Below are 56586 nucleotides of genomic sequence, written 5' to 3'. Positions count from 1 at the left end.
TTGGCGCGGTGGCTGAGCTCGTGGTAAGCCTTCATCCTTTGTTCAGCGGAAGGGGTAAGCAGTTTTACAGCCATGATAACCTCCTCTGGATCGAATAGTCATTGCTGAGTCAAGTATACCTCAGCATTTCCGCAGTTCCTCCCCTGATCCATTGTGCATTCAAGATTTAGGAAAGAAAGATTTTATTTTTCTTATGGCCTTTTGGGGCACTTCTCTCTTATTGTTGGTCACACACTCTGGAAAGAAAAGGACACATTTTCACCATGGCTCTTCCGTCCACGATTCATCGCGCCACCATTCAGCTTTCCCATGTAGACCGCGGTATCTACGAAACCTTCCAGACCACCCTTGCCCGGCACCCGTCGGAGACGGCAGAGCGACTGGTGCTGCGCCTGCTGGCCTATGCCATCTGCTACGAGCCTGACCTGACCTTTACCAAAGGGATCTGTGCCGGGGACGAACCCGATTTGTGGAGCAGGGGGCCGGACGGCCGGGTGTCGCTCTGGATAGAGGTGGGGACGCCGGAACCGGAACGGTTGCTCAAGGCGAGTCGCCATGCCGGTCGGACAGTGCTGCTGGCCAGCGGCCCGAGCCGTTTCCGGTGGGACGAACAGTATCGGGCCAAATTGGCTGACGTACCCAATCTCGTGGTTTTGGGTATCGATTTCGCGTTTGTCAGCCAAGTGGCCGCCGGGCTGGAGCGGTCCATTGCGTGGGATCTGACGATTACCGGTGGGACCATCTATCTCACCAGTGCTGGGAAAACGCTGGAGTGCGCCCTGGAGGTCCTGAAGGGGCAGCTTTCCAGCTGGCAAATCAGCGGGACTCCCTGAGCATACGGGTCAGCAGGCGGTCCAGGGCCGACGCAAATTTCTGGCGGTCGGTCATTCCCAGTTGGGCCGGACCCCCTTGCACCAGGCCGGCTGCCCGCAGGTCGTGCATCAGGTCCCGCATGGAAAGCCGTTCGCCCACGTTGTCTTCGGTGTAGACCTCGCCCCGCGGATCGATGGCTACCCCTTCCCGGGCGACAATCCGGGCCGCAAGGGGGATGTCGGCGGTGATGACAAGGTCGGTCGCTGCCGCGTGCTCGGCAATGTAGTCATCGGCCGCATCGGGCCCCTCGGCTACCCGCACCGATGTCACCATTCGGGAATGGGACCGTGACAGGTCGGTGTTGGCCACCAGGCATACCGGCACCTGCAACCGGGTGGAAGCACGAAAGACAATCTCCTTGATGACCCGTGGGCAGGCATCGGCATCAATCCAGATCTTCACTAGTTCTCCTTGTACTCACCGACAGATCCGTGGGGCCGTCTGTATTGGCCTCCAGATGGTTCGCAGTCGCGCAAGTTCGCGGCCGTCGGCCGCGGTGATCTTTTGGAGGACAAGGGTTGCGGAGTCCTTTTCAGTGCAGGCACTGGAGACGGTTATCTCTTCACCGGCCAGGGCCTCGGCCAGATAGCCGCGCCTTGACTGGTATCCCCAGGAGCGTCAGGTGCTCTGTGGCTGCTTCCTGCAGGTATCCAAGGATCGTCGTGGGGCGCAGGAATCCGCTTGAGTCTACATCGAAGGTTCGTATGGTATAGGTGGTTTCAATGAGTGGGGTTGCCGTTGTCATAGGGTTTTCGTTCTAGCAGATTCGCGTCGGTCGCGCCACCGCTTTTCTTTATAGCGGATTCTCCCGTCGACAGTGATGCATTTGCTCGAAGGACTCATAGGGGGTACACTTCACCCATTGCCTGACGATGACTCGCAAGGAGGTAGACATGGAACAGAGGTCCTGGACCCCGGCCGATCTGCTGCAGCTCTCTGGTGGCTACTGGAGCGCCTGTGCGCTGCACGCAGCCGTGGCACTCGATGTTGTGACTCCGCTGGCAGGAGAGGCGCTCACTGCGGCGGATCTGGCCGGACGCCTCGGCACCGACGTGCGTGGGCTTGCCATGCTTCTCAACGCCCTGACGGCCATGGACCTGGTGGATAAGCAGGGTGATCTCTATGCCGCCACGACCTTCGCGGCGCGGTTTCTCTCCAAAAGTTCGCCGGAGTATTTGGGGTACATAATCATGCATCATCACCACCTCATGGCAGGGTGGTCGCGCCTGGACGAGGCGGTGCGAACCGGAGGGCCGGTGCGGGAGAGCTCCTCCCACGGCGACGACGAGGGGGCGCGGGAGAGCTTCCTCATGGGGATGTTCAATCTGGCCATGCAGAGTGCGCCGCGGATTGCGCCCCTGATCGATCTAGCTGGCCGCCGCAGGCTCCTGGACCTGGGGGGAGGTCCCGGCACGTGGGCTATCCACTTCTGCCGCCAGAATCCCGGTCTTGAGGCGGTAGTCTACGACCTCCCCACTACCCGACGCTTCGCCGAAGAGACCATTGCCCGCTTTGGCCTCGCAGAGCGGATCGCATTCACGGCAGGCGATTTCCTTGACGGTGATCTCCCGCAGGGCTTTGACGTGGTCTGGCTGTCGCATATCCTGCACGCCTATGGTCCGGACCAGTGTGCCGTTATTCTGAAGAAGGCGGTGGCGGCCCTGGAACCGGGAGGGCTTCTCCTGATTCAGGAGTTTATCCTGGATGACGTCAAAAGCGGCCCCCTCTTCCCGGCGCTCTTCTCCCTGAACATGCTTGTCGGTACCCCGGCCGGCCAGTCCTACGCCGAAGGGGAGCTCTGCGCCATGATGACCGCAGCCGGGCTCTGCGACGTGAGACGCCTGCCCCTGGAGTTGCCGAACGGTGCCGGGGTCATTGCCGGCACGGTACCCGGGAGTTCCATCGCCGTGGCTTTGAATTCTGCCGGTAATGGCCTCTGCAGCCATGTTTAGCCGTTGACTTGCCCCGTTCTTTGGCGTTAGAATCCGGCCGTTGAACCTGGCCGTATATCCTGAACCAGCCCCAGGTATGCCTCAGCACCTGGGGTTTTTATGTGCACAATGACCGATACGCCGCTAACCATACTGCAGTGCCCGCGCTGCCGCAAGGAGACTCACTGGCAGGGGAATCCCTTCCGCCCCTTCTGTTCGAAGCGGTGCAAGACGATGGATCTTGCCGCCTGGGCCGACGAGGAATACCGCATCGCCAGCGAGGAGAAGCCCGCCGACGATGAGTCGAACGATAACGAGTAAAGGAGTTCCCATGTCCGACGTACGTCTCCGCTTCGCGCCGAGCCCCACCGGCTACCTCCATGTGGGAGGGGCGCGGACTGCGCTCTTCAACTGGCTCCTGGCCCGCAAGGAGAAAGGGACCTTTATCCTTCGCATCGAGGATACCGACGTGGCCCGCTCCACCCAGGAATCGGTGGACGCCATCCTCGAGGGGATGTCCTGGCTCGGTCTCGACTGGAACGAGGGCCCCTTCTACCAGTCGGAGCGGTTCCCCGTCTACAAGAAGTTCGTGGAGAAGCTCGTCGCCGAAGGAAGGGCCTACCGGTGTTACTGCACCTCCGAAGAGCTGGAGGCCAAGCGTGAGCAGGCCATGAAGGAGGGACGCAAGCCCAAGTACGACGGCACCTGCCGCAACCTCACGGAGGAGATCGCCGGAAAACCGTACGTGATCCGTTTCAAGGCCCCCCATGAGGGGGTAACCGCCTTCGACGACCTCATCAAGGGACGGATATCCTTCAATAACGACGAGCTGGACGATCTCATCATCCAGCGCAGCGACGGCACCCCCACCTACAACTTCGTGGTGGTGATCGACGACGCCACCATGGGGATTACCACCGTCATCCGGGGAGACGACCATATCAATAACACTCCGCGCCAGATCCTCCTCTACGAGGCTCTCGGCTACCCGGTGCCCCGCTTCGCCCACGTGCCGATGATCCTCGGCGCCGACAAGACCCGCCTCTCCAAGCGTCACGGCGCCACGAGCGTCATGGCCTACCGGGACATGGGGTTCCTCCCCGAGGCAATGGTCAACTACCTGGTGCGGCTCGGCTGGAGTTTCGGGGACCAGGAGATCTTCAGCCGGGAGGAGCTCATCGAGAAGTTTTCCATCGAATCGGTGGGGAAATCGGCCGGAGTCTTCAATCCCGATAAACTGCTCTGGCTCAACCATCACTACATCAAGGAGAGCGCCCCCGAGCGGTTGGCGGAGCTCCTCGTTCCGTTCCTTAAAGAACGTGGCATTGACCCGGGAGCGGGGCCGAGCCTGCCGCTCGTGGTCAAGACTCTCCAGGAGCGTTCCCGGACCCTCGTGGAGATGGCCGACAGCGCCCTCTTCTACTACCGCGGCGACTTCGCCTATGACGAGCAGGCGGCCGCAAAGCACCTGGTTCCCGACGCGGCGCCGCTGCTTGAGGCTCTTGTGGTGAAACTTGAGGGGATTGCCGATTTCACTCAGGGGGGGATCGAGGCCGCGTTCAAGGAATTCATCGCCGAGAAGGGGATCAAGCTGGGGCAGGTGGGGCCGGCGGTCCGCGTTGCTCTCTGCGGCGGTACCGCATCCCCCGGCATTTACGAGGTGATCGAGGCCCTGGGCAAGGAAGAGGCCCTGGGCAGGTTGCGCCGCGCGGCCGCATTCATCAGCAGGGCTTAGCAGTCACAACGGGCGAACACAGAGAAATAAAGGGGCGACACGATGGTAATTTCGTGTCGCCCCTTTTCAGTTTTCAGGGGGCTTACTTGTAGCGTTTTATCAGTTCAAAGGCCCGTTTTACCCGCGTAACCACCCGGATCGGCTGGACCGGCTTGGCGATGAAGTCCATGAAGCCTGCCTCCAGGGCCCGTTGCTCGTCCTCGCCGGTGGCCTTGGAGGTGAGGAGGATGATGGGAATGTCTGCGGTGGCGGGATTGGCCCGCAGGGCGCGCAGGAGGCCGAAGCCATCCATGCGCGGCATGATCGCGTCGCAAATGATCATGTCGGGCTTTTCGGTAACGGCGGCCTTGAGGCCGTCGACCCCGTCGTGGGTCACCAGAACGTCGTATCCCTCCTTCAGGAGCGCCACCTGAATGATGGTTGCCACGGGAAGGGTATCCTCCACCACGAGGACTTTCAGTCGCTCCACATCCTTCATCTTGCCATGGAGGTAGTGCTTTTCCACGGCGTTCATCAGCTCTTGCCGCGTGGCGAGGATCGGTATCACCTGGAGACGGTGCTTCTTGGCCAGGAAGTCTATGGTGTCCTGGTCGAAGGGATCGTTGATGGCGAGGGCGAGCATGGTTTCCTTCAACTTGAGAGGAAAGACGAGCCGCTGTACCGCCATGTCCTGGGGAACGAGAGCGAGCAGCTCCGGTGGGAAGGTATACTCGGCAAAACCCTTTACGGTCTTTAAGCCCAGCTGTTTCGACAGGGCCTCGATCAGTTCCTCGCCGGTGATGACTCCCATCTCTTCCAAGACCTGGCCAAGTCGTTTGCCGCTACCCTTCTGGCGTTCCAGGGCACGCTCGATGGTCTTGACGGTTATGATCCCTGCCTCCACGAGCAGGTCGCCCAGTTGTTTCTTCGGTACCATCGAAGGTTCACCTCACTTCTGGAAACTTGGTAGCACTCTGTTACCGTCACTGTGTCACAATTGCGGACGATTACCAAGGTGTATGTCGCTCACCCCACGGTTCGCGGATGCTGGTGGGGACACCCTCTCTCCATATATCGGTCGATTGCAGAAATACTTTAATGAAACCGTATGGAGAGCAAAAAAAGGCCCCGGAATGGGGCTGAGCAATGACGAAACCGGTGCCCGTCAGCGTACATGGTCCTCGGGATAGGCGCCGATTTTATGGATGGAGAGATCGGCACCGGCGAATTCTTCTTCATCCGAGAGCCGGATGCCGACGGTCTTGGCAAGGGTGCCATACACGAGGAATCCGCTCGCCAGGGCGAAGAGGATGGCGGCAACGGTGCCGAGGAGTTGGGACACAAACGATACGCCACCCATGCCGCCGAGCAGGGGGTGACCGAAGATTCCGGCGGCGATGCCGCCCCACGAACCGATGACGCCGTGCAGGGGCCAGACGCCGAGCACATCGTCGATCTTGAGCCGCTCCTGCTCGATCTGGAAGCCGTAGACGAAGATGACGGAGGCAATGGCGCCGGTGGCAAAGGCGCCCAGAGGGTGCATGATGTCGCTCCCGGCGCAGACGGCTATGAGTCCTGCCAGGGCGCCGTTGTGGATGAAGCCGGGGTCGTTCCTGCCGGCAACAAGGGCCGCCAGCACCCCTCCCACCATGGCCAGGAGCGAGTTCACCGCCACGAGCCCCGAAATTTTCTCAAGGTGTCCGGCACTCATGACGTTGAAGCCGAACCAGCCAACCGCCAGAATCCAGGAACCGAGGGCCAGAAAGGGGATGTTGCTGACGGGGATGGGGTGGGATTTGCCCCTGATGTACCTCCCCATGCGGGGGCCGAGGATGAGGACGGCGGGGAGGGCAAGCCAGCCGCCGATGGAGTGGACCACCACGGAGCCGGCGTAGTCGTGGAACTCGGCGCCGCCGATGCTCTTGAAGATCCCCTGGAGGAATGAAGCGTTCTTGCCCCAGATGAGGGATTCGAAAATGGGGTAGGTGAGGGAAGCAAAGATGGCGCCGGCGATGACCTGGGGCCAGAACTTGGCACGTTCGGCGATCCCTCCCGAGATGATGGCCGGAATGCAGGCCGCAAAGCAGAGGAGGAAGAAGTAGCGGACGAGGTCGTACCCCTGGGTTGCTCCCAGAAGGTCTCCGGCCGGCACGAGGAAGGATATCCCGTAGGCGATGGGAAAGCCGATCATGAAGTAAGCAATGGTGGAGACCGACCAATCGGTGAGGATCTTCACGAATGCGTTGACCTGGTTCTTTTTGCGGACCGTTCCCACTTCGAGGAAGGCGAAACCTGCGTGCATGGCAAAGACCATGACTGCGCCGAGCATGAGGAACAGGACGTCGGAGCTGTGTTTCAGACCTGTCGCCATCGACAGTGAATCCATGGGCATACCTCCGTTGGCATGATGAGGCCCTCTTTCAACCCGCCGTCGGGAAGGGCCATGTGCCCCTGTTAGCAACCTCTTTGCCAAGCTGTTAACCTGCTGAAACTATTGTGCAAGCTGGCATTTTTGCTGTGACGGAAGGCTGGCTGCTGACTGTTTCTTCAGCACCGATGCCTGTGGAATGGGCTTTCTTTCGGCAACTTTGGAGTTGACGCTCGTGTGTCTACGTTGTAAAGTCGCGGCATTAAAAGCAAAATCGGCGGTGCGCTACCGTTGTGACCGGGATCCCGATTGCCTGCCAAGACCGCTCTCATATACTCGCAAGACTTCAGTCGTTTCAGCTATGGAGACGAGCACCCGTTTAACATCCAGCGCATCATCCTCGCCTTCGAGCTCATGCGCCAGATGGGGCTCACTGAGCTTCCCGGCGCTGATATCCGCGACTGTCCGCGGGTGAACGAGACAGCCCTCCTTACCTTTCATACGCCCGACTACCTTGATCGGCTCCGGGAGTTCAGCGCTTCCGACGAGCCCCGTGCCGATTTCCGCTACGGTCTGGGTGATCTGGATAACCCGGTATTCAAGGGGTTCTACGACTGGGCAACGCTCGGCACGGGGGGCACCGTGGAAGCGGCTCGGCTCGTGACCGATGAGGGGTACGACATCGCGTTCACCATGGCTGGCGGCTGGCACCACGCCCACCGGAGCAAGGCATCGGGTTTCTCGTACCTGAACGATGCGGTGATCGCCATCAATACGCTCCTTAAGAAGGGTTTGCGGGTCGCCTACCTCGACATTGACGCCCACCACGGCGACGGCGTTCAGGAGGCTTTTTACGACACCGACCAGGTCCTTACCGTCTCCATCCACGAGAGCGGCATCTACTTTTTCCCCGGCACCGGCTTCGAGGACGAGATCGGCACTGGCCGGGGGGAAGGGTACTCGGTCAATGTGCCCCTTGTGGCCCATACCGACGATGCCCTTTTCATGAAGGCTTTCGATGAGGTTGCCTATCCTCTCATCGCCGCCTTCAATCCCGATGTCCTGGTCACCCAGCTCGGCGTCGACACCTTCCGCACCGACCCCCTGACGCGGCTTGAGATTACCACCCACAGCTACACCTATATCCTGCGTAAGCTCAAGGCCCTGAAATTGCCGTGGGTGGCCGTGGGCGGCGGCGGGTACAACATGGTGAACGTGGCCCGGGGCTGGACCCTGGCCTGGGGGATCATGAACGGCGTGGAGATGCCGCCGCGGCTCCCGGCTTCTTTCGTTGAGATCATCGGCTCCATGGGGTATCCGAACCGGATGCTCCTCGACGCCATGCACTGGGCAGAGGAGGACGACCGGAACCGGGCCCTCGACGCGGTGGAGCGGAGCATCGCCGCCATCCGGGAGTCGGTTTTTCCGGTCATCATTGGACGCTATGCCGCGGCTGCCGGGGAATGAAGAACTCGTAGACGCCGGGGGGCGGGCGCTCCACTCCCTGCGGGAGATCAACGCCCTTCCTTTGGAGGAGCGGGAACGGGTTTACGCCGGGATCCTTCCCCTCCGGCTTTTTGCATATCTCGACATCTCGTCGCAAACACTGTGCGGCCCCGACGGCCTGAAGCGGGTCAGGGTCATCGCCCCCCAGGGGATAGGGCTTGTGCGGATCGAAGTGAAGGAGCATCCTGCGGACCCCGATACGGTCTTCTTCCTGGAGTTGGCCGATACCCACTACGGGCAGATGGAGCTCTCATTCTGCATCATCGCCGATCCCAAGGCCCCTCGTTTCGGGGTGGACCGCGATAGCGAGGGGCGCGACAACTGCTTCACCTCCCTGGGGCGCAACATCCCCGAGGAGATGAGGGCCATGGCGTCAGGGCTCTTTCCGAACCAGACGCGACGGGGGCTTCACCTCTTCGGAGAGTTTTTCCCTCTCTTCGAGCGGTTTGTCGACTCCCTCGGCATGGAGATGATCGTGGCAGAGCCCCTCACTTACGACAACGCCATCCGGTACGAAAAGTACGGTTTTGACTACATCACCGGCAAGCGGCTCATGCTGGAGATCGACCGGGAATTCCGGCCGGGCGGGATCCTTTTCCGGCGGCTCGACGGTTCGACTCCGTTCCGTATGCCGGGTGCGGAGCGGTCGGTGCGGGGGAGAAGCTGGGCCATCCACGACGGAATCATGGACGAAGCGTGGGACGAGGTGCGGATCTACAAGACGGTGGGCAAGCATGCCGGGATCGACACGTTCCCCGCTCGCAACAACGAAGGAGGAAACCGCTGACATGAACGCGCAGATGAGAGAGCTTACCCCCATCAAGGGGATCCGCTACTTTTACCCCCCCGACGATGCCATGCTGGTCTTCAAGGATGGCAAGGCCCAGATACCCTACGGCGGCATGCCTGTGCCGCTGCTGGAGGAGGACTTCGCCGCCCTTGACGGGGAACCCTCCTACGATGAGGTCGGCCGGGGGATCTACCAGGCACTCCGGAGCAATCCCGACTGCATCCTCTGTGAGCAGTACGCCGCCCTGCTGCGGGACGCCTACCCCCACTTTCTGGCCGAGCTTGCCAGCAACGCCATCATGATCGACAGCAAGGATGTGGATGTTCCCTACCTGGACCGCAAGATCACCTGCCTGAAGATACTTGCACTCCTGGAACCGGAGAATCCCGGCCTTCCCCTTGAAATAGGCCGAACCTTTCTTGATCGGGGGATGCGGCTGTCGGCACTTCATCTCGCCACAGTGAGCATCTACCGGGCCGAGCATTTCCTCCGGCGGGCTCATACTCTCGCACATGCCGACCTGAAGATCCTCCGCTATCTGGGAGAGGCGTGCTACCTTCTCGGCAAGTACGACGAAGCGGTCGGTTTCTGGCGCGGGGTGGCGGCTTCGCCGGAGGAACTGGAAGTGGGGGGCCTCCGTGACCGTATCGCTCGGATCGAGGCGGGAACGCTTCCCCATATTCCCCCTGTCGACTACCTGGAGGCCATTGGTACGGCCGTGGCAGCTTACCAGATTGGTGATTATGAAGAGTCCATAACCATTCTCCAAGATGTTCTGATGGATCCCGTCTTCCGCGAGGATTTTCCGATCCCGGAGGTCCACTGCCTCATCGGCAAGGGGTTCACGGCACTCGACATGCCAAAGTACGCCGAAGAGGAATTCCGGCAGGCCCTAGCCATTGATCCCTCCAACGAGGAGGCTCAGGCTCTTCTGGCACAGGTTGAGGCGGCATAGCGAAAAACAGGGGGGCTCGTGTTCGGCTTCAGTATTGCAGACTGGATTTTCATCGGCTTGGTAATGGCAACAATCTTCGCCTGTGTCGCCATAAGCGACATGCGCAGGAAGTAATAACTGACCGTATTCGGGGTCAGGGTACCTTTACATGAAAGGCAGCGATATGACGGATGAGGACGACGAGCGTCGGCCGTTGGGTCTTGTGCTCCTAACTGGGCTCTATCTCTTCTTTTTCATCGTGACTGTGTCCACTTACGGCAGTCCGTTCCCGTTTCTCGGCAGGATCTATATTGGGACGGCCGCCAAGGCACTGGTTTTCGTGGACAGCATTATCTGTCTCTACCTCTTTCTCGGGATCATGAAGCGGCAGACCATGACCTGGTACCTGCTCATCGGCTACAATCTGTTCGAAGTCGTAAACACCATTGTGAACCTGAACTTCATCACCCCTGCGGAACTGGAGCGGATCATCGGCGAACGGATCGACCAGGAGGCGCTCATGGTCAACAATATCGCGAGCGCACTGGCGATTCTGCTCCTGACCCAGTATATCTACCGGCACCGGCATTACTTCACGAACCGCAGGAAGTATCTCTTCTGACGGGTGATTTTTCCTATAAATGCTGTACTTGCGGCAGGTGGGGTCAGTCTGCTATCATGCCGAGCCGGTAAGGACGGATTGCCAGTTCCCAGGAGGATGGACGTGTTTGTGAAGTCGCTGATGGAGACAAATGAGGAAAGCGGGCTGTTTCACAAGCTCATGCACGGCCTCGCCGGCTCCATCTTCCATGACGAGGAATCGGGCTGCCGGATCGATTTGAGCGAGACCCGGGGGGTGTCAATCAGGGTCGAGAATCTTAACAAGTACTTCGGGGAGAAGCACGTCCTGAGGGACGTGAACCTGGAGATCCACGACGGCGAAACCTTCGCCATCATCGGCCCCTCGGGAACCGGCAAGAGTGTGCTTCTCAGGCATATCGTCAAGCTGGTGAGTCCCGACAGCGGCGAAATCTATATCGACGGACATCCGATCTTTGCCGACAACGGTCAGGAGGCGTCCGCCAACTACCGCTACAGCATGGTTTTTCAGTCGTCGGCTCTTTTCAATTCCCTCACCGTGGGGGAAAACGTGGGGTTGTGGCTGCGGGAAAAGCGGGTCTGCAAGGAGCCGCGAATCAGGGAAATGATCCATGAGAAGCTGGCAATAGTGGGGCTCGAGGGGACCGAGAATCTCAGGACATCCGAACTCTCTGGGGGGATGAAGAAGCGGGTCGCCATCGCCCGTTCCCTGGCCATGAACCCCGACCTGATTCTCTACGATGAGCCCACCGCCGAGCTCGACCCGGTTACCACGGACGAGTTGGCCAGTACGATTCTGAACCTGAAGAAGTTTACAAAGAACACCACGGTCATCGTGACCCATGACCTGAACTTCGCCCTCTACGTCGCGGACCGGATCGCCATGATGCATGGCGGAACCATCGTCGGTGTCGGAACACCTGCCGAGATCAAGGCGAGCGACGACCCGGTCATTAAATCGTTCATCTACACAACCACCAAGGGGATCAAGGGGTAACCGCAACCTATGTTTGCCATTGACTCATCCACTCAAAGCAGGACCATATGAACTCGTTCCGAAAAATCTGTGCCATTGTATCTTTAGTCGTGGCAACGGCAGGAGCGCTTCTGCTCACGTCCTGTGCAGAACTCAAGCAGGATCACCCCTTTCTGCCTGTCCGCGAATACGAGCGGATGATTGTAGGGCGCCTCGACGCCGAATACGTGGGCACCGACAACTGTGTCTCCAAGTGTCACAAGCACGAGAAGATCACCAGTGACTTCAAGCACAGTGTCCACGGTGAGCAGATAAAACCCGAAACCGGCCTTCCGCTCGTCAACTGCGAGTCGTGCCATGGCCCGGGCAGCCTTGCCATCGAGAAGATCGGCGATGATGTGCAGGAAAACGATGAGAAAAAGGTCAAGTGCGACACGAATACGTTCCTTGACATCAATACCCTCCCCACGCCGGCCCAGTCCCTCATCTGCCTCAAGTGCCACGCGGCGGCTTCGTCGCCGAGCCTGGCCCACTGGAACGGGAGCGTTCATGCACTGAATGACGTGGGCTGCTTCGACTGCCACAAGCTCCACCGGGGTCCTCGCCAGAAAGTGAGTCGGGAAGAGACCGCCGAGCTTTGCTATGGGTGCCATCCGGAAGTCAAGGCAGAGAACAGTCTCTTTTCCCATCACCCGATCCGGGAGAAGAAGATTGCCTGCACCGACTGCCACGACCCCCACGGAGCGATCCAGCCCCATCTGCTCAAGGGGAACACTCCCAAGGAGCTCTGTACCCGTTGCCACATGGAGAAGCAGGGTCCCTTCGCCTTCGAACATGGTGACGTGACTGAGAACTGTGCGAACTGCCACGCACCCCACGGGTCGGTCAATAATTATCTCCTGAACGCGGCCATGCCGTTTCTCTGTCTTCAGTGCCATGCGGGGCATGTGGTAGGGGGAGGAGATACGGCGCTGTACAACAACCGCTGTACCGACTGCCACTCACAGATCCACGGGACCGATATTCCGACGCCCACTGACAAAAAGGGGAGTTTCATCCGGTAGAAGCCATCCGGCCAACCGTAAGGAGTTTGCATTGTGATAAGGCGGGGATACATAGCACGATTCGTGGTGATGGTGGCGTGCCTCATGGCGACTGCGGTCGCTACGGCGGGTGCCGACGAATCTGCTCCCGATTCGGGAACGGATGGTCAGGCCCCTGTTGTTGCGGGACAGGTTGAAGAGGAGGCCTTTGACGAGCCTCCAGAGCAGCCCTACGAGGAGGTTGAGGTCGAAGCCCAGCGTCAAGCGGCGGTTTCAGCCGGATACCGTTTTGTGGGAATCAGGGATGTAGGCGGCAGGGCCGCCGAGTATGACTATCTCCATTCGAGTTTCACGGGCGACGCACGCTTGGTGTATCTTGGCAAGGAGCTGAAGCTTGACGTGGACGGTGCCTTTCTCAATCGGAAAGACTACGTCGCCAACCTCATGTTCGACTATGCCGGCTATTACCGGCTCACTGCGCGGACCGAATCGCTCTACCATAATCTCGATCACGAAACGGGTGATGTAACCATTATTGACGATCTTGATCGTTCAGCCCGCTACGGTATCACCACTCGACAGGATACGGTCCAGTTTCGCTACAAACTGCGCGATTACCCGATTCACCTGAATCTGAGCCACTGGCTCATCGACCGTGAAGGGACGCAGCAGCTGCGCTATGCGGATTTCAGCTTCGAAAATTATTACTCAGCAACCCCCTCTTCTGCCCTCTACTTTCGGTCACGGAAGATCGACCGGTTGTCCCAAGAGGGAACGGCGGGATTCGACGCGCATCTGGGGCCAATCAACGTCGTCTATTCGTTCCAGTTCAGGCAGTTTGACGACAGGAAATCAACACCTACCGATGTATACCAAGCTTTGAGCTCCGGCCTGGCGGAACACAACGAAACGCCCGAAAGCCGCTACTACGCCCACACGGTGAAACTCTACACCTCACCGGCAGGCGGCGTGACCGGAGCCGCCTCCTATTCCTACGGGCGGCGTGAGAACCGCACGTCGCTGACCACTGTTTCGGGTGCAGACAGTGCCCGGGACACGCTTCAAAACGCTGCTGGCGATTTCACGTATTCACCCTGTGCCTGGTTCACAACGGCGCTCAAGTACCGGCACCTGGAGATCGACCGCGATGCCCCGTCGACCCTTATCGTTCCCTCTCTGTCGCCTTCAAGCGTAATGCCACGCCCGGCCATCGACACGCGCCGGGACATCGTTTCGGCCAATTTCACCATCCGGCCGAACACGATTGTAAGCGTCAACGGTGAGTATCGGGGGATGTTCCAGCACCGTGACAACACCGGTTCGACAGCTTCCGATACGACTTGGAACCTGCCGGAGGATTCCGACACCCACCGGGGCAATCTGACGGTACTCATCCGCCCCTTCAAGGGACTTCGCCTGAGGGGACTCTACGAGTACACCACCACCAACAATCCCCTCTACGATTCCGACCCCGAGCGTAAGCACGAGGGGCGGCTGCTCGCCACGTATACGAGTTCCGGCCGCTGGGGCTTGTCGGCCAACTACCGTGTCGCACAGGAATGGAACGACCACATCTCACGAACGACCCATCCTGAACCCCCTCTTGATCCCGAAACCTATGTTCTTCCTCGAACCCGTCATTTCACTCATACGGCCTTGGGCTTTTGGGTGAGCCCCGTTGAGCGACTCACGGTCAGCGGCAATTTCGGTTTTCTACGGACCAGGGCCGAGCAGGCGGTTCTTTTCGCCAGCGTGTTCAACGGCCAGGACGTCGCTTCCGAATACGTCTCCCAAGCCGAAATCTATTCCATTAACGCTGTGTACCGCGCTCTCGACAATCTCGACCTCTCCCTGTCGTTGCAGCAGGTGCGGTCGCGCGCCGAGTTCAAACCCGATGGAGTCACCTCAGGAGGCACATCTACCGATGGCATCCGTGAGCTTTCGCTGGTGAAGACGCTGGAGAATTCCTTGTCGGCCAGGGCCGACTACCAAGTGACAAAGCATATTGGCTGTTCACTGGATTATACCTACCGTACCTACGACAATCGACTGTCATCAGACGGTGAGGGATCGGTACACGCGGTTACCGCCCTCCTGAAGACGACATGGTAGAACTTTTATGTGGTATTGCCCCATGGCACTGAAACGATTATTGTACATTCTGCCGATTCTGGTCTCGGTTATCTGCGCCTCGCCCTCGTTCGCAGCGAGGAAGTTTGTGGCTGCTGTCCTTACCAGCGACATGCCGCGCTACAAGGATGCCTACCGCTCGTTTGTCAGGGCGCTCGCCGCAAAAGGGTACGGCGAGGGGGAGGTGGAATTCGTGACGCAGACTCCGAACCCCGATTTCATCTCCTGGGCCAACAGCGTCAGGAAATTCAACGCACTCAAGCCCGATCTTCTCGTCACCTTTGGTGCCCCTGCCACCATTTCCGCCACGCAGGAGACCGTCAGGGTGCCGATCGTGTTCGCGGACGTCTATGGCCCGGTCGAGACAGGGATTTCGCGCAGCTTGACGAAAACAGGGGGCAATCTCTGCGGCGTAAGCTCCAAGGTGCCCATGGCCATGCTCGTCAAGACCATGATAGAAATACGCCCCATCAGGACCCTTGGAATCCTCTATAACAGCAGAGAGCGCGGTTCCTATGTCCAGATGCAGGAGCTCAAGCGTCTGGCGGCCCAGAAGGGGTTCTCAGTGGTGGAGGCAAACGTTCCGGTTGCCTCGGGTCTTGATGCGGCCCTGGCTCATCTCCTTGCTCAATCCGACTGCCTTTTTGTCTCCGAAAGTTCTGTGGTGGGTAGAGGGATGGAGAGGATCGTGCGCAAGGCGATGGACGTGAAGGTGCCGGTTATTTCGTTGGTGCCCGATGCGTCCGAGAAGGGCGCTCTCGTTACCCTTGAAGCCAGCCCTACAGAGCAGGGACAACTGGCTGCCGACCATGCGGCCAAGATCCTCTCGGGCATCAGGCCCGGAGAGCTCCCGGTACTCACCCCCCGCAAGGTGGAGCTCGTGATCAACCTGAAAAGCGCAAGGATGCTCGATCTCCAGGTTCCGTTCCGCGTGTTGAGTGTTGCCACGAAGGTGATCAAGTGACTGCTGAAATGATAAGTGGCAGCGGAACCGGTCGAGGTGAGGATGGGAAAGATTCTGATCGTCGATGACGACAAAGCGTTCTCGGAATTTCTTAAGCGATATATAAACCAGCACTATCCTGTACTGAAAGTTCAGATCTGTTCGAATCCGGTCCGTGCCCTTCCGATCATCAGCAAAGGGGACGTGGATCTGCTCCTGGTGGATTACGAAATGCCGGTGCTCGATGGGGACAAGGTCGTCAAGTACGCATGCGAGGTGGGGATGGACAAGAGCAGAATAATCGTTCTCTCCAGCCGTGATGCCGACTATCTCCATGAGCATTTTCCCCTTGGCACCTGTCTGGCAGTGATGAACAAGTACGAAGCACGGCAGAAGGCGGTCCTCGACATGGTATTCAGCTCGCTGCAGCGCAAGGCATCGGGGGGATGACAACGGTACTGGTCAAGGGAGGATGCGTTTGATGGGAGCAAAAGAGATAACGGTGGTTTTCTATCGCCAGAATCACGTAAGGGACAACTGGAAGGTGGATCTCGACGGCGTGGAGGCGGAACGCTTCTTTGGCACGCTTGAGGGTGATCTTTCCCGTGGCGGCGTCGTGTTGAAGAGGGCACGCAACGACGCCTTCACCATCGACATCAACAGCTACGCCGACCTGTTGAATGCGGTAAGGATATCCTCACCGGATGACGGCTTTGGGAGCGTCTGCGTCGGGCACATTATTGGCCAGAGCCCCAATCTCGACCTGTTGGACGATATCAGGCGGGCAGTGATGAGGATTGCCTTTGCCCCCGAAACGGTTCCTCCCGAGGATCATAACCGCAAGGTGTGCCACAACTGCGGTTGCGGCTGCTGATCGGAACGTGCCTCGCTTTTCTCGCGGGAGGCGATTTCAGGGAGAGGTCGGGTGCAGGGGGACGATGTCAGCGGAGAGTGTACCTTTTTCCAGGGAGAGAAGGGCGAAACTCGGTTCGCTGTACCCTTTTTTGAGACAACCAGGATTGACGTAAAGAACTCCGTCTATCGTGCAGACGGATTGGATGTGAGTATGACCGTAGAGGACCACGTCGGCTTTCTCTGCAGTGGCCCTCTTCGAGAGCTTGTCCAGCCCCGCCTTTACGCCATAAAGGTCGCCGTGGGTCAGGAGGAATCTCTTTTCTTCAAGTACCAGCATTGCCTCCCGGGGGGTATCTGTCGCGAAGTCGCAGTTGCCGAGAACCTTGGTGACGGTTATGCCGCTTAAGGCCTCCAGGAAGGTGGCATCATCGGTTTCGTCGCCCAGATGAATGATATGGTCGGCATGACCGGCCAAGTCAAGGGCTTGGGCGGCAAGGGCCTGATTACCGTGGGTATCGGAAAAAACAACAATTTTCATGGGTTCATTGTAGCAAAGCGCCCCCATCAGTCAATATGATTATCGCGAAAAAATCCTCATTGTAGCTGCATTTATAAACAGTTACCGAATCTCTCTGCAGAACCGATGCGTGGAACCCGCCACCCGGAGTCCTATACTCTCTTTGTGGAGAACCCCATGAAAAAAAGCCATATCGTGATCGGTGCAATTGTCGTGGCGACCATTGCCCTGCTTTTTGTCCTGTCGGTCCAGGTTGCACGGCTGATCCTGGGAGACGGCCCCACCGTGGTATCCGGCGAAGGTGTCGGGTATGTGGAAGTCAAGGGGCCTATCCTGGAGTCCGAGGAGACCGTCAAACAATTGAACGAGCTGCGGAAGAGGACGAACGTGAAGGCGGTTGTTCTCAGGATAGAATCGCCCGGTGGAGTCATCGGTCCTTCCCAGGAAATCTACGATGCGGTCAAAAAGCTTGCAAAAACCAAGAAGGTGGTTGTTTCCATGGGGAGCGTGGCCGCTTCGGGAGGGTATCATATCGCCGTACCCGCGGCGGTTATCTACGCCAACCCCGGCACTATCACCGGGAGCATCGGCGTTCTGATGAAGCTCTCCAATGTCGAGGGGCTCATGGACAAGGTGGGAATGAAGGCTTTTACGCTCAAGAGCGGGAAGTTCAAGGACGCCGGTTCGCCGGTGCGTGCCCTGACCGAGGAGGATCGGGCCCTCCTTCAGGGGGTGATCGACAATCTCCATGCCCAGTTTGTAAAAGTCGTTGCCGAGGCCCGGAAACTGCCGGTGGAGGAGGTTAGGAGGCTTGCGGACGGCCGTGTCTATACCGGCGAGCAGGCCATGTCTCTCAAACTCGTGGATCGGCTCGGCACCCTCGAGGATGCCGTCGAGGAGGCGGGGCGCCTGGCAGGGATAAAGGGAGAGCCGACGCTGATCATGCCGCCGAAAAAGCGGAGGTTCCTCAGGGAACTTCTACTCGAGGAAGCTTCGGGTATCTTCCATGAGGCGGTGCGGCGCGAGGGGGGATTCAGCGTCAATTATGAACTTGATCCGGTCGTGGGTGATGCCGGCCTCTGAACGCACGACGATATGTCAGCGGCACCATTAACGCATGCTTTGGGGTTTGAGAGGGAGCTCAGTCCCGTTACCAGGTTCTGAAGCTGCCAGAATCAATATGAACGAACCCAGAGCCAGGGTAGAAGCCGACACCGCCCATGTGGAGGCCGACGGCCGCTTCCCGGATACTGGCGATGTTCTTGCCGGGGATTGAGATGTCAATGGCTTTGCCCGAAAGGTGGAGGCTTTGCCGGGCAACCCCATGGCCGCTTTCTCGCAGGAGGTTGTTGTAGAGAGGCGAGCGGTAGGCTGAGACGATATGGATCTCGTTGTTGCCGCCGAGCTTTTTGTCCACGAGGTTCAGGTATTCGAGGGTTTTGACATCCATTACCGTCGTCTCGTTGGTGTAGTGGCAGCGAAGGATCCAGTTCATGGTATTCAGGGCATCCAGATCGTAGTTGCCTGCGGCATCCCTGAAAGCCAGGGAAATGCGTTCGCGGGTGTGGGTGTTGAAGAGTGTCAATTGTCCGGGGGGCAAGAATTCTGGTGTTGACTCGAAACGTCCGAATGCCGACCCTACTCCCATGAGTGTCAGGGCGCCTGTAAGGGTGGCCTTGAGGAAGCTTCTCCTGCTTAACATCTTGAAATCCATAGTTATTTACCTGCCTTGTTTGTGTGCTGCGGGGAAACGGTACCAGAAATGGGTTTTGGGTGTCAACCGTTTCGACCTGTTGCCGCTCCCTGCAGGCCCTGGCGGGGCTCTTCCCTTGAAACGTGCTCCTGCTAATAGTGCAAAAGGAAGGCCAACGGCCTTCCTTTTGTGCGTTTCAAGGTAAAATAGCGCTCACGCCTTAGCGGGGCATGGGGCAATAGAGGTTACCGTAGGGGCGACTGCTCCGGGGGAGAATCTTCACGAACTCCTCCTTTGCCACCCCTGCGTAATCGATGTCGAAGTCGTTGCAGTACTCCCTCAGATACCCTTCCAGTTCCTGACGGTCTTCATCGGTAAGCTCAAAGACCCCCACTTCCTGGGAGAGCTTCCTTTCGTCCACGCCGCCCCGCACGAAGATGGTGCCGCCGTGCATGCCGGTGCCGAAGCGGAAACCGTGCTTCGGTTTCTCCGGTTCGTCGCTGAACATGTCGAGGAGAATGAGGACACCCCCCGCCATGTACTCGCCGAAAAAGTCGCCAGCCTTGCCGCCGGCGATCAGGACCGGCTTGTTCGACTCATAGGATTTCATGTGGATGCCGACCCGGTATCCCACGTCCTTGCGGATGTGGACCCGGCCGCCACGCATGCCGTAGCCGAGAACGTCCCCCGCGTGGCCGTGGACGATGACCTTGCCGGCATTCATGGTGTTGCCGATGTTGTCCTGCGCGTTCTCGTTGACGATGATGGTGGCACCGTTCATGAAGGCGGCCAGATCATTGCCCGGAACGCCGTTAACGGTGATGGTAACCGGTTTGTTGATCCCGTCGCCGATGAAGTACTGGCCGTTCACGTTATCGAGGACGATTTCCGTGGCCCCTTCGGCCACCGCCTCGCGTATTTTCTGGTTGAGGTCTCGGTAGTAGAGACCCTGAGCGTCAATTTTCATGGGTGTGATCCTCACTGTTAAGCTACGCCGGGGTTCATCTTGGCAATGACCGGCTCTCCGCCGCGGGGCGCCCAGACCTTGTCGGGTTTGGGGCAGATCTCGCGGATGGCCGCCTCTTCTGAGGCCATGTAGACGAAGTCGTCCTTGGTGGCGCAGACGAGGGGGCGCAGCTTCACCCGGTCGTTGAGACCGATGAGCCCCTCGTTGCTGGCGAAGAGAATGGCGAAGGGGCCGTTGAGCAGGGCGCTGCCGTAGCACTGGCGGATGGCGGTGAGAAGCTGTCGTTCGTCCTCGGGAAGGGCGTCGATGATGTCCCAGAAGGGGGAGGCCATGGCAAGGCTCGCCAACTCCGGGGTGAGACCGTGCTTGCGGATCAGCAGATCAAGGGTGTAGGCCACGACTTCGGTGTCGGTGAGCATGGTGCAGAGGTAACCGTACATCTCCAGGTAGCGCTTGTTGATGCCGTAGGACGAGATTTCGCCGTTGTGAACGATGGACCAGTCCAGCAGCGTAAAGGGGTGGGCGCCCCCCCACCAGCCAGGGGTATTGGTCGGAAAGCGGTTGTGGGCGGTCCAGATGTATCCCTGGTACTCTTCCAGGCGGAAGAAGTCGGCGATCTCCTCGGGGTAGCCGACACCCTTGAAAGCCCCCATGTTCTTGCCGGAGGAGACCACGAAGGACCCCTCGATCTCGTTGTTGATGAGCATGACGTGGCGGACGATCACGTCCTCATCGGTCATGTTCTGGAACTCGACCGCCTCCTTGTACTCGGCGGTCTGGAGCGGCTTCACGAAGTAGCGCTTGAAGGCGGGCGGGTTGGCGATGGCCGGCGTCCGGCGGGTCGGGATATCCTCATAATGCTCGATGTAGAAGTGCCGCTCAAGGTACTCCTCCGTGAGCTGGAGCGCCATGCCGTTCTCGTACATAAGGTGGAAGGCATAGAACTCCTTGTACTCCGGGTAGATGCCGTAGGCGGCAAACCCCCCGCCGAGGCCGTTCCCCCGGTCGTGCATTAGGGCGATGGACTTGATGATGACGCTCCCCTCGACCAGGTTCCCGGCGGTGGAGATGAAGCCGGTGAGGCCGCAGTTGGAGATGTCTTTCTGAAAGTAATGGGTCGGTTTCAATGTTCTGGTCATGGTTTAAACCTCGATCTGGTCGTCGCGAAACGGTGCCGGGTCAGTGACCGACGGCCCGGGCCGGCTCGTCGGCACCTGTCACCTTGCCGACGGGGGCGAAGAGCGCGGAGCGGATATCCCGCGGGAGGTTGACGAAGCCGAAGTCGGGGGTGAGGAGTTGGTCCTTGAAGGAGGTCACGTCAATCCGGTCGCGGATGAGCCCGGCGAAGATGCCTGCCCGGTCCACGGCCCCCACGATAACGGCGCCGGCCAGGAGCCCGTCCTTGAGGACGATCTTGCGGTACTGGTAGTTCTCCAGATCCTGATAGGTGAGAATCTCGTATTCCTTGGGCTCAACAGGGTTCGTGATCCCCATGGAGATGGTGGAAACCTTGAAGAGTTCGATGGAGTTCATGGCAATGCCGCCCGGGTAACCCTTTGAACCGCCGGCCATGGTCACTCCGGCGATGTCTCCCTGGATGTAGGCGTCGGGCCAGATTGGCATCGGGTTCTTGACGCCGGAGAAAAAGTCCTTGGCCTCGGCCACGTCACCGGCGGCGAATACCCCCTTCACATTGGTCTCCATCCGGTCGTCCACGACGATGCCCCGGTTTACTTCCACGCCGCTCCCCTTGAGGAAGCCGGCCGCCGGGCGCACCCCGATGGCGACGATGACCGTGTCGCAGGGGATGAAATCTCCCGACTTGAGGGTAACCCCGGTGATGACGGCACCTTCCCCCTCGATCCGGACCACTGTGTCCTCGGTGATGACATCGATGCCGTTGGCCTTCATCTTTTTGGCCACCACCCGCCCGGCGGGTCGGTCGAAGGCGGCGGAGAGGATCCGGTCGGCCAGTTCCACGATGGTGATCTGCTTGTCGAGGAGATGAAGACCTTCGGCGGCCTTGAGGCCGATGAGCCCTCCACCGATGACCACTACCTTCTGGATGTCGTTGGCCATTCCCTTGAGCTTTGCCGCGTCGTCCCAGGTGGTGAAGGTGAAGATCCGGTCCTTGCCGGCCATCCCCTCGATGGGGGGGACAAAAGGGTCGCCGCCAGTGGCCACGAGGAGCTTGTCATAGGAAATCACGTCGCCCCCGGCAATGGTCACTTTGCCGTTTGCGGTGTCGACACCCACCACTTCCGCGTTGAGCAGGAGGTTCACCCGGTTCTTCTCATAGAAGTCCTCGGGAAGGTAGGGCATCCGCTTTTCCGTGATGAGGCCCCCTAGGAGGTAGGAGATGAGTGGGCGGCCATAGGCCACGTGGCGCTCCCGGGATATGATGGTGATGTTGCCCTGCGGATCGGTGCTTCTGATCCCCCGAACGGCGCCGACGGCTGCCACCGAGTTGCCGATGATCACGTAGTTCATTTCTGGCTCCCCTCCTTGTAGACGAGCGCCCGGTTGGGGCAGGCATCAACGCAGGCCGGGCTGGTGCGGTCCGGGCAGAGGTCGCACTTGTTGGCCTTCTTCTTCGTGAGGTTGCGCTGCACTGCGCCGTAGGGGCAGGCCATGACGCAGGACCAGCAGCCGACGCACTGCTCGGTGTCGATCCGGACCACGCCGCTGTCATTCTTTTGGATGGCGCCGGAGATGCAGGCCCGCATGCAGTCGGGTTCGTCGCAGTGGCGGCAGGTGGTGGAGAAGGATACGACCCCTCCGTCCCACTCCTCGACGGTGCAACGGGAGATGGGGCGATTCTCCTCGTGGAGAAATGCTTTGACAGGGTTCTTGGATTGGGAGTGCTCGGTGATGCAGGCCACCTCGCAGAGGTGACAGCCGATGCATGCGTCTTCGATCATGTAGATGCGCTTCATACCTTATTCTCCAGCGGGCATGACGCCCAGGATGTTCATGTCCTTTTCGGTGAGTCCCAGTGCCCGGAGCTTGTAGCGGTTGCCCCGCAGCGATTCCAGGGCGTTGAGCCCCATGCCGCCGAGGATTTCCTTCATCTCGTGGCCCCAGGCGTGGACCAGGTTCACCAGTCGCTCGGCGCCCAGTTCAGGGTTGAGGCGTTTGGCGAGGTAGGGGTTGTTGGTGGTGATCCCCCAAGGGCACTTTCCGGTGTAGCAGCGCTGGCAGAGGGTGCAGCCCATGGCAAGGAGGGTCGAGGTTCCCATGTTGATGGCGTCGGCCCCCAGTGCGATTGCCTTGATGGCATCACCCGAAGAACGGACCCCGCCCCCTACTACGATGGAGACCTGGTTCCGGATTCCTTCGTCGCGAAGCCGCGCATCCACTGCCGCCAGGGCCAGCTCCATGGGGATGCCGACGTTGTCGCGGATCACCTGGGGCGCTGCGCCGGTCCCCCCCCGGAAGCCGTCGATCGTGATGATGTCGGCGCCGGCCCGGGCCACACCCGAGGCGATGGCAGCCACGTGGTGAACTGCCGCGATCTTTACTGATACCGGCTTCGTGTAGTTGGTTGCTTCCTTGAGGGCGAAGATCAGTTGGCGAAGGTCCTCAATGGAGTAGATGTCGTGGTGGGGCGCCGGCGAGATGGCGTCCGCCCCCACAGGTATCATCCGGGTCTCCGAGATCTGGTCGTTGACCTTCTCTCCCGGCAGGTGGCCGCCGATTCCCGGCTTGGCCCCTTGGCCCACCTTGATCTCGATGGCCACGCCGGCGTTCAGATATGCTTCGCTCACGCCGAAGCGGCCCGAAGCCACCTGAACCATGACGTTGCTGCCGTACTGGTAGAGGTCCTTGTGGAGCCCCCCCTCGCCGGTGTTGTAGAGGGTGCCCAGTTCTGTGGCGGCCATGGCCATGGCCTTGTGGGCATTGAGGTTGAGTGCCCCGTAGCTCATGGCGGAGAAAATGAAAGGATACTCCATCTTGATCTGGGGGGTGAGCTTCGTGGCGAGCTTGGGCTTGCCGGTTTGCTCGTCACGGACCACTTCGATGGAGTGGGGCTTCTTTCCCAGATAGGTCCTCAACTCCATCGGTTCCCGGAGCGGATCTATGGAAGGGTTGGTCACCTGGGAGGCGTCCAGCAGCATGTGATCCCAGTAGATGGGATACTTGGCCGGGTTCCCCATGGCCGCCAGCAGAATACCGCCAGTGTCGGCTTGGGCGTAGAGGTTGCGGATGTGGCTGTTGGACCACGACTCGTTCCGCTTGAACACCTCTTGATTTTCCCTGATCGTGATGGCACCGGTGGGGCAGAGGGCCGAACAGCGGCGGCAGCCGATGCAGAGGGTGTTGTCCTCGGTCAAGGCGTCGGCGGTATCCACATAGGAGTGGACTTCGTAGGCGCACTGGCGGACACAGACCTTGCAGCGGATACATGTTGCATCGTTGCGGTCGATGATGAATTCGTTGAACGATTCCGTTACTGATTTGTAGAGCACCGTGGGACCTCCTGAAAGCGGCTGCGCGAGCGTGTGGTACTCTCGTGCCTCGTGGCTCAAGTCTAATACAATAGGCGTACCAGTTTGGAGAGCTGGTTGACGATAAGTGGCAACAGCTTGAAAACATTGCACAATATGCAGATGAACCTGTTTTTGAGGGGAGGATTACGTTGTATACGTCGCGGGGGGCTGTCTGCTGAGGGTGGCGTTGAGTAGGAATCTGCTCAAATCGAATACATTAAGTGCTCAGTATTTGCCGGGAGGATGGCGGGGTTCGCAATCGGTTACGTTCAGAGGTTTCGGAGCGGTCAGCGCCAGGGCATGAGTTTGCGATACTTCTGTATTTCCCGCTCGAAGGTCTGTTCGATCTCTCCCTTGGGACTGTTTAGCCGGGAAAGGACCAGTGCCGCGGCAATGGCGGCAACTATAAGGACTATGCCGATGACGAGGACTATCCGTTGCACATTCTTCTGCCGGGAGTAGGCTTCGTAGTCGAGGGACGAGATGCTGACGCTTCCTTGATGGGAGCGAAGACGTGCAAGCTGCTCGCGCGAGATGAATCTGATGACGGCGTCGCGATCCCGTTCATCGATACAGGTGAACCGGAGTGCGGTGCTGAAGAGGGGGGCGTCCCCTTCCCGGGTATGCAAAGGGGACACCTGGACAACCTCACCCACGATCGGCACCGTCTTGAGCGTTTCGAGCTGAAGGTAGAGTTCCATGGGGACCAGGGCGGCGGTCGGGAGTTCCTCGTGGATCCTGATCCTGATTCCCGAACCGCTCAGGTTGGCCGCCAGGGGGGAGGCGCTCGCCGGTTCATCGAGGGGGAGGTGCTCGCTCCCCTGGTTAAGGGGAAGGGCGCCCTCAGCGGGGTGGGGCGAAGAATAACGTCGTGCGTGCCATTGCTCTCTGATCTGTTCAGGGGAAGTGTCGGGCTCCAGCCGGTAGCGGATTGGAATGTAGGTCTCTATCCGGTAAAATTCCCGCATTTCGTCGGGGATCACGTTGCCGATGAGCCGAACGTTCAGAAGCGTCCCGTCCCATTCCTCGACGATGATGGCACGACAGCAGTGGGCGCTCCCTTCCTTCCCCCCCCGGATGTCGATTGTTGTGCCGGTTTCGGTCTTGACGTTTTCGGGCAGAATGTCCCGCGAAAGTTGAAGTTTGACCAGGTCCTCATCCATCATGGAAATAATCGCCCCGTCGCTGAAGGGCTCTTCCTGGGCACGGGGAAAGCGAACCTCCACCCGGAGTCCGATGCCGAAGTATTTCTGGTAGTCGGAGAACTCTTCTTTCATGCTACCTTTCATGGTTTCACGGTGCGATGACTTCGTTGAGCTCCTTAAGGAGTTTTTCCAGGTCGGTTTTGTGGACGCCGGCACCGTGCTCCAGTTCCTCGTAATCGGCCACCTGGCACTCATAACAGTCGAGGCCGTACTTTTCGAAGACTTTCAGGGTCTGGGGGTAGGTACGGATGATGTCGCCGATGGTCATAGTTTTGGTGATCATCGCCTTTCTCCTTTGCGGGCTATGCTGCTCTGACTGGTGTACCGAGAAAACCCCATGCCTAACTCATCGGCAGGTTGGACGGATGCTTTAGGGTAACGCGGCGCCGGGTGGGTAAGAAAAAAGGCGAGGTACCTGGGTAATCCTCGCCTTCTTCCGTTGAGGGTAGCAAAACATCCCTCGCTTGCAATGGGTCAGCCTGTTATTTCAGGTTTTTGATGGCCTCTTCGATCCGGTCGATCCCCTTCTTGATGGTCTCCATGCTGGTGGCGTAGGAGAGTCGGGCGTAGCGGTCGTCACCAAAGGCAACGCCGGGAACCAGGGCAACCTTGGCGTCCTCCAGCAGGTAGGCGGCGAATTCGGTGGAATTCTCGATCTTCTTCCCGGCCGGGGTGGTCTTGCCGTAGACGCCGGAGAAGTTCGGGAAGGCGTAGAAGGCGCCGGTGGACTTGAAGCAGGAGACGCCGGGGATGGCGTTCAGTCGGTCGACGATGTAGGTGCGCCGCTTCTCGAATTCCTTTACCATCTCGGCCACCGCGTCCTGGGGACCGTTCAGTGCCTCGACGGAGGCCTTCTGGGAGATGGAGGTGGCGTTGGAGGTGGACTGGGACTGCATCTTGGTCATGGCTCCCATGAGCTCCTTGGGGCCGCAGGCGTAGCCGATCCGCCATCCGGTCATGGAGTAGGCCTTGGAAACGCCGTTCACGATGATGGTGCGGTCCTTCAGTTCGGGGCAGGCCATGGGGATGTTGCAGAACTCCAGGCCGTCATAGAGGAGCTTCTCGTAGATATCGTCGGAGACGATCAGGACGTGCGGGTGTTTGAGCAGAACGGCGGCCAGGGCCTTCAGTTCGTCCTTCGTGTAGGTGGAGCCGGTCGGGTTGCAGGGGGAGTTGAGGATCACGTACCGGGTTTTCGGGGTGATTGCCTTCTCCAGTTGGTCCGGAGTGATCTTGAAGCCGGTGGATTCGTCGGTCATGATAAAGACCGACGTCCCGCCGGCGAGAACGACCTGATCGGGATAGGAGACCCAATAGGGGCCCGGGATGATGACCTCATCACCCTCCTGGATCAGGGCTTGGGAGATGTTGTAGAGGGTGTGCTTGGCGCCGCAGGCAACGGAGATCTCGTCGCGGGTGTACTCAATGCCATGGTCACGCTTCATTTTGGCGATGATGGCGTCCTTCAGGTCGTCGGCGCCCCCAACCGGCATGTATTTGGTGAAACCTGCGTCGATGGCTTTCTTACCAGCTTCCTTGATGTTTGCGGGGGTGTCGAAGTCGGGCTCGCCGGCACCGAAGCCGACGACATCCACTCCCTGGGCCTTCAATGCCTTCGCCTTGGCGTCGATGGACAGGGTAGGGGACGGCTGGATCTTGTTGACGCGGTCTGCAAGTTTCATTGTTCCCTCCTTTGGGGTTATGGCAGAGGCTCCAGTGGAGCGTCCGCTCTAGCTATTCCGTTTTTGAAAATTTATCCCTGAGGGCCTCCCGCACCAGGGGCGGAACCAGACCCTCTATGGGTCCGTTCAGGGAACTGACTTCCTTGACGATGGATGACGACAGGTAACCGTAAGGGACTGATGTCATCATGAAAAGTGTTTCAACATCCTGAGAGATGCTCCGATTCATCTGGGCGATCTGAAATTCATACTCGAAATCCGAGATGGCTCGCAGTCCCCGAATGATGACCGTCGCATTCTGAGAGAGGACGTAATCTACCAGAAGGCCGTCGAAAGTGTCAACCCTCGCCCTGACGTTGTCCGCCAGCACCCGCTGGATCATGTCGACCCGTTCATCGATGGTGAAGAGGGAGTTCTTGGCCGAGTTGCGGGCCACAGCTACGATGATTTCGTCGAAAATTCTGAGCCCCCGGTCGATGATGTCCAGGTGGCCGTAGGTGATGGGGTCGAAGGAACCGGGGTAGACGGCGACTTTTCTAGGCATGGTCGTCAGGTATCCCTTTCTGGAAGAATGTGAGGGCGGTGTCGCCGTAAACTCTCCGGTCGAACTGTCTCAACGGACCGAATCCTTCGGGGAGTTCTTCGCCCGAATCCGATTCTGCCACGATGATCGTACTCCCGGTGACACACGGTGATGCTGCCAGTTTTTCGAGGATATTTTCCGCCAGCCCCAGGCGATAGGGAGGGTCGAGAAAAATGATGTGAAAGGGACTTTCTCCCGCGAGCAGCTGAAGTGCCGCCGCAGCTTCTGTTACGACCACCCGGCTCCGGTCGGCGAGGCCAAGCTGAGTCAGGTTCTGCCTGATAACGGCGGCTGACTCCCGGTGGCTGTCGACAAAGACTGCCTCGCTGCAGCCCCGGCTCAGGGCTTCGATGCCGAGGTTTCCTGTTCCGGCAAAGATGTCGAGAATTTTCAGTCCTTCTAAGTTCCCCAGAAGTGAGGTAAGGATGCTAAAAAGGGCTTCCTTTACCCGGTCTGCAGTGGGGCGGACCCGTTCTCCCCGGGGGGAGGCAAGCCGGCGTCCCCGGGCGCTTCCGCCGATGACTCTCACGGGGCATTCCCGATGGCAGCAGCGAGCCGGGAGGCACTCCCCTTGGCGTGAAAGGCCTGGAGAAATTCCCTGGCTTCACGGTAAGCCATGTCGTGAATCTGCTTTGCATTTTCTTCGGGGATGGAATCTATTTCGGCCTTAAAGATTTTTGTGGCGAACTTTATGTCCCTGCCGTTGTCCCTTGCCCAGTGGCGCATGGCGTCCATGAGATCGAGTGGGAGCCCCGCGTGGGCCACATTCTGCCAGAGGGTACCGATGTTCCCCTTGCGGATACCGTAGTCGGCGAGCTTGCCCACGAGTCGCAACGGCGTTCCGGTAATGCCGTGCTGGACGAGCCCCGAGAGGCCGTGGCGCACGGCAGCCTCGAAGATCGCCTTGGTCCGGTCGAGATCAATTCTGACCATCTCACCGTCCAGGTAGTTTCCCCGCTTGGAGCCGTTGTCGATGGCAAGGAGTTGAGGCTGGATCCCTTTTGCCGCAAGGCCCGACAGAAATTCATCGGTCTCTTCGACGGTGGTCAGGTTTGACTCCACGCCAGGAGGTCGTACTTCTCCCAGCTCAACTTCGAGGCCGTACCCCTCATCCTCCACGGTGGCTGCCAGTTCGGCGGTGATCCGGATGTTGTCGGGCAGAGGATTGAAGGATGCGTCGATGGCAAAGGAGGTATAACCGGCCTCAATCTGGGACTGGATGAGGAGCCGGGCGCTCTCCTGTTCTTCGGGTGAGGTGTTCTGGACGGTTGTATGGTCGCCGTGGATGATGAACGGCTTCGTGAAGCCGAACCGTTCGGCATATTCCATAACCGTATCGACGAAAAGCTGCGGGGTCTGCCCGGTGTAGCCGCCGTCAATTCCCCCCTCGGTTCGGGTGAGCTCGAATGCGACCACGGCGTCGAGCTCCTCGGCAGCCTTCATGATGCCGGGAATAACGTGTCTTATCCGTGGGTTGCAGGCCATGAGGATGAGTTTTTCGTTCTTGAGGGCGCTGAACAGGTCGCGGCCATTGAGGAGGCAGACGCCCGATTGTGGGCCAAGTTTCTTTCTGACTCTTTCGGGGACCAGTTCCAGGAGTTTAGTTGACATGGTATGGTTTTACAACTCCTTGCCGCAAAGCGAATATTCTTAAAAAAGGCTCAGAAATCTAACATGATACGTTGTGAGGAGTCAAGGATATCTTTTCGCGGTTGACACTCCCGGGAAGCGACATTAGAGTTGGGCGCAACAGGGGGAGGAAATATGGCAGACGGCATTGACGGACGTTCCCTGGAGCGGACTGACCTGGCGGGCTACGCGGCGCGAAGCGCCGAATCCCGTGGCAGGCGGCACCCGGAGGTCTTTCGCGACCACCGGCCCGCCTTCGAGCGGGACCGGGACCGGATTATCCACTGTGCAGCATTCCGCAGGCTTGAGTACAAAACACAGGTGTTTGTCAATCACGAGGGGGACTACTACCGCACCCGGCTCACCCATTCCCTGGAGGTGGCCCAGATCGGCAAGGCGATTGCCCGGCGCCTTGGGCTGAACGAGGAGCTGACAGAGGCCCTGGCCCTGGCACACGACCTGGGGCATACACCATTCGGCCACACGGGGGAGGAGGTCCTGAACCGCTTGATGGAGGGGTTCGGCGGCTTCGAGCATAACCTCCAGTCGTTCCGGGTGGTGGATCAGTTGGAGGAGCGCTATCCCGACTTCAACGGCCTTAATCTCTCCTGGGAGGTGCTGGAGGGGATTGTCAAACATTCGTCCCCCTATGATCGGCCGGTAGGGGTGATTGACGGATTCCTTCCCGGTGTGGTACCGACCATCGAGGCCCAGATCATCAACTATGCCGATGAGATCGCTTACAACAATCACGATATCGACGACGGCCTCAAGTCAGGCTTCATAACTCTTGATCAGCTCCATGGGGTGGAGCTCTGGCGGGAGGTTTACGAGGGGATCGGGAGCGCCTATCCGGAGATCGACCCTGAGCGGCGGAAGTTCCAGACCATCAGCGCCCTCATCGGGCTCTTCATCAAGGACCTGACCGTCACCACGCTGGAGAACGTGCGACGGCTGAATATTTCCACCCTTGACGATCTGCGGAGGGGCAACCGCCCCGTGGTGGCGTTCAGTCCGGCTGTAGCGGAAAAAAACCGTAAGCTCAAGCGGTTTCTCTTTGAAAACCTCTACCGGCACTACAGGGTTGAGCGGATGCGGGTGAAGGCAGAACGCTACCTCTCCCAACTCTTTGAATCCTATGTGAAACATTCTACGCTCCTACCACGCAAGTATCAGAATAAGATGGATATTCTGGGGCGGGAGCGGGTCGTCTGCGACTATATCGCTGGCATGACAGACCGCTTCGCCCTTGACGAATTCAAGCGGCTCTTCGAGCCCTATGAAAGAGTGTGAACGGAGGGGAGGAGTGTGCCGGCAAGACACGTGATTACGGGATGGTATGGCTAAATCCTTGACTTGCCGCCGGTATTGGGTTATTAACGGTGAAAAAATGCTGCTTGATAGACGATAATACTTAACCATCCGTGAGGATGGGGCGGAAAGCCTACAGGGTCTCACGCAGACAGCCGGGTTGCCGAAATATCATTTTTAATGGTGCGGTCCCGGCTTTTTTATATCCTGTCCCCTTGAGTGGTGCAATCGTCAAGGGAATTTTATCGAGAATGGAGAGTCTATGAAGAAGTTTCTTGCAGCTGTTCCCCTGGTGTTGGCGGTGGTGTCGCCGGTACTCGCTGCGTCCGACGTCGGCTTTGACGTGAACATCAATGTCGGCAACCAGCCAAGAGTGGTAATTCCGTCGCCGCAGCCAGTGTTGGTTTCGGCGCCTCCGCGGGTGGTGATCGAGGAACCGCCGGTCTTTATCACCCCACCGCGTCTCGGGTTTTACGTCGGGGTGGATATCCCCTATGACATTTTCTACATCTCCGGCCGCTACTACCTCTGGCAGGACAATTACTGGTACCGGGCACCCCACTACCGGGGACCGTGGGCTGTGGTTCAGTACAAGAGCCTCCCCCCGGGGCTCCGCAAGCATAAGCTGGAGCGGATCCGTTACTACCGCGACGACGAATACCGGGTTTACCGCAGTGACCACGACCACTACCGCGGGAAGCGCTTCAAGCCGGAAAAAGAGTATAAGGAGCGCCGCAAAGCGGATAAGCGGCGATACAAGGATGAGCACAAGCACCGTGGCAAGGGTAAAGGACACGGGCACGACGACTGATTCCCGAAGCCGGCAGACCAATACATAGAGCAATAAACGAGAAAAGCCCGGAGCGATCCGGGCTTTTCTCGTCTGGTAAGGTTCTGGGTGGTCTACTTTTCCTTGGGGAGCTCCAGTTTCGGTTCAGTGGCCTTACGGTAAAGAAGAAAAGTCCGACCGAGCACTTGGGCCACCTCGGCGCCGCAGGCGCGGGCCAGTTCATCGGCCACTTCGTGGCGGTCCATGATGCAGCTTTCGAGGATCTTCACTTTGATGAGTTCGTGGTGCTCGAGGGCTTCGACGGTTTCGCGGACAAGGGGTTCGGAGACTTCCCCTTTGCCGACGGTGATTACGGGATTGAGGCTGTGCCCCAGCCCCCGGAGAAAGCGTTTTTGTTTTCCGGTCAGCATGTTTATTCCTTTGCGTGTGGTGGTCAGGCTGCCGGACGTATAGCACGAATCATGGGGGAAGGCAACGCAACGCTACTCGCAGACAGGCTCGACTCTCTCCAGATAGGCGATCAGCCGGTTTATGAATCGCTCTATGGAAGGCCAGTTACTGCGCGCAGCCGCTTTTTCCAGCCGCTCGCCGATGAGGCTCACGGCGTCGAACCCGAACGAGCGTCCCGCCCCCTTGAGATTGTGGGCTATGGTGCGGATCAGGGACGAATCTTCGTGGGCCAGGGCATCTTGAAGGGAAGCGACATCTTGCCACCGGTGATCGAGGAAGACGGGAACGATGTCGATCAGTTCCGGGTCCACCTTGATTCTGACAGGTTTCCGCTTGCGTTGGGTCATGGGGGATCTTCGGTTACTGCTGTGCCATTTCGTTGATCGTTTGCAGCAGAATCTCCTTTCTGATCGGCTTGGAGAGATGCGTCGTACAGCCCGCTTCCCGTGTCTTCAGGAAATCACGTCGCTCGGCGCTGGCCGTGAGTGCGATAACGGGCACCGGCGTTCGGCCATGCTGTTGCTCCCATTCCCTGATCTTCCTGGTGGCCGAAAAGCCATCCATGACCGGCATCTGTATGTCCATAAGCACGAGGTCGTAGTCGCCCGCCATGAATTTCTTCAGCGCCTCTTCGCCGTTGTGGGCCATGTCGACAGCGTGGCTGGTAGTTCCGAGGAACGCACTGAGAAGCATCCGTATGTCCGCGGCATCCTCTGCCAGGAGAATCCGGAGGCTCCGTTCCTGCGGATTGGCGGCCTGTCTCCGTTCGGTGTCGGGGGAAACGGGGAGACCCGGGGAGCATAGTCGGGCGGTGAATACGAAACAGGTCCCTTTCCCTTCCTTGCTCATAACCCGAATTGTTCCGCCCATCATGCTGACGATGCCCTTGGCGATGGCCAGTCCGAGCCCTGTTCCTCCGTAGGTGCGGGAGGTGGCGGACGAGACTTGAGCGTATCTCTCGAAGATTTCATCGAGTTTTTCGCCGGGAATTCCTACCCCCGTATCCTGAATGGTGAACCGGAGGGGGACTTCCGTGGTGGAGTCGGATGGGGACGGGTCAGGGTCCCGTTCGACCGTGAGGGTGATTTTCCCCTCGTCGGTAAACTTTACGGCGTTGCCGGCCAGGTTGAGAATAACCTGTTGGAGTCGCTTCGGATCGCCGACAAGCCGAGCAGGAACATCGGACGCCACGCTATACTCGAGTACGAGCCCTTTTCTGCCGGCCTGCCAGGCTATGAGTTTTGCGGTTGTGTCGATGAATTCACGGAACGGAAACTCGATCTGTTCCAGGTGGAGCCGTCCTGCTTCGAGCCGTGAGTTGTCGAGCAGGTCGTTGACGAGGGAGAGGAGGAATTCTGCAGCATGGTGAAAGGCGTTCAGGTATTCAGTTTGAGCCTGGTCGAGAGGAGTTTCGCGGAGAAGTTCAACGGCGCCAGTCAGAAGCTGTATCTGGGAACGGATTTCGTGACTCACCTGGGCAAGGAGCTCTCCCTTGGTGTGGCAGGCCGCTTCGGCTGTCGCCTTTGCTCGCTTGAGTTCCCGCTCGGCGTTTTTCCGTTCGGCCAACTCAGCCCGCAATTCGTCAACAAGCCGCTCCAGCTCGGCAATTCGTTCGGTCTCCATTGCGCATGTCGGTCCAGTCGGGGCCACGGTCGTTATTCCTGTCGGCGAACGCAAGGGAATAGGTAACAGACCACCCTCTTGTTTCAGAGTGTCGCGGATACTGTTACGATAATGAAATATGGTCTGTTGGACTGTATACCACAGCTCTGCGGGCTCGGCAATCGCATAAGTGGGATTAAATTAATGCTGGAATCCTCATCAGGGGCTTTCCGGAGAATCTCCTTTACAAAAACAGGCTCTTTCGGCTATTGTTCCCCGGTTACACTCAAGCATACGAACAAGGTGTCTATGAAGATCGAAAACATCCGGAATTTCTCGATAATTGCCCACATTGACCACGGTAAGTCCACCCTTGCCGATCGGCTTCTGGAGTACACCGGCGCCCTGTCCGAGCGAGAGAAGCAGGATCAGTTCCTCGACAAGATGGACCTGGAGCGGGAGCGGGGGATTACCATCAAGGCCCAGACCGTCCGCCTGATCTATCGGGCTGACGACGGGAAGGACTACGTCCTGAACCTTATCGATACCCCAGGGCACGTGGATTTCACCTACGAGGTTTCCCGGTCCCTGGCTGCCTGCGAGGGGGGGCTGCTGGTGGTTGATGCATCCCAGGGGGTCGAGGCCCAGACCCTTGCCAATGTCTACCTGGCCATCGACACCAATCTTGAGGTCTTCCCGGTCCTGAACAAAATCGATCTGCCGGCGGCTGATCCGGAGCGGGTCAAACACGAGATCGAGGAGATCATCGGCATTGACGCCCACGACGCGGTACTCGCCAGCGCCAAGGAGGGGATCGGCACCCGGGAGATACTGGAAGAGATTGTCAAGAAGATACCGCCGCCGGAGGGAGACCCGGCCGCGCCGCTCAAGGCGCTGCTCTTCGATTCGTGGTACGACCAGTATCAGGGAGTCATCATCCTGGTGCGGCTCATCGACGGTACCCTGAAAAAGGGGGAGAAGATCCAGCTCGTCTCCACCGGGCGCAGCTATGAGGCCCTCAAGGTCGGCGTCTTCGCCCCGGTCATGCGCGAGGTGCCCCAGCTGTCGGCGGGAGAGGTCGGTTTCCTTATCGCCGGCATCAAGGATGTTGCCGATGCCAAGATCGGCGACACCGTAACCCATACCCACAGGCCCTGCATAACTCCCCTCGGCGGTTTCAAGGAAGTGAAGCCGATGGTCTTTTCGGGGCTGTACCCCATCGATACGTCACAGTACGAGCAGCTTCGCGACGCACTCGCCAAGCTCAAGCTCAATGACTCCTCTTTTTCCTACGAGCCGGAAACCTCCCTGGCGTTGGGTTTCGGCTTCCGGTGCGGCTTTCTGGGGCTTCTTCACATGGAGATCATCCAGGAGCGGCTGGAAAGGGAGTTCAACCTCGACCTGATCACCACCGCTCCGACGGTCGTTTACAGGGTCCATCGGCTCAAGGGGGACGTGATCTCCATCGAGAGCGCCAATCAGCTACCCCCCACCCAGGAAATCGACTACGTGGAGGAGCCGTTCATCTTGGCGTCCATTCACACTCCCAACGAGTTCGTCGGCGGGATCCTGGCTCTGTGCGAGGAGAAGCGCGGGGTTCAACGGGAGATTAAATACCTGACTCAGACGCGGGTTATGATTATCTACGAACTCCCCCTGAACGAGGTGGTGCTGGACTTCTACGACCGGCTCAAATCCATTACCAAGGGATATGCGTCTCTCGATTACGAGCATCTGGACTACCGCCGCAGCGAACTCGTGCGGATGAATATCATGATCAACGGCGAAGTGGTCGACGCCCTTTCCCTCATCATCCACCGGGACAAGGCCTATTTCCGGGGCCGGGACCTCGTCTCCAAGATGAAGGAGCTGATTCCCCGCCAGATGTTCGAAGTGGCGATCCAGGCGGCCATCGGCACCAAGGTCATTGCCCGGGAAACCGTCAAGGCCCTGCGCAAGGATGTTCTTGCCAAGTGCTACGGCGGCGACATAACGCGCAAGCGCAAGCTCCTTGAGAAGCAGAAGGAAGGGAAGAAACGGATGAAGAACGTGGGGAACGTGGAGCTGCCCCAGGAGGCTTTCCTCGCCATTCTCAAGGTGGAAGAGTAGGTAGCGAACGTTCACCGAAAAGGAACCGCAATGGACTACAAGGACACGCAGAATCGATCGAACGGCGTCATGGGTGAAGGCACGGCGACAGAGGAGCAGCAGGTAAAGAAAAAGCATATTGTCCGGGAGTATGCCGAGTCGATTATCATCGCCGTCATCCTTGCCCTCATCATCCGGACGTTCGTGGTGCAGGCATTCAAGATCCCCTCCGGCTCCATGGAGGATACCCTGGCCATTGGCGACCACATCCTCGTCAGCAAGTTCATCTACGGCACCAAGATTCCTTTTACCGACATGAAAATTGCTCCGATCCGACAGCCGAAGTGTGGCGACGTCATTGTCTTCGAATATCCCGAAGATCCGAGCAAGGACTTCATCAAGCGCGTCATCGGGGTCCCCGGTGACGAGATCAAAGTATACATGAAGAAGGTCTATGTGAACGGGAAGCATTATCAGATCCCCCAGGAGGTCCACAAGGAGAACGATATCATTCCCACGGCCCAGAACCCGAGGGACAATTTCGGTCCCGTCACGGTGCCGGCGGGTTCCTATTTTGTCATGGGCGACAACCGGGACCGCTCCTACGACAGCCGCTTCTGGGGATTTGTGAAAAGCGAGCAGATCAAGGGACTTGCCTTCATCAAATACTGGTCGTGGGATCGCGATAACTTCCGTGTCCGCTGGAAGAGTATCGGTGATCTGATTCACTGAAATTGACCTTGACACTCTCCTTGACGGGGTGATAAACTTCCGAAAATTTTGCAGACACACACAAACTTTACCTTTTAAATTAACCCCGTGAGGTTAGAAAAGGTGCTGATGACAGACTCGTACCAGACAGTCTTACTGAGCCTTTTCGCGTTGTGCGGAAGGGCTCTTTTCGTGCCTGTTGACGGAGTTGCCGACAGGACCCAGCGAGCGGAAAGGAGGGACGAAGTGGCTGAAGAGAAGACGACCATACTTGACGGGGTTGGAGTAAAGCGGGCTCTTACCCGGATTGCCCACGAAATCCTCGAACGGAACAAGGGGGTTGCCGATCTGGTCCTCATTGGGATCAGGACCGGCGGTGTCCATCTGGCCCGGGAACTGTCGGCGCGGCTGGAGGAGATCGAGGGGGGAAAGGTGTCAGTGGGGGAGGTTGACATCACCCTCTACCGCGATGATTTCAAGGGACACGCCATCCACCTGCCGGTGGGGAAGACCGATATCCCGTTCACCATGGAAAAGAAGAAGGTGATCCTCGTGGATGATGTGCTTTTTACCGGCCGGACCATCCGCGCTGCCATGGATGCCATCATGGACCACGGCCGGCCCGACAGCATCCAGCTGGCGGTCCTTATCGACCGGGGACACCGGGAGCTCCCCATCCGGGCCGACTTTGTGGGGCGCAATGTACCCACGAGCCGCCGGGAGAAGATCACGGTCCAGTTCGATGCCGATGCCAAGCCGGTGGAAGTGGTCCTGGAGAAGTGATTGTCTGAGGGCAGCCGCCGGCGGTTGCCTTTGCCGGGGCAGGCACGGGGCCTGGCCCTACACCACCACGGGGGGACGCGATGGGATTCAAGCACAAGGACATCATAGCGCTGAAAGACCTCACCAAGGATGAGATTGAACTGCTGATCTCGACCGCCGAAAACATGCGGGAGATCAACAGCCGCGATATCAAGAAGGTGCCGACCCTGCGCGGCAAGACTATCATCAACCTTTTCTACGAGTCATCGACCCGTACCCGTACTTCATTCGAGATCGCGGGAAAGCGGCTGTCGGCCGATACCGTCAATATCACCGCCTCCACGAGTTCGGCTACCAAGGGGGAGACGCTCCTCGATACGGCCCGGAACCTGGAAGCCATGAAACCGGATATCGTCGTCATGCGCCACGCCGTGTCGGGCTCCCACTACTTCCTGGGCAAGCGGCTTTCCTGCTCCATCATCAATGCCGGCGACGGCGCCCACGAGCACCCTTCCCAGGGGCTCCTCGATATGTTGACCATTAAGGACCGCTACGGTCGGCTCGACGGGCTCAAGGTGGCCATTGTCGGCGACATTACCCATAGTCGGGTGGCCCGGTCCGACATCTCCGGCCTCACCAAGATGGGGTCCCACATGTACCTGGCTGGCCCCCCCACCATGATGCCGCCGGGGGTGGAGCGGCTCGGCAACGTCACCGTCTGCGGCACTATGAAAGAGGCGATCCAAGACGCCGACGTGATCATAATGCTCCGCATTCAGCAGGAGCGGCAGGGGAAAACCCTCATTCCCAACACGCGGGAGTATTCCCGCTATTACGGTCTTAACCCTGAAAACCTCAAGTGGGCGAAGCCCGACGCGATGGTCATGCACCCCGGACCCATCAACCGCGGGGTGGAGCTCTCCTCCTACGTGGCAGACGGCGCCAATTCCCACGTTCTCAAGCAGGTGGAAAACGGCGTGGCGGTGCGGATGGCGATGCTCTACCACGTGAGTGGCGGAACGCTGGCAACTGAATGATCCCATTATTGTGGGGGCGAATCTCGTATTCGCCCGTTTGCAGGCGATCACAAGGATCGCCCCTACACCAGAACGCGAGGTGACCAATGAATCTTTTGATACAGGGAGGGCGGGTGATCGACCCGTCCCAGGGAATTGATGAAACGCTCGACATACTCGTTGAGAATGGGATCGTCAAGGAGTTGGGCAAGGGGTTGACGGCACCCCCGGAAACCGAGACGATCGACGCTTCCGGCCTGATCGTCACGCCGGGGCTCATCGACATGCACGTCCACCTGCGTGACCCGGGCCTCGAGTACAAGGAAGATATAGTTTCCGGGACCAGGGCTGCTGCGGCCGGCGGGTTCACATCGGTGGCCTGCATGCCCAACACCAAGCCGGTGAACGACAACAAGGCGGTGACCACTTACATTATCGCCAAGGCCAAGGCCGAAGGGGTGGTCAACGTTTTCCCGGTGGGTTCAATCACCCAGGGGTCTCACGGCGAGCGCCTCTCCGAAATGGGCGAGCTGAAGGAATCTGGCTGCGTGGCCGTCTCCGACGACGGGCGGCCGGTGACGAGCTCCGAGCTCATGCGCCGTGCCCTGGAGTATGCCAAGGGGATGGGTATTATGGTCATCTCCCACGCTGAGGACCTGTCGCTGGTGGGTGCGGGAGTCATGAACGAGGGGTTCGTTTCCACCGAGCTGGGACTGAAGGGGATCCCGTGGGCCGCCGAGGACGCGGCAACTGCCCGTGACGTCTACCTGGCCGAGTTCACCGATTCTCCGCTCCACATCGCCCACGTTTCCACCAGGGGGTCGCTTCGCATCATCCGCAATGCCAAGGCCCGCGGCGTGAAAGTCACCTGCGAGACCGCACCCCACTATTTCAGCCTCACCGACGAGGCGGTGCGGGGGTACGACACCAATGCCAAGATGAACCCGCCGCTTCGCACGGCCGACGACGTGGCCGCGGTAAAGGAGGCCCTGAAGGATGGCACCATTGATGCCATTGCCACCGACCACGCTCCCCACCACCTGGACGAGAAGGATGTGGAGTTCAACGAGGCCCTGAACGGCATCATCGGCCTGGAAACATCTTTGCCGCTCTCCCTCAAACTGGTGGAAGAGGGGGTATTGACCCTTCCAGCGCTGGTGGAGAAGATGTCATACAACCCGGCAAAAATACTCGGCATTGACCGCGGAACCCTGAAGCCTGGAACCGTTGCTGATATTACCGTCATTGATCCGAATGCCACGTGGATGGTGGAGGCCGACAAGCTCGCCAGCAAGTCCAAGAACTCCCCCTTTCTCGGATGGGAGATGAAGGGAGCCGCGGCTTTCACTATTGTTTCCGGCAAGGTTGCGTTTAAACGTGGTTAACCCATTACGGGTGACACATTCATTGCCCCAACATATTGTATTTGACATAGGAGTATGTTCATGAAAGCTGTCCTAGCGCTCGCCGACGGGCGCATCTTTGAAGGAAAATCGTTCGGTGCCACCGGCGAGTCAACCGGCGAGGTGGTTTTCAACACCGCCATGACCGGCTACCAGGAGGTTCTGACCGACCCTTCCTACAAGGGGCAGATGGTCACCATGACCTACACCCAGATGGGCAACACCGGCATCAACCCGGAGGATATCGAGAGCAGGCAGCTCTACCTCTCGGGGTTCATCGTCAAGGAGTACCACGACTGCTACTCCAACTGGCGGGCAACCATGAGCCTCGACGCCTATCTGAAGGAGAACGGCGTGGTGGGCATTCAGGGGCTCGATACCCGGGCGCTCACCCGGCATCTGCGGGACAAGGGTGCCCAGAACGGGATCATTTCCACCGTCGATTTCGACCACGAGAGCCTCGTGAGAAAGGCCCGGGCCGTGCCGAGCATGGCGGGCCTCGATCTCGCCTCTGGCGTCACCTGCGATAAGCCCTACCACTGGACCGAGAAGCTCTGGGACCTGGAGGAGGGGTACACCGCCGCGAAATCTGAAGAACTCAAATACAAGGTGGTGGCCTACGACTTCGGCATCAAGTACAACATCCTCCGCTGCCTCGTCTCGGCTGGCTGCGACGTGACTGTGGTTCCTGCCACCTTCCCGGCGGATGAGGCCCTGGCCATGAATCCGGACGGCATCTTCCTCAGCAACGGCCCCGGTGACCCGGAGCCCATGACCGCCGTCATCGAGAACATCAAAAAGTTTGTGGGCAAGAAGCCGATCTTCGGCATCTGTCTCGGCCACCAGCTCCTGGGCCTCGCACTGGGCGGCAAGACCATGAAGCTCAAGTTCGGCAACCATGGCTCCAACCTGCCGGTCATGGATATGGAGACCCGTCGGGTTGAGATTACCGCCCAGAACCATGGCTTTTCGGTGGACATCGAGTCTCTCGGCCACGCCTGCGAGCTGGCCCACGAGAACCTGAACGACGAGACCGTGGAGGGGATGAAGCACAGGTCTCTCCCCATCTTCTCGGTCCAGCACCACCCGGAGGCATCGCCCGGCCCCCACGACTCCCACTACCTGTTCGGGCGGTTCGTGGAGCTGATGGAGAAGGAATAATGCGTAGTGGCGAATTTGGTATTCGCCCGTGAAGGACCATGCGGTACATCGATCTTTATCAATCAGGCGAATTGCTGAAACGGGTCAAGGCAGCCTATGCGCGGCTGCGCTCCTGCGACCTCTGCCCCCACGACTGCCGGGTGAACCGGCTGGCCGGCGAGATCGGTGCATGCCGGGCGGGGTGGCTGCCGCGGATTGCATCGGCCAATGTTCATCACGGAGAGGAACCCCCAATCTCCGGGACTCGGGGATCGGGGACCATCTTCCTCTCCTGGTGCAGCCTCCACTGCCGGTTCTGCCAGAACTTCCCCATCAGCCAGCAGGGGAACGGGACGGACCTGACCACGCGGGAACTGGCGGAGCGGATGCTCGGGCTTCAGAAGCGCGGGGTGCATAACATCAACTTCGTCACTCCGACCCACTTCCTGCCGCAGATACTGGCGGCGCTCTGGCTGGCGATTCCCCGCGGGTTCCGGCTTCCCATCGTCTGGAACTCCAGCGGTTACGAGAAGGTGGATGCCCTCCGGCTCCTGGATGGTGTCGTGGACATCTACCTGCCGGACATGAAGTATGTGGCTGAAGAACCTGCGGTCCAGTTTTCATCAGCTTCCGGCTACCGGGAGATGAACCGGGGGGCAGTTGCCGAGATGCTTCGCCAGGTGGGGCATCTTGAGCTGGACGATGAGGGAGTCGCGGTGCGCGGCCTTATCATCCGCCACCTGGTGCTGCCCGATGGGGCGGCCGGGAGCGGCGAGACCCTTCGCTGGATCGCCGCGAACCTGGGGACTGAGACCCACATTGCCCTGATGAACCAGTTCTTCCCGGCCCACCGGGCCGCCGAGACGCCGGGGATTCACCGCAAGATCACCGACGAGGAGTACGACGAGGCTGTGGAGGCCCTGGAAGAGGCGGGACTGGAGAACGGCTGGGTGCAGGATTAGCATGAGAACGATTGTTTTGCTGGCGCTGTCCAATGTATTCATGACATTCGCCTGGTACGCGCACCTGAAGAACCTGAAGGCGGCCCCGTGGTACATCGCGGTGGCGGTGAGCTGGGGGATCGCCTTCTTCGAGTACCTGATCCAGGTTCCCGCCAACCGGATAGGGTACGGCACTTTCAGCCTGGGGCAGCTCAAGATCATGCAGGAGGTCATAACGCTTGCGGTCTTCGTCCCCTTCGCGGTCTACTACATGGGACAGCCCCTGAAGCTGGACTACCTCTGGGCCGGCTGCTGCCTGGCCGGTGCGGTCTTCTTCATCTTTCGAGGATAAATTCATTCTTTAACGACGATACATCAGCAAGGAGTTGCAATGCCCAAACGTACCGACATCAATAAGATCCTCATCATCGGCGCCGGCCCCATTGTCATCGGCCAGGCGTGCGAGTTCGACTACTCCGGCACCCAGGCCTGCAAGGCCCTGAAGGAGGAGGGGTTCGAGGTGGTGCTGCTGAACAGCAACCCGGCTACCATCATGACCGATCCCGACTTCGCCGATCGGACCTACGTGGAACCGGTGACCCCCGAGGTGCTGGCGAAGATCATCGAGAAAGAGCGCCCCGATGCGGTCCTACCAACCCTGGGCGGCCAGACGGCCCTGAACACCGCCGTGGCCGTGGCCGAGAACGGTACCCTGGACAAGTTCGGGGTCGAGCTGATCGGGGCCAAGCTTCCGGCCATCAAGAAGGCCGAGGACCGGACCCTCTTCAAGGAAGCCATGGAGAAGATCGGCCTGTCGGTCCCCCGTTCTGGCCTTGCCCACAACTACAGCGAGGCGATGGAGGTGGTCAAGACAGTCGGCTTCCCGGCCATCATTCGCCCCTCCTTCACCCTGGGCGGGACTGGCGGCGGCATAGCCTACAACATGGAAGATTACGAGAAGATGGCCATGGGGGGGATCGACGCGTCTCCCACGGACGAAATCCTCGTGGAGGAGTCGGTCATCGGCTGGAAGGAGTACGAGCTGGAGGTGATGCGCGACACCGCCGACAACGTGGTGATCATCTGCTCCATCGAGAACTTCGACCCGATGGGGGTCCACACCGGTGACTCCATCACCGTGGCCCCTGCCCAGACCCTCACCGACAAGGAGTACCAGATCCTCCGGGATGCGGCCCTCAAGATCATCCGCGAGATCGGGGTCGACACCGGCGGCTCCAATATCCAGTTCGGCATCAACCCGAAGAACGGCCGGCTGGTGGTCATCGAGATGAACCCGCGGGTGTCGCGCTCCTCGGCCCTGGCCTCCAAGGCGACCGGCTTCCCCATCGCCAAGATCGCGGCCAAGCTGGCCGTGGGCTACACCCTGGACGAGATCCGCAACGACATCACCCGCGAGACCCCGGCCTGTTTCGAACCTACCATTGACTACGTGGTGACCAAGATTCCGCGCTTCACCTTCGAGAAGTTCCCGGCCGCCGACGCCACCCTTACCACCCAGATGAAGTCGGTGGGGGAGGTGATGGCCATCGGCAGGACCTTCAAGGAGTCGTTCCAGAAGGCGCTCCGTTCCCTGGAGATCGGCGCCTCTGGTTTCGAGTCGCGTCTCTTTACCAATGGTGATACCCGCCGGGCCCTGACCGCAAAGGAGCAGCAGCTTATCCACGACAAGCTCCGGGTCCCCAACTGGGAGCGGCTCTGGTACCTGGGGGACGCCTTCCGCAGCGGCATGAGCATTGAGGAAATCTTCCAGCTCACCGCCATCGATCCCTGGTTCCTCCATAACATCAAGCAGATCATCGAGAAGGAAGAGGAATTGCGGAAAGTCAGTGTCTTGACCGAGACGCCGGAGAACCTCACCGCCATCGTTCGGGAGGCAAAGCAGTACGGCTTCGCCGACAAGATGCTCGGCCGGTTCTGGGACAAGAGCGATGAGGATATCCGCCAGTTGCGGCTCTCTCTCGGCGTCAAGCCCGTGTTCAAGAGGGTCGATACCTGCGCCGCCGAGTTCGTGGCTTACACTCCGTACCTCTACTCCACCTACGAGGAGGAGTGCGAGGCGGAGGTGACCGACAGGAAGAAGATCATGATCCTCGGCGGCGGACCCAACCGGATCGGCCAGGGGATCGAGTTCGACTACTGCTGCGTCCACGGGGTTTTTGCCCTGGGCGAGGACGGCTACGAGACCATCATGGTCAACTGCAACCCGGAGACGGTCTCCACCGACTACGATACCTCCGACCGCCTCTACTTCGAGCCCCTCACCTACGAGGACGTCCTCTCCATAGTCGAGTTGGAGAAGCCCCAGGGGGTCATCGTCCAGTTCGGCGGTCAGACTCCCCTCAAGCTGGCCGTGGCCCTTGAGAAGGCCGGAGTCCCCATCATCGGCACCTCACCCGACGCCATCGACCGGGCCGAGGACCGGGAACGCTTCCAGGAGATGCTCCACAAACTGAACCTCCTGCAGCCCGAGAATGGAACCGCCCGCTCCTTCGAGGAAGCGGAAGAGGCGGCCAACCGTATCGGTTACCCCGTGGTGGTGCGCCCCTCATACGTCCTCGGCGGCCGGGCCATGGAGATCGTCTACGATGTGGACAACCTGCGCCGCTACATGACAACTGCCGTCCAGGCCTCGCCGGAGCATCCGATTCTCATCGACAAGTTCCTGGACAAGGCCATCGAGATCGACGTGGATGCCCTCTGCGACGGGACCGAGGTGGTCATCGGCGGGATCATGGAGCACATCGAGGAGGCGGGCATCCACTCGGGGGACTCGGCCTGCTGCCTCCCGCCCCATTCCATCTCGCAAGAACTGGTGGAGGAGATCCGCCGGCAGACCACCATCATGGCCCTGGAACTGAACGTCAAGGGGCTCATGAACGTCCAGTACGCCATCAAGGACGGAACCATCTATATTCTCGAAGTGAACCCCCGGGCATCCCGGACCGCCCCCTTCGTCTCCAAGGCCACGGGACGCCCCCTGGCCAAGATAGCTGCCCGGGTCATGGCGGGCAAGAGCCTGAAGGAGCTTGGCGTCTCCGGTGATATCGTGCCGAAGCACATGTCGGTCAAGGAGGCGGTCTTTCCCTTCGTCAAGTTCCCGGGGGTCGACACCCTGCTCGGACCGGAGATGAAGTCCACCGGCGAAGTCATGGGGATCGGTCCCGACTTTGCCACGGCCTTCGCAAAGGCCCAGCTCGGCGCCAACGTGAAGCTCCCCCGGTCGGGAAAGGTTTTCATCAGCCTCCACGACGCCGACAAGAAACATATTGTCGATTCAGCGAAAAAACTCTATAATGCCGGTTTCAGACTGATCGCCACCCGCGGTACCGCCGCCTACCTGAAGGAGAAGGGGGTGGAAGTGGAGGTGATCAACAAGGTGCTCGAAGGACGGCCCCACATCGTCGACGCCATCAAGAGCGGCGAAATCTGTATGGTGCTTAATACCACCCAGGGGGCCCAGGCTGTAGCCGATTCCTTCTCCATCCGTCGAGAGGCCCTCATGCACAACGTGGCTTACTTCACCACCGTGGCCGGGGCAAATGCTGCCGCCGGCGGCATCGTCGCCATGCTCAATGGCGAGTTGGATGTGAAGCCGCTGCAGGAGTATCTGGTGTAAAGCGGTCGGAGAATTGCCGAACCTGGTGACTTTTCCTGTTTCAGAATGGCGTAATGTACCAACGGGGCGGCCAAACGGCTGCCCCGCGATTTTCATAGAGGAGTAGTCAGTACGATGTCTTATTCAGTTCCCATGACCAAAGAGAGTTACGAAGCGCTCCAGGAAGAGCTCAAGCGTCTGATCCGCGAGGAACGGCCCCGGGTGATTCAGGATATCGCCGAGGCCCGCAGCCACGGCGACCTTTCGGAGAACGCCGAGTACGATGCAGCCAAGAACCGCCAGGCGTTCATCGAGGGGCGAATTCAGGAACTCCAGGGAAAGCTTGCCCGGGCCCACGTGGTTGATCTTTCCGGGTTGAAGCCCGACAAGGTGGTCTTCGGCGCCACCGTTACCCTCTACGACACCACCAGCGAGGAGGAGGTCACCTACAAGATCGTCGGCGAGGAGGAGGCCGACATCAAGCTGGCGAAGATTTCATGCACCTCGCCGGTCGGCAAGGCCCTCATCGGTCACAAGCTCGACGACAGCGTAAAGATCAAGGTGCCTTCGGGGTCAGTCAAGGAATACGAGATCATTGATATCAAGTACCTCTGATTTTCCGTCATCATGCACTTTTAACAAAGAAAGGAATCACAATGAACCAGCAGTTTACCAAAGAAATGACGTTCGCCCAGGCCCTCCAGGCTAATCCCGAGGTGGCCCAGGTGCTTCGCAAGTACAATCTCGGCTGCATCGGCTGCATGGGTGCCCAGAACGAGTCCCTTGAACAGGGATGCAGCGCCCACGGACTCGATGTGAACGACATCCTGAGAGACCTGAACGCCATCGGCCAGTAACTTCTGGTCCGCAACAGGCTTACGGAAAACTGAAAAGGCGCCAAATAGGCGCCTTTTCTTTTGGTCACTGGAAGAGCCGAATCCGTCTTGTTATTCGCGGTTGTTCAGGGGAACCCCGAACCTTGCTTCCTTACGGATGCCGTTCTGAATCAGCTGTTCCCCGCATTTTACCAACTACCGCACGAAAATACCTGATTGTCCTGGGCAGCACGAACAGTGAAATCAGCAGACCGACCACAACCACCACAACAAGCAGTACTGGGTAGAATACTGCCAGCAGTACTGAGCTTACCGCGACGAAATCCTCCGTTACGCTCGCGACCACATTCGTTACGGGTTCAGGGGTCGTGTTTATCATGGCTCTCGTGGCTGCCTTCGTGCCGTGTGAACTTAGTGCGAGTCCTCCTCCCAGCAGAAAAGCAATAGCCTGTATCCCTGTGTCGAAATCGCCAAGTGCCGCCATTGCCAGCACAGCTCCTGCCGGAACTCGAATAAAGGTGTGGATTACGTCCCAAGCACTGTCGATTAAAGGTATCTTGTCGGCTATGAACTCGATTAGATACAGAGCCAGCGCGACGCCGATAACCCACCAGCTGGTCAGAGCCATAAGCTCGCCGGGAAGTTGAAGATGCGCAAAGCGGCCAAGCAGACCGAGGGTTGCCACAGAGGCATACAGGTTTATCCCTGATACCCAGGCGGTTCCCATGGCAAGAGTAAGTGTGTTGAGGAGGCTCATACCGGTTCAGTATACCATCTATTTGCGTAAGGAAAGTACAGGAGACAACAGGCGGTCCAACGTCGACTTCCCGGGTTGCAACGGGTCAATGAGCCTGCTAAAGTGGTACCCTCGTTGGCCGGGGCGAACTGCAAGCCCGTCTGAGCCGGCGTGTAGCCGGTCTGCCGTGGGGAGTTTTTCTGTTGAGTAACGGAAATCGCGATAACGTGGGGGAGCTGGTATCCCGATGGAGTCTGCCGCTGAATGCTGACGGAAGTCTTTCAATTCCTGCTGAGGTGTTGAAAGAACTGGGCCTTGGGCCGGGCGACTCCGTTGTGATCCTCCCAGGGAACGACGGTCTTGTAGTTGCCAGGGAGATTGGCACTACTGCTCCCCGGCAGCAGGATCCTTCAACGGTCCGCGATACCATCAACCGCAAGAACCTGGAAACCCCCATCCAGTTCATCAAAGGGGTCGGCCCGAAACTGGCGGAGATCCTCGGCAAGAAGGGGATAGTCACGGTGGAGGACGCCCTCTATCTCCTTCCCAACCGTTACGAGGACCGCCGTCAGGTGGTGCCCATTGCCAGGCTCCGCCCCGGGGTGACAGGAGTGTTCGCCGGAGAGGTGATTTCCGCCGACGTGGTACCCACAAAGGGGGGGCGCCGCTTCTTCGAGGTGGTGGCGCGGGACGCAAGCGGCACCATTTCCTTCAAGTGGTTCAACTTCAACCCCGCTTTTCTGAAGAAGACCTGGAAAAAGGGGCGACGGGGAATCTTTACCGGCCTGGTTTCCCAGTTCGGCCTCCAGCGCGAGGTGCATCACCCGGATGCAGAGTGGATGGCCGAGGGGGAGAGTGTGGAGGCGGTCATGGCTCGGGACCCGGTCAGCTTCGGCCGGGTGGTGCCGGTCTACCCCCTCACCGAGGGGCTCCACCAGAAGACCCTGCGGAAGGTGATGAAGGGGGTGGTGGACCAGTTCGCCCCGTGCGTGGAGAGTATGCTCTCGCCGGCGGTGGCAGGGCGCCAGGGGCTCCTGCCCTTGGCCGACGCCCTCCGACGGGTCCACTTCCCCAATGGCGATACCGACCCCCGAGGTCTTGAAGAGGGGAAGGACCCCGCCAACCGCACCCTGGTCTTCGATGAGTTCTTTTTTCTGGAGTTGGGGCTCGCCTTGAAAAAGCGTGGGGTGACCCTTGAGCCGGGCATTGCTTTTGCCGTCAGCCACACCTACACGAAGCCGCTCCTGAAGCTTCTTCCCTTCTCGCTGACCGGTGCCCAGCGCCGGGTCCTGGCCGAGATCAAAGAGGATATGATGGCCCCGCACCCGATGCACCGCCTGGTGCAGGGTGACGTGGGGAGCGGCAAGACCCTGGTGGCGCTCATGGCGGCGCTGGTGGCGGTGGAGAACGGCTACCAGGTGGCGATCATGGCCCCCACCGAGATCCTGGCGGAGCAGCACTACTTGAACATCCACCGCTGGTGCGACGAACTGGGTGTTTCGGTGGCGCTCGTGACCTCATCGCTGAAGGGGAAGGCGAAGAAGGAGGCCCTGGCGCGGGTAGCCGGGGGAGAGGCTCAGATCGTCATCGGCACCCACGCGGTAATCCAGGACAAGGTGGAGTTTCACCGGCTCGGCCTTGGCATTGTGGACGAGCAGCACCGTTTCGGCGTCCTGCAGCGGGGGCTTCTGCGGAAAAAGGGGGAGAACCCCGACATCCTCGTCATGACTGCCACTCCCATTCCCCGTACCCTGGCCATGACCGTCTTCGGCGACCTGTCGCTGTCGGTGGTCGACGAGCTGCCGCCGGGGCGGACCCCCATCGAGACACGGATCTGCTTCGAGTCGCGCCGGAAGCAGGTTTACGGCATCATCCGCGACGAGGTGGCCAAGGGGCGCCAGGCCTACGTCATCTACCCCCTGGTGGAGGAGTCGGAGAAGTCAGACCTGAAGGCCGCCACCCAGATGGCCGAGCATCTGGCCAACGATATCTTTCCTGATCTGCGGCTCGGCATCCTCCACGGCCGGATGAAGCCCGAGGAGAAGGAAGCGGTGATGCGCTCCTTTAAGTCCCGGGAAATCGACATCCTCGTGGCCACCACGGTCATCGAGGTGGGGATCGACGTCCCCAACGCCACGGTGATGGTCATCGAGCATGCCGAGCGGTTCGGCCTGTCACAACTCCATCAGCTGCGGGGGAGGGTGGGGAGGGGAAGCGAGAAGTCCCGCTGTATCCTTATGGCCGGCGAGCGCCTCTCCGAAGACGCCGAGAAGCGGCTCCGGGTCATGGAGTCCACCACCGACGGCTTCAGGATTGCCGAGGCCGATCTCGAAATCCGCGGCCCCGGCGATTTTCTCGGCACCCGTCAGGCGGGGATTCCCGATTTCCGCGTCGCAAACATCCTGCGGGACGGCCGGATCCTCGAAGAGGCCCGGCAGGAGGCCTTTGCCGTGGTGGAGCGGGACCCGGAACTGCGGATGCCCCAGCATGAAAAGCTCCGCGCGGAACTGGCCCGGCGCTGGGGAGGAAGGTTGGAGCTGGCGGGAATCGCGTAACAAAATTTGCTGTACCTATTTTTCGAATGGAGGAATCAATGTCTGAATTCACCAACGTAACAGTCGTTCGCGAGGCAAACGTCTTCTTCAACGGCGGCGTCGTGAGCCGCACGGTCATCTTCCCCGACGGCACCAAGAAGACCCTCGGAATCATGCAGCCGGGTGAGTACACCTTCAACACCGGCGCCGCGGAAATCATGGAGATCCTCTCCGGCGAGCTGGATCTCAAGCTTCCCGGCAGCGACCTGTGGGACCGCATCGGCGGGGGGGAGTCGTTCAACGTGCCTGCCAATTCGGCGTTCACCATGAGGGTCCTTTCCCTCACCGACTACTGCTGCTCGTTCCTCGGCTAGGGTTTGCCCGTGATCAGAGCCCCGTACCCTATGGACGGGGCTCTTCGGTTTGGCGTTCGAACCAGTGGGCTGCCACAGCGATGATGGCCGTGACGGCGAGGGCCGCCGCGAGGAGAACAATGGAAGCAACGGCGTTGTTCAAGAGCGTCGGTTTCAGGAGGATCACCAGGCCGAGCATGAGCATCATGACGCCCGAGAGGAGCTTCAGGACCCGCCCCTGCCACTCCGTCAGTTTCCGGTTGCCGAGGGTTACGGTAAAGATGCCGACGATGACGGCAAGGGGAACCACGTAGATCAGGTTGTAGAAGGCCAGGTAGAGGTAGTATTCGGAGGAGGGAAGGGCGCGCAGGGTCAGGAGCCGGGTGTAGACCATGGGGAATCCGGCAGTGCAGAGGAGTTCGTAGCTGTTGGCCGCCACGGCCAGAACCACCGTCCCCCCCAGCATTGAGGGGAGCGACCCCGCGTGAACGAGATGCCGCATCCGCTCGAAGAGTTTCGGCTTCTTCTCTTCCGGGATGACGAGGGATACCCCTTTCTCAAAGAAAAAGAAGTCTTTTATGTTGATGACGGCCACCACGAGGGCGATGATTCCTGCGGCGGTGGTGACGGCGGCCAGGGTGCCGGCAAGCAGAAAGAGGTTGAGCCAGGCTGCCATGAAGAGAAAATAGACAAAACCGGAGAAGAAGACGAAGGTTCCCCCCACGAGCGCCATGCGGTTGCGGGAATGGGCGTGGACCAGCAGGCTCATGAGGAAGAGCAGTACAAAGAAGGCGCAGGGATTGAAGCTGTCCAAGAGGGCGATAACGAGGGTGAAGAGCGGCAGCGACAGGGCGGCCGGGTCCACGGTGCAGATGCCGGGGATGGTGATGGTTTCCGCCGCCGGCGGGGCGGCTGCGGGTGGTGCCGTGGTCTCTCGGGCCGCCAATTCTGCTGAAACCTGGCGTTCGATGGCCCTGGCCTTGTCGTCGGAGAAGCCTTCGATGACCTTGTCGCCGATGATAATGACGGGGACCCCGGTTGGCTCGAAACCCCGCTCCTTTGCCATGGCCATGAGGATGTCGATGTTCTTGCGGTCGGAGAAGACTTCGTAGTCGCGCACCTGAAGGCCGGGGTGGTTCTGTCGGAGTTTGGCGATGAAGGGCTTGGCCTTGGCGCAGTGGGCGCACCCCTCGCCCCAGAAAAAGTGGAGCGTCACCTCGCTTCCTGTGACAGCGCTTCCGACCGCACCGGCCACGGACAGGGCAATGAGGAGCATGACCAGAACACTCGCCAATGCATATTGCTTTATCGGGCCTCTACCCATGACTACCTCCTGCCTCAAGTCTATCGCACCTGAAGTAATTCTCATCAAGGGTTGGCCAGTATTCGTATGATATCCGAGCAGATGCCTGAAAACCGCACCGTCGTTGGTCGCTTCGCCCCGTCTCCCACCGGCCCCCTTCACCTTGGCTCCCTGGTGGCCGCCGTGGGGAGTTACGCCATGGCGAAGCGGGCTGGAGGGCTCTGGCTCCTGCGGATGGAGGACCTGGATACCCCCCGGGTGGTGCCGGGGATGGCCGACGACATGTTCCGAACCCTGGAATCTCTCGGCTTTGCCTGGGACGGTGATGTCATGTGGCAGAGCCGGCGGGCCGAAGCATATGGGTCCGCCCTTGAGCGTCTTCTATCGGCGAGGAACGCCTACCCCTGCGGCTGCTCCCGGGCCGAGATCGCCCGGGCCGCCAGTGCCCCCCACGACGGCGAGGGAGAGGTGCCCTATCCCAACATCTGCCGCAACGGGTTGCCGGCCGGGAAGGAGCCCCGTTCGTACCGGGTGAAGGTGGGCGCGGAGCCCATCGTTGTACATGATCTCATCATGGGGGAGAAGCGGTACGATCTCGCCCGGATCTGCGGCGACTTCGTGGTGAAGCGGGCAGACGGGCTCTTCGCCTACCAGCTGGCCGTGGTGGTGGACGACGCCGATCAGGGGGTGACCCAGGTGGTGCGGGGGGCTGACCTCCTCTCATCGACCCCGCGCCAGATTCTTCTCCAGCGGCTCCTTGGCTACGAAACCCCCGCCTACGCCCACCTCCCCCTGGTGACCGCCCCCGGCGGGGGAAAGCTCTCCAAGCGGGACAATGCCATCTCCCTCGCCGCCGGCCGCGACCTGGCCGCCGACGGAGGGAGACTGATCCTCGCCGCCCTCCGCTTCCTCGGCCAGCGCCCTCCCGCTTCCATCGCGGGCGCCGCCGGGAGGGAGATTCTCGCCTGGGGGGCGGCACACTTCGATCTGTCTCTTGTCCCCACGGCTTCCGCCCCTCTAAGCGCCTGACCCGTATTCTCTCGAACCATTTCTTTCCCCGACAGTACGTCGTTTCATTGCACGATGAGCGGCGTGCTCTATACTTATCGGGGAATATTCCACCTATGGTGTTGAATATTCTTCAGATCTTGTCATGGACTGCAGTGCGATACGGCGTGAAATCAGACTGTTGCGCCGTGGCATGCCCTGTGTAATGCAGAATACTAAAACTACCCCTGGAGACTGCCGATGAAGAAGCGTCTTGCCTGGGGCATGCTGGCTGCGGCGGCGTGCCTTGTACTTAGCGTCCTCCCCGCCAGTGCGACCGATGCCCTGCCGCCGGAAGAGCTGCCGATGCTGGTGGAGCAGGCCCTTGCCGCCAATCCCGAAGTGAAGGCTTCCCAAGCCCGCTGGGAGATGTACACCAGCCGCGTGAAGCAGGCGGGTGCCCTTGACGACCCGATGTTGATGCTCAAACTCCAGAGCTTCCTCCTGCGGGATCCCTTCAACTCCCAGCGCGACCCCATGACGCAGCGGATTGTCGGCATCAGCCAGCAGCTCCCTTTCTGGGGGAAGCGGGCGCTGAAGGAGGAGGTGGCAGCCCGGGAGGCGGAGGCGTACCAGTGGCAGATCGAGGAGCGGAAGCTGGAGCTGGCCAGGATGGTGAAGGAGACCTGGTACCAGATCTACCTGACCGACAGGGAGCTCGCCATCGTCGGGAAGAACATCCGGGTGATGGACGACTTCATCGCCTTGGCCGAAACCAGGTATTCCGTGGGCCAGGGTGCCCAGCAGGACGTCTTCAAGGCCCAGGTGGAACGCTCGCGTATGCTCGACATGCAGATATCCCTGGAGCAGCGGCGAAAGAGCCTCCAGGCGACCCTCAACACGCTCCTCTTCCGGCCGGCGGAGACGCCGGTGGGGACTATTCCCGATTTCGAGATCCGGCCGGTTTCCTGGACGGCGGAGCAGCTTCAGGCCGCAGCCCAGGAGAACCGTCCCCTGCTCAAGAGTTACGGGGCGCTCATGGCTAAGGGGGAGGCGGGGCACCGTCTGGCGCAGAAAGAGTTTTTCCCGGATTTCAACCTCTCCTTCGAGTACATGCAGCGGGACCCCATCAACGAGATGGAAGCCGGCTACGACATGTACGGCGCCGGGGTTACCTTCAACCTCCCCATCCAGCGGGAACGGCGCCAGGCCATGGCCCGGGAGGCTGCGGCCGAGACCGGCATGGCGCGGGCCGAGCGGGACATGCTCGTGAACGGCATCTCCCTCGGCATCGCCGACAACCTGGCCCAGATGGAGCGGCGCGAAAAGCTCGTGCACCTCTACCGGACCGGCATCATCCCCCAGGCGGAGCAGTCCCTGGAGTCGGCCGCCATCGGCTACCGGGTCGGGAAGGTTGATTTTCTCACGCTTCTCGATGCGCGGCTGACGCTCTTCACCTACGAGCGGGAGTACTACGAATCCCAGGCCGAATACCAGATGAGAAAAGCGCAGCTGGAGGCGCTGGTGGGAAAAGAGCTTGATTGACCATTTCACCGAGAGGTTGATTGCCATGCGTACTACGAAATTCATCGTTCTGCCGGCCATGATGCTGCTCGCTGCGTTGTCGGTTACGGGGTGCCAGAAGAAGGGCCAGGAGGGGGCGGGGGACGGCCACGACCATGCCGCCGAGGCCAAGGTTGAGTATACCTGCCCCATGCACCCCTTCATCGTCAAGGACAAGCCGGGGGCCTGCCCCATCTGCGGGATGAACCTGGTGAAAAAGGTGGAGGGGGGGAAGGCCGACGCCAAGGAACTGGAGAAGCTCGCCCAGGTCTCCATCCCCACTACCCAGATGGTCATGGCCAACGTGGCGACCCAGGCCGTGGCGGCCAAGAGCCTCCAGAAGGAGGTCACCGCCACGGGGATTGTTTCCTATGATCAGCGGCGTCAGGCCAAGGTGACCGCCTGGGTGGCGGGGAGGATCGACAGGCTCAACGTCAACGCTGTTGGTGATTTTGTCTCCAAGGGACGGCCGGTGGCGGAGCTATATTCGCCCGATCTCGTCTCGGCCCAGCAGGAGTATCTCCTGGCTGTCCGGAGCCGCGACCGCCTCAAGAGTTCTCCCATCGCCTCCATCTCCCAGGGGGGGGAGGGGCTCGTGGCCTCGGCCCGGCAGCGGCTCCTCCTCATGGGGGTGAAGGAGCAGCAGATCGCGGGGCTTGAAAAGGCGGGACAGCCCAACATAAAGCTCCCGATTTACACCCCCCTTTCCGGCGTGGTGATCGAAAAGATTGCCCTTGAAGGGCAGTACGTGAACATGGGCGATCCGCTGTTCTCCATTGCCGATCTCTCCACGGTCTGGGTAGAGGCGGAGATTTACGAGAACGATGTCTCCTTCGTCAAGGTGGGACAACGGGTCGAGGTGACCTCCGCGTCGTGGCCGGGCAAGACCTTTGTGGGGCGAATTTCCCTCATCTATCCGTTCCTCGATCCGAAGACCCGGACCATCAAGGCGCGGATCGAGCTCGCCAACCCGGGGCTGAAGCTCAAGCCCGACATGTTCGTGAACGCCGCCATCAAGATGCCGCTCGGCTCGACTGTTGTCGTTCCCGCCACGGCGGTGATGGATACCGGAACCCGGCAGGTGGTCTGGGTGCAGGTGAAGGAAGGGACCTTTGAGCCACGGAACGTTAAGGTTGGTGCCCGGGTCGGCGATGACATTCAGGTTCTCTCGGGGCTAAAGGCAGGCGAGGTTATTGCCGGCTCCGGGGCCTACCTCATCGACTCGGAATCGCAGCTTCGGGGCGGCAGCCAGGACCATAGCCAGCATGGAGGTGCTCCGGCAACGAAACCCGGGCAGCAGCCTGCCCCATCGCCGGCGCACGAGGGGCACGGGGGAGGACAGCCGGCCGCGCCTCCAAAGAAGAACGGCAGCATGGGCATGGATGACATGAAGATGTGATGGAGCTGACATGATCGAGAGAATTATCGAATATTCGGCCCGCAACCGGGTCATCATCCTTATGCTCTTTGCCCTGGTAATCGGCTGGGGGATCTGGGCGGTTTACAGGACGCCGGTGGATGCGATACCCGACCTCTCCGACAACCAGGTGATCGTCTTCACCGACTTCCCCGGCCGCTCCCCCCAGGTGGTGGAAGACCAAGTGACCTATCCGCTGGCGGTGAACCTCCAGGGGCTCCCCCAGGTGAAGGCAGTGCGGGCGTCGTCGGCCTTCGGCTTCTCCATGATCTACGTGATCTTCGAGGACAAGGCCGACATCTACTGGGCCCGGACCCGGGTGCTGGAGCGGCTGAACTACGCGGCTTCGCTCCTTCCCGCCGGCGTGGTGCCGACCCTTGGCCCCGACGGCACCGGCGTGGGGCACGTCTTCTGGTACACCCTGGAAGGGAAGGGGTATGATCTGGAGCAGCTCCGAACCCTGCAGGACTGGTTCGTCCGCTACCAGCTCAACACCGTTCCCGGTGTGGCCGAGGTGGCCTCCATCGGCGGTTTCGTCCGCGAGTACCAGATCGATCTGGACCCCCACAAGCTCTTCGCTTACAACATCAAGGTCTCCGACGTCATGGAGGCCGTAAAGGCGTCCAACAACGATGTGGGAGGTCGCCTCTTGGAACAGGCCGATGCCGAGTTCCTGATCCGGGGTCAGGGATACGTCAAGACCCCCGCCGATCTTGAGAACATCGTCGTTACCGCCGACATGCGCGGCACCCCGGTCTATGTGAAGAACCTCGGCACCGTCCAACTCGGCGGCGCCATCCGCCGGGGGCTCCTGGACCTGAACGGCGAGGGGGAGGTGGTGGGCGGCATCGTGGTCATGCGCTACGGCGAGAACGCCAAGGATGTCATCGACCGGGTGAAGGAGAAGATCACCGCCCTGGAGAAGGGGCTGCCGCCGGGGGTGAAGATCAAGACCGCCTACGACCGCTCCGACCTGATCGAGCGGGCGATCCATACCCTCAAGCGGGCACTGACGGAGGAGTCCATCGTCGTCTCCCTGGTGGTGCTCGTCTTCCTTCTCCACTTCCAGAGCGCGCTGGTGATCGTCCTCACCCTCCCCATCGCGGTGCTGATCGCCTTTATCACCATGAAGCTCATGGGGGTCACCTCCAACATCATGTCCCTCGGGGGGATCGCCATCGCCATCGGCGTCCTGGTGGACGCCGGGGTCATCATGGTGGAGAACTGCTACCGCCACCTGTCGGAGCTTCCGGAGGAGGAGCGGAAGGAGCGGCGCCTGGAGGTGATCATCGCCAGTGCCAAGCAGGTGGGGCGGGCAATCTTCTTTTCCCTCGCCATCATCGTCCTCTCCTTCGTGCCGGTCTTCCTCCTGGAGGGGCAGGAGGGTAAGCTCTTCCACCCCCTGGCCTTCACCAAGACCTTTTCCATGGTCGGTTCGGCCATCATCGCCATAACCCTGGTGCCGGTACTCATGTACTTCTTCATGCGGGGCAAGATGCCCCCCGAGAGTGCCAATCCGGTCTCCCGCTTCTTCATCCGGCTCTACGGGCCGGTGATCCGGTGGTGCCTGACCTGGAAGAAGACGGTCATCGCCCTCA

General features: G+C 59.8%; 56 protein-coding genes and 1 riboswitch (1 of these 57 only partly in view). Of the genes, 34 read left to right on the top strand and 22 right to left on the bottom strand.

What is annotated here, in order from left to right; genetic code table 11:
- Positions 1 to 74, bottom strand: the beginning of a protein-coding gene (locus RCH91_RS01620; RefSeq protein ID WP_306532773.1) for an AAA family ATPase. The gene continues 616 nt to the left of window position 1, outside the view; only the first 74 of its 690 coding nucleotides appear in the window; the start codon lies at positions 72 to 74; its stop codon lies beyond the left edge, outside the window.
- 189 nt (positions 75 to 263) lie between these two features.
- Between RCH91_RS01620 and RCH91_RS01615 the strand changes: the two genes are divergently transcribed.
- Complete coding sequence (locus tag RCH91_RS01615) at positions 264 to 833, top strand: YaeQ family protein (protein WP_306532772.1); 570 nt, start codon at positions 264 to 266, stop codon at positions 831 to 833.
- Here RCH91_RS01615 and RCH91_RS01610 read toward each other — a convergent pair.
- Entirely contained in the window at positions 817 to 1275 is a 459-nt protein-coding gene (locus RCH91_RS01610) for a YaiI/YqxD family protein (RefSeq protein ID WP_306532771.1), read from the bottom strand. The two genes, RCH91_RS01615 and RCH91_RS01610, sit on opposite strands and share 17 nt — an antisense overlap.
- A gap of 491 nt (positions 1276 to 1766) precedes the next feature.
- Here RCH91_RS01610 and RCH91_RS01605 point away from each other — a divergent pair, with 491 nt between their 5' ends.
- The 3 genes from RCH91_RS01605 to gltX all read left to right on the top strand — a co-directional run bounded on the left by RCH91_RS01605 (position 1767) and on the right by gltX (position 4539).
- A complete protein-coding gene (locus RCH91_RS01605) occupies positions 1767 to 2825 on the top strand; it encodes a methyltransferase (RefSeq protein ID WP_306532770.1) in 1059 nt (352 codons plus the stop codon).
- 108 nt (positions 2826 to 2933) lie between these two features.
- Positions 2934 to 3125 carry a DNA gyrase inhibitor YacG gene (locus RCH91_RS01600; RefSeq protein ID WP_306532884.1) on the top strand — a complete coding sequence of 64 codons (192 nt, stop codon included), beginning with the start codon at positions 2934 to 2936 and terminating at the stop codon, positions 3123 to 3125.
- A gap of 10 nt (positions 3126 to 3135) precedes the next feature.
- The gene (gene gltX / locus RCH91_RS01595; RefSeq protein WP_306532769.1) at positions 3136 to 4539 is read left to right on the top strand and encodes a glutamate--tRNA ligase; all 1404 of its coding nucleotides are present in this window, start codon (positions 3136 to 3138) and stop codon (positions 4537 to 4539) included.
- A gap of 82 nt (positions 4540 to 4621) precedes the next feature.
- On the opposite strand, the gene RCH91_RS01590 is transcribed toward gltX, so the two are convergent.
- Positions 4622 to 5455, bottom strand: a complete 834-nt coding sequence (locus tag RCH91_RS01590) for a response regulator (protein WP_306532768.1) — start codon at positions 5453 to 5455, stop codon at positions 4622 to 4624.
- A gap of 228 nt (positions 5456 to 5683) precedes the next feature.
- Positions 5684 to 6904, bottom strand: a complete 1221-nt coding sequence (locus RCH91_RS01585; RefSeq protein WP_306532767.1) for an ammonium transporter — start codon at positions 6902 to 6904, stop codon at positions 5684 to 5686.
- A 291-nt stretch (positions 6905 to 7195) separates the two neighbouring features.
- Here RCH91_RS01585 and RCH91_RS01580 point away from each other — a divergent pair, with 291 nt between their 5' ends.
- From RCH91_RS01580 to RCH91_RS01535, 10 genes are all read left to right on the top strand, one after another.
- Complete coding sequence (locus RCH91_RS01580) at positions 7196 to 8353, top strand: acetoin utilization protein AcuC (RefSeq protein ID WP_306532766.1); 1158 nt, start codon at positions 7196 to 7198, stop codon at positions 8351 to 8353.
- Positions 8331 to 9179 carry a hypothetical protein gene (locus RCH91_RS01575; protein ID WP_306532765.1) on the top strand — a complete coding sequence of 283 codons (849 nt, stop codon included), beginning with the start codon at positions 8331 to 8333 and terminating at the stop codon, positions 9177 to 9179. Before RCH91_RS01580 ends, RCH91_RS01575 begins: the two co-directional genes overlap by 23 nt.
- A gap of 1 nt (position 9180) precedes the next feature.
- Complete coding sequence (locus RCH91_RS01570; RefSeq protein WP_306532764.1) at positions 9181 to 10137, top strand: lipopolysaccharide assembly protein LapB; 957 nt, start codon at positions 9181 to 9183, stop codon at positions 10135 to 10137.
- A 148-nt stretch (positions 10138 to 10285) separates the two neighbouring features.
- On the top strand, positions 10286 to 10738 hold the full coding sequence (locus tag RCH91_RS01565; protein WP_306532763.1) for a hypothetical protein: 453 nt from the start codon (positions 10286 to 10288) through the stop codon (positions 10736 to 10738).
- Between the two features lie 120 nt (positions 10739 to 10858).
- Positions 10859 to 11713: an ABC transporter ATP-binding protein gene (locus RCH91_RS01560; RefSeq protein ID WP_306532883.1), complete on the top strand. Its 855-nt coding sequence runs from the start codon at positions 10859 to 10861 to the stop codon at positions 11711 to 11713.
- 47 nt (positions 11714 to 11760) lie between these two features.
- Complete coding sequence (locus RCH91_RS01555) at positions 11761 to 12756, top strand: DmsE family decaheme c-type cytochrome (RefSeq protein ID WP_306532762.1); 996 nt, start codon at positions 11761 to 11763, stop codon at positions 12754 to 12756.
- 33 nt (positions 12757 to 12789) lie between these two features.
- Entirely contained in the window at positions 12790 to 14847 is a 2058-nt protein-coding gene (locus tag RCH91_RS01550) for a hypothetical protein (RefSeq protein WP_306532761.1), read from the top strand.
- A gap of 106 nt (positions 14848 to 14953) precedes the next feature.
- Positions 14954 to 15829: an ABC transporter substrate-binding protein gene (locus RCH91_RS01545; protein ID WP_306532760.1), complete on the top strand. Its 876-nt coding sequence runs from the start codon at positions 14954 to 14956 to the stop codon at positions 15827 to 15829.
- A 42-nt stretch (positions 15830 to 15871) separates the two neighbouring features.
- Positions 15872 to 16258, top strand: a complete 387-nt coding sequence (locus tag RCH91_RS01540) for a response regulator transcription factor (RefSeq protein ID WP_306532759.1) — start codon at positions 15872 to 15874, stop codon at positions 16256 to 16258.
- Positions 16259 to 16289: 31 nt separating this feature from the next.
- Positions 16290 to 16682, top strand: coding sequence for a hypothetical protein (locus RCH91_RS01535; RefSeq protein ID WP_306532758.1), 393 nt, complete (start codon positions 16290 to 16292; stop codon positions 16680 to 16682).
- A gap of 36 nt (positions 16683 to 16718) precedes the next feature.
- On the opposite strand, the gene RCH91_RS01530 is transcribed toward RCH91_RS01535, so the two are convergent.
- Positions 16719 to 17201 (bottom strand): metallophosphoesterase, encoded by a 483-nt coding sequence (locus RCH91_RS01530; RefSeq protein WP_306532757.1) that lies wholly within the window; start codon positions 17199 to 17201, stop codon positions 16719 to 16721.
- A 156-nt stretch (positions 17202 to 17357) separates the two neighbouring features.
- Between RCH91_RS01530 and sppA the strand changes: the two genes are divergently transcribed.
- Entirely contained in the window at positions 17358 to 18263 is a 906-nt protein-coding gene (gene sppA / locus RCH91_RS01525; protein ID WP_306532756.1) for a signal peptide peptidase SppA, read from the top strand.
- A 67-nt stretch (positions 18264 to 18330) separates the two neighbouring features.
- On the opposite strand, the gene RCH91_RS01520 is transcribed toward sppA, so the two are convergent.
- The 12 genes from RCH91_RS01520 to RCH91_RS01465 all read right to left on the bottom strand — a co-directional run bounded on the left by RCH91_RS01520 (position 18331) and on the right by RCH91_RS01465 (position 29411).
- The gene (locus RCH91_RS01520; protein WP_373694355.1) at positions 18331 to 18894 is read right to left on the bottom strand and encodes a YcbK family protein; all 564 of its coding nucleotides are present in this window, start codon (positions 18892 to 18894) and stop codon (positions 18331 to 18333) included.
- A gap of 199 nt (positions 18895 to 19093) precedes the next feature.
- The gene (locus RCH91_RS01515; RefSeq protein ID WP_306532754.1) at positions 19094 to 19840 is read right to left on the bottom strand and encodes a hypothetical protein; all 747 of its coding nucleotides are present in this window, start codon (positions 19838 to 19840) and stop codon (positions 19094 to 19096) included.
- Positions 19841 to 19857: 17 nt separating this feature from the next.
- A complete protein-coding gene (locus RCH91_RS01510; RefSeq protein WP_306532753.1) occupies positions 19858 to 20979 on the bottom strand; it encodes a glutamine amidotransferase family protein in 1122 nt (373 codons plus the stop codon).
- 40 nt (positions 20980 to 21019) lie between these two features.
- Complete coding sequence (locus RCH91_RS01505; RefSeq protein ID WP_306532752.1) at positions 21020 to 22330, bottom strand: NAD(P)/FAD-dependent oxidoreductase; 1311 nt, start codon at positions 22328 to 22330, stop codon at positions 21020 to 21022.
- Positions 22327 to 22776, bottom strand: coding sequence for a 4Fe-4S dicluster domain-containing protein (locus RCH91_RS01500; protein WP_306532751.1), 450 nt, complete (start codon positions 22774 to 22776; stop codon positions 22327 to 22329). The genes RCH91_RS01505 and RCH91_RS01500 overlap by 4 nt, the downstream gene beginning before the upstream one ends.
- 3 nt (positions 22777 to 22779) lie before the next feature.
- On the bottom strand, positions 22780 to 24309 hold the full coding sequence (locus RCH91_RS01495) for a glutamate synthase-related protein (protein ID WP_306532750.1): 1530 nt from the start codon (positions 24307 to 24309) through the stop codon (positions 22780 to 22782).
- Positions 24310 to 24617: 308 nt separating this feature from the next.
- The gene (locus tag RCH91_RS01490) at positions 24618 to 25607 is read right to left on the bottom strand and encodes a PilZ-like domain-containing protein (RefSeq protein ID WP_306532749.1); all 990 of its coding nucleotides are present in this window, start codon (positions 25605 to 25607) and stop codon (positions 24618 to 24620) included.
- A gap of 16 nt (positions 25608 to 25623) precedes the next feature.
- Positions 25624 to 25818: a DUF1858 domain-containing protein gene (locus RCH91_RS01485; RefSeq protein WP_306532748.1), complete on the bottom strand. Its 195-nt coding sequence runs from the start codon at positions 25816 to 25818 to the stop codon at positions 25624 to 25626.
- A gap of 199 nt (positions 25819 to 26017) precedes the next feature.
- Positions 26018 to 27217 (bottom strand): pyridoxal phosphate-dependent aminotransferase, encoded by a 1200-nt coding sequence (locus RCH91_RS01480; RefSeq protein ID WP_306532747.1) that lies wholly within the window; start codon positions 27215 to 27217, stop codon positions 26018 to 26020.
- A 52-nt stretch (positions 27218 to 27269) separates the two neighbouring features.
- On the bottom strand, positions 27270 to 27761 hold the full coding sequence (gene coaD, locus RCH91_RS01475) for a pantetheine-phosphate adenylyltransferase (RefSeq protein ID WP_306532746.1): 492 nt from the start codon (positions 27759 to 27761) through the stop codon (positions 27270 to 27272).
- Entirely contained in the window at positions 27754 to 28329 is a 576-nt protein-coding gene (gene rsmD, locus RCH91_RS01470) for a 16S rRNA (guanine(966)-N(2))-methyltransferase RsmD (RefSeq protein WP_306532745.1), read from the bottom strand. Before rsmD ends, coaD begins: the two co-directional genes overlap by 8 nt.
- Entirely contained in the window at positions 28326 to 29411 is a 1086-nt protein-coding gene (locus RCH91_RS01465) for a class II fructose-bisphosphate aldolase (RefSeq protein ID WP_306532744.1), read from the bottom strand. The genes rsmD and RCH91_RS01465 overlap by 4 nt, the downstream gene beginning before the upstream one ends.
- Before the next feature lie 153 nt (positions 29412 to 29564).
- Between RCH91_RS01465 and RCH91_RS01460 the strand changes: the two genes are divergently transcribed.
- Both RCH91_RS01460 and RCH91_RS01455 read left to right on the top strand, forming a co-directional pair.
- The gene (locus RCH91_RS01460) at positions 29565 to 30722 is read left to right on the top strand and encodes a deoxyguanosinetriphosphate triphosphohydrolase (RefSeq protein ID WP_306532743.1); all 1158 of its coding nucleotides are present in this window, start codon (positions 29565 to 29567) and stop codon (positions 30720 to 30722) included.
- Between the two features lie 109 nt (positions 30723 to 30831).
- A riboswitch (cyclic di-GMP riboswitch) is annotated at positions 30832 to 30908 on the top strand.
- A 94-nt stretch (positions 30909 to 31002) separates the two neighbouring features.
- Positions 31003 to 31551, top strand: coding sequence for a hypothetical protein (locus RCH91_RS01455; protein WP_306532742.1), 549 nt, complete (start codon positions 31003 to 31005; stop codon positions 31549 to 31551).
- Between the two features lie 92 nt (positions 31552 to 31643).
- Here the strand turns inward: RCH91_RS01455 and yhbY are convergent, their stop codons facing one another.
- The 3 genes from yhbY to RCH91_RS01440 all read right to left on the bottom strand — a co-directional run bounded on the left by yhbY (position 31644) and on the right by RCH91_RS01440 (position 33603).
- Positions 31644 to 31940 (bottom strand): ribosome assembly RNA-binding protein YhbY, encoded by a 297-nt coding sequence (gene yhbY, locus RCH91_RS01450; RefSeq protein ID WP_306532741.1) that lies wholly within the window; start codon positions 31938 to 31940, stop codon positions 31644 to 31646.
- A gap of 72 nt (positions 31941 to 32012) precedes the next feature.
- Positions 32013 to 32327: an Hpt domain-containing protein gene (locus tag RCH91_RS01445; RefSeq protein WP_306532740.1), complete on the bottom strand. Its 315-nt coding sequence runs from the start codon at positions 32325 to 32327 to the stop codon at positions 32013 to 32015.
- A 13-nt stretch (positions 32328 to 32340) separates the two neighbouring features.
- Positions 32341 to 33603 (bottom strand): ATP-binding protein, encoded by a 1263-nt coding sequence (locus RCH91_RS01440; protein WP_306532739.1) that lies wholly within the window; start codon positions 33601 to 33603, stop codon positions 32341 to 32343.
- 288 nt (positions 33604 to 33891) lie between these two features.
- Between RCH91_RS01440 and lepA the strand changes: the two genes are divergently transcribed.
- The 11 genes from lepA (at position 33892) to RCH91_RS01385 (ending at position 46116) form a co-directional block, all read left to right on the top strand.
- Positions 33892 to 35691: a translation elongation factor 4 gene (gene lepA, locus RCH91_RS01435; protein ID WP_306532738.1), complete on the top strand. Its 1800-nt coding sequence runs from the start codon at positions 33892 to 33894 to the stop codon at positions 35689 to 35691.
- 30 nt (positions 35692 to 35721) lie between these two features.
- Positions 35722 to 36402: a signal peptidase I gene (gene lepB, locus RCH91_RS01430; RefSeq protein ID WP_306532737.1), complete on the top strand. Its 681-nt coding sequence runs from the start codon at positions 35722 to 35724 to the stop codon at positions 36400 to 36402.
- Positions 36403 to 36627: 225 nt separating this feature from the next.
- Positions 36628 to 37164 (top strand): bifunctional pyr operon transcriptional regulator/uracil phosphoribosyltransferase PyrR, encoded by a 537-nt coding sequence (gene pyrR, locus RCH91_RS01425; protein ID WP_306532736.1) that lies wholly within the window; start codon positions 36628 to 36630, stop codon positions 37162 to 37164.
- 80 nt (positions 37165 to 37244) lie between these two features.
- Positions 37245 to 38180 (top strand): aspartate carbamoyltransferase catalytic subunit, encoded by a 936-nt coding sequence (locus tag RCH91_RS01420; RefSeq protein ID WP_306532735.1) that lies wholly within the window; start codon positions 37245 to 37247, stop codon positions 38178 to 38180.
- Between the two features lie 86 nt (positions 38181 to 38266).
- A complete protein-coding gene (locus tag RCH91_RS01415) occupies positions 38267 to 39544 on the top strand; it encodes a dihydroorotase (RefSeq protein ID WP_306532734.1) in 1278 nt (425 codons plus the stop codon).
- Between the two features lie 60 nt (positions 39545 to 39604).
- Positions 39605 to 40723 carry a glutamine-hydrolyzing carbamoyl-phosphate synthase small subunit gene (gene carA, locus RCH91_RS01410; protein ID WP_306532733.1) on the top strand — a complete coding sequence of 373 codons (1119 nt, stop codon included), beginning with the start codon at positions 39605 to 39607 and terminating at the stop codon, positions 40721 to 40723.
- A 38-nt stretch (positions 40724 to 40761) separates the two neighbouring features.
- Positions 40762 to 41664, top strand: a complete 903-nt coding sequence (locus RCH91_RS01405) for a radical SAM protein (protein ID WP_306532732.1) — start codon at positions 40762 to 40764, stop codon at positions 41662 to 41664.
- Position 41665: 1 nt separating this feature from the next.
- On the top strand, positions 41666 to 41995 hold the full coding sequence (locus RCH91_RS01400) for a DMT family protein (RefSeq protein WP_214185313.1): 330 nt from the start codon (positions 41666 to 41668) through the stop codon (positions 41993 to 41995).
- Positions 41996 to 42034: 39 nt separating this feature from the next.
- Entirely contained in the window at positions 42035 to 45280 is a 3246-nt protein-coding gene (carB, locus tag RCH91_RS01395; protein WP_306532731.1) for a carbamoyl-phosphate synthase large subunit, read from the top strand.
- A gap of 114 nt (positions 45281 to 45394) precedes the next feature.
- Positions 45395 to 45874, top strand: a complete 480-nt coding sequence (gene greA / locus RCH91_RS01390) for a transcription elongation factor GreA (protein ID WP_306532730.1) — start codon at positions 45395 to 45397, stop codon at positions 45872 to 45874.
- Between the two features lie 41 nt (positions 45875 to 45915).
- Positions 45916 to 46116: a DUF1858 domain-containing protein gene (locus tag RCH91_RS01385; protein WP_306532729.1), complete on the top strand. Its 201-nt coding sequence runs from the start codon at positions 45916 to 45918 to the stop codon at positions 46114 to 46116.
- A 130-nt stretch (positions 46117 to 46246) separates the two neighbouring features.
- Here the strand turns inward: RCH91_RS01385 and RCH91_RS01380 are convergent, their stop codons facing one another.
- Positions 46247 to 46852, bottom strand: a complete 606-nt coding sequence (locus RCH91_RS01380; RefSeq protein ID WP_306532728.1) for a DUF4126 domain-containing protein — start codon at positions 46850 to 46852, stop codon at positions 46247 to 46249.
- Between the two features lie 182 nt (positions 46853 to 47034).
- Between RCH91_RS01380 and recG the strand changes: the two genes are divergently transcribed.
- Positions 47035 to 49386, top strand: a complete 2352-nt coding sequence (gene recG, locus RCH91_RS01375; RefSeq protein ID WP_373694354.1) for an ATP-dependent DNA helicase RecG — start codon at positions 47035 to 47037, stop codon at positions 49384 to 49386.
- A 38-nt stretch (positions 49387 to 49424) separates the two neighbouring features.
- A complete protein-coding gene (locus RCH91_RS01370; protein WP_306532727.1) occupies positions 49425 to 49739 on the top strand; it encodes a pyrimidine/purine nucleoside phosphorylase in 315 nt (104 codons plus the stop codon).
- Positions 49740 to 49767: 28 nt separating this feature from the next.
- On the opposite strand, the gene RCH91_RS01365 is transcribed toward RCH91_RS01370, so the two are convergent.
- Positions 49768 to 51042 (bottom strand): hypothetical protein, encoded by a 1275-nt coding sequence (locus RCH91_RS01365; RefSeq protein ID WP_306532726.1) that lies wholly within the window; start codon positions 51040 to 51042, stop codon positions 49768 to 49770.
- A gap of 81 nt (positions 51043 to 51123) precedes the next feature.
- Here RCH91_RS01365 and gluQRS point away from each other — a divergent pair, with 81 nt between their 5' ends.
- The 4 genes from gluQRS to RCH91_RS01345 all read left to right on the top strand — a co-directional run.
- Positions 51124 to 52050: a tRNA glutamyl-Q(34) synthetase GluQRS gene (gene gluQRS, locus RCH91_RS01360; protein ID WP_306532725.1), complete on the top strand. Its 927-nt coding sequence runs from the start codon at positions 51124 to 51126 to the stop codon at positions 52048 to 52050.
- A gap of 219 nt (positions 52051 to 52269) precedes the next feature.
- Complete coding sequence (locus RCH91_RS01355) at positions 52270 to 53553, top strand: TolC family protein (protein WP_306532724.1); 1284 nt, start codon at positions 52270 to 52272, stop codon at positions 53551 to 53553.
- Between the two features lie 25 nt (positions 53554 to 53578).
- Positions 53579 to 54970, top strand: a complete 1392-nt coding sequence (locus RCH91_RS01350; RefSeq protein ID WP_306532723.1) for an efflux RND transporter periplasmic adaptor subunit — start codon at positions 53579 to 53581, stop codon at positions 54968 to 54970.
- 10 nt (positions 54971 to 54980) lie between these two features.
- Positions 54981 to 56586 (top strand): efflux RND transporter permease subunit (locus RCH91_RS01345; RefSeq protein WP_306532722.1); only part of this gene is annotated, 1606 nt, incomplete at its 3' end.

The sequence above is a fragment of the Geobacter sp. genome (assembly GCF_030834625.1).
GTDB lineage: Bacteria > Desulfobacterota > Desulfuromonadia > Geobacterales > Geobacteraceae > Geobacter.
This window is presented reverse-complemented; position numbering and strand designations above follow the sequence as displayed.

Excerpts from the sequence above, each read along its gene's own strand:
- RCH91_RS01615 (WP_306532772.1), top strand. The coding sequence starts at position 264 with ATGGCTCTTCCGTCCACGATTCATCGCGCCACCATTCAGCTTTCCCAT.
- RCH91_RS01605 (WP_306532770.1), top strand. The coding sequence starts at position 1,767 with ATGGAACAGAGGTCCTGGACCCCGGCCGATCTGCTGCAGCTCTCTGGT.
- RCH91_RS01600 (WP_306532884.1), top strand. The coding sequence starts at position 2,934 with ATGACCGATACGCCGCTAACCATACTGCAGTGCCCGCGCTGCCGCAAG.
- gltX (WP_306532769.1), top strand. The coding sequence starts at position 3,136 with ATGTCCGACGTACGTCTCCGCTTCGCGCCGAGCCCCACCGGCTACCTC.
- RCH91_RS01590 (WP_306532768.1), bottom strand. The coding sequence starts at position 5,455 with ATGGTACCGAAGAAACAACTGGGCGACCTGCTCGTGGAGGCAGGGATC.
- RCH91_RS01585 (WP_306532767.1), bottom strand. The coding sequence starts at position 6,904 with ATGGATTCACTGTCGATGGCGACAGGTCTGAAACACAGCTCCGACGTC.
- RCH91_RS01575 (WP_306532765.1), top strand. The coding sequence starts at position 8,331 with ATGCCGCGGCTGCCGGGGAATGAAGAACTCGTAGACGCCGGGGGGCGG.
- RCH91_RS01570 (WP_306532764.1), top strand. The coding sequence starts at position 9,181 with ATGAACGCGCAGATGAGAGAGCTTACCCCCATCAAGGGGATCCGCTAC.
- RCH91_RS01565 (WP_306532763.1), top strand. The coding sequence starts at position 10,286 with ATGAAAGGCAGCGATATGACGGATGAGGACGACGAGCGTCGGCCGTTG.
- RCH91_RS01560 (WP_306532883.1), top strand. The coding sequence starts at position 10,859 with ATGGAGACAAATGAGGAAAGCGGGCTGTTTCACAAGCTCATGCACGGC.
- RCH91_RS01555 (WP_306532762.1), top strand. The coding sequence starts at position 11,761 with ATGAACTCGTTCCGAAAAATCTGTGCCATTGTATCTTTAGTCGTGGCA.
- RCH91_RS01540 (WP_306532759.1), top strand. The coding sequence starts at position 15,872 with ATGGGAAAGATTCTGATCGTCGATGACGACAAAGCGTTCTCGGAATTT.
- RCH91_RS01535 (WP_306532758.1), top strand. The coding sequence starts at position 16,290 with ATGGGAGCAAAAGAGATAACGGTGGTTTTCTATCGCCAGAATCACGTA.
- RCH91_RS01530 (WP_306532757.1), bottom strand. The coding sequence starts at position 17,201 with ATGAAAATTGTTGTTTTTTCCGATACCCACGGTAATCAGGCCCTTGCC.
- sppA (WP_306532756.1), top strand. The coding sequence starts at position 17,358 with ATGAAAAAAAGCCATATCGTGATCGGTGCAATTGTCGTGGCGACCATT.
- RCH91_RS01520 (WP_373694355.1), bottom strand. The coding sequence starts at position 18,894 with ATGGATTTCAAGATGTTAAGCAGGAGAAGCTTCCTCAAGGCCACCCTT.
- RCH91_RS01515 (WP_306532754.1), bottom strand. The coding sequence starts at position 19,840 with ATGAAAATTGACGCTCAGGGTCTCTACTACCGAGACCTCAACCAGAAA.
- RCH91_RS01510 (WP_306532753.1), bottom strand. The coding sequence starts at position 20,979 with ATGACCAGAACATTGAAACCGACCCATTACTTTCAGAAAGACATCTCC.
- RCH91_RS01505 (WP_306532752.1), bottom strand. The coding sequence starts at position 22,330 with ATGAACTACGTGATCATCGGCAACTCGGTGGCAGCCGTCGGCGCCGTT.
- RCH91_RS01500 (WP_306532751.1), bottom strand. The coding sequence starts at position 22,776 with ATGAAGCGCATCTACATGATCGAAGACGCATGCATCGGCTGTCACCTC.
- RCH91_RS01490 (WP_306532749.1), bottom strand. The coding sequence starts at position 25,607 with ATGAAAGAAGAGTTCTCCGACTACCAGAAATACTTCGGCATCGGACTC.
- RCH91_RS01485 (WP_306532748.1), bottom strand. The coding sequence starts at position 25,818 with ATGATCACCAAAACTATGACCATCGGCGACATCATCCGTACCTACCCC.
- RCH91_RS01480 (WP_306532747.1), bottom strand. The coding sequence starts at position 27,217 with ATGAAACTTGCAGACCGCGTCAACAAGATCCAGCCGTCCCCTACCCTG.
- coaD (WP_306532746.1), bottom strand. The coding sequence starts at position 27,761 with ATGCCTAGAAAAGTCGCCGTCTACCCCGGTTCCTTCGACCCCATCACC.
- RCH91_RS01465 (WP_306532744.1), bottom strand. The coding sequence starts at position 29,411 with ATGTCAACTAAACTCCTGGAACTGGTCCCCGAAAGAGTCAGAAAGAAA.
- RCH91_RS01460 (WP_306532743.1), top strand. The coding sequence starts at position 29,565 with ATGGCAGACGGCATTGACGGACGTTCCCTGGAGCGGACTGACCTGGCG.
- RCH91_RS01455 (WP_306532742.1), top strand. The coding sequence starts at position 31,003 with ATGAAGAAGTTTCTTGCAGCTGTTCCCCTGGTGTTGGCGGTGGTGTCG.
- yhbY (WP_306532741.1), bottom strand. The coding sequence starts at position 31,940 with ATGCTGACCGGAAAACAAAAACGCTTTCTCCGGGGGCTGGGGCACAGC.
- RCH91_RS01445 (WP_306532740.1), bottom strand. The coding sequence starts at position 32,327 with ATGACCCAACGCAAGCGGAAACCTGTCAGAATCAAGGTGGACCCGGAA.
- RCH91_RS01440 (WP_306532739.1), bottom strand. The coding sequence starts at position 33,603 with ATGGAGACCGAACGAATTGCCGAGCTGGAGCGGCTTGTTGACGAATTG.
- lepA (WP_306532738.1), top strand. The coding sequence starts at position 33,892 with ATGAAGATCGAAAACATCCGGAATTTCTCGATAATTGCCCACATTGAC.
- lepB (WP_306532737.1), top strand. The coding sequence starts at position 35,722 with ATGGACTACAAGGACACGCAGAATCGATCGAACGGCGTCATGGGTGAA.
- RCH91_RS01420 (WP_306532735.1), top strand. The coding sequence starts at position 37,245 with ATGGGATTCAAGCACAAGGACATCATAGCGCTGAAAGACCTCACCAAG.
- RCH91_RS01415 (WP_306532734.1), top strand. The coding sequence starts at position 38,267 with ATGAATCTTTTGATACAGGGAGGGCGGGTGATCGACCCGTCCCAGGGA.
- carA (WP_306532733.1), top strand. The coding sequence starts at position 39,605 with ATGAAAGCTGTCCTAGCGCTCGCCGACGGGCGCATCTTTGAAGGAAAA.
- RCH91_RS01405 (WP_306532732.1), top strand. The coding sequence starts at position 40,762 with ATGCGGTACATCGATCTTTATCAATCAGGCGAATTGCTGAAACGGGTC.
- RCH91_RS01400 (WP_214185313.1), top strand. The coding sequence starts at position 41,666 with ATGAGAACGATTGTTTTGCTGGCGCTGTCCAATGTATTCATGACATTC.
- carB (WP_306532731.1), top strand. The coding sequence starts at position 42,035 with ATGCCCAAACGTACCGACATCAATAAGATCCTCATCATCGGCGCCGGC.
- greA (WP_306532730.1), top strand. The coding sequence starts at position 45,395 with ATGTCTTATTCAGTTCCCATGACCAAAGAGAGTTACGAAGCGCTCCAG.
- RCH91_RS01385 (WP_306532729.1), top strand. The coding sequence starts at position 45,916 with ATGAACCAGCAGTTTACCAAAGAAATGACGTTCGCCCAGGCCCTCCAG.
- RCH91_RS01380 (WP_306532728.1), bottom strand. The coding sequence starts at position 46,852 with ATGAGCCTCCTCAACACACTTACTCTTGCCATGGGAACCGCCTGGGTA.
- RCH91_RS01370 (WP_306532727.1), top strand. The coding sequence starts at position 49,425 with ATGTCTGAATTCACCAACGTAACAGTCGTTCGCGAGGCAAACGTCTTC.
- RCH91_RS01365 (WP_306532726.1), bottom strand. The coding sequence starts at position 51,042 with ATGGGTAGAGGCCCGATAAAGCAATATGCATTGGCGAGTGTTCTGGTC.
- gluQRS (WP_306532725.1), top strand. The coding sequence starts at position 51,124 with ATGCCTGAAAACCGCACCGTCGTTGGTCGCTTCGCCCCGTCTCCCACC.
- RCH91_RS01355 (WP_306532724.1), top strand. The coding sequence starts at position 52,270 with ATGAAGAAGCGTCTTGCCTGGGGCATGCTGGCTGCGGCGGCGTGCCTT.
- RCH91_RS01350 (WP_306532723.1), top strand. The coding sequence starts at position 53,579 with ATGCGTACTACGAAATTCATCGTTCTGCCGGCCATGATGCTGCTCGCT.